The sequence below is a fragment of the Streptomyces sp. NPDC101393 genome, assembly GCF_044767385.1.
Lineage (GTDB): Bacteria > Actinomycetota > Actinomycetes > Streptomycetales > Streptomycetaceae > Streptomyces.
The window spans coordinates 404,901-462,571 of sequence record NZ_JBIWNU010000002.1 but is presented as its reverse complement, the minus strand read 5'-3'; the positions used below and the strand labels follow the sequence as shown (position 1 = coordinate 462,571).

Sequence of the window (57,671 nt, the reverse complement as noted above, 5' to 3'; positions counted from 1 at the left end):
CCAACCGCGCGCTGTGGCCGCCCGACCTGCTCCAGGAAGCGGCGATCCTGCTCATCCCGCCCTCGGAGGGGTGAGCGATGGCTCCGCAGGTGACCTACAGCCTCACCCTCAACGGCGCACCGGCCCCGCCGTCCCTCCTGGGCGCGGTGCAGCGGATCGAGGTCGAGGACCACGCCGCGATGGCGGACATGCTGCGACTCAGGCTCGCCGTCGGCGTACGTGAGGACGGCAGCGGCTGGACGCTGCTCGACGAGGGACTGTTCACCCGCCTGGCCGGCATCGGGCTCTCCGTCACCGTGGGCAGCGGGCCGGCCGTGCCGCTGATCAGCGCATACGTGGTGGAGGTCGACACGACCTTCTCGACGGGCGGCGACGCCTCGGTGCTCACCGTCGTCGCCATGGACCCCACGGTGCTGATGCACCTGGAGGAAAAGGTGCGGGTCTGGCCGAACATGATGGACTCCGACGTCGCCTCCGCCATCTTCTCCGACGCGGCCTACCACTTCACCCCCGTGGTCGAGTCGACCCGGTGGTCGCGGCAGGAGAACGACCACGTACTGACCCAACGCGGCAGCGACATCCAGTTCCTGCAGCAGCTCGCCGACCGCAACGGCTACGAGTGCTTCGTCGAGACGGGCGCCTCCGGCGAGGTCGAGGGGCACTTTCACCCACCCCGCCACGATGCCCGGCCGCAGGGCACGCTGACCGTCAACATGGGCTCGGCCACCAATGTGAATTCCTTCCGCGCCAGGTTCGACATGCTCGGTCCGGCCGTTGCCCAGGCGGCGACCATCGACCCCGACGACGCGTCCGCACAGTCCGGCCAGGCCCAAGACCCGGGCCACACCGACGGGATGGGCCAGACTCCCGCCACTCCCGCGGAACGCCCGCGCAAGCTGCTGCTCAGCGGACTCGGCATGGCGCAGTCCGGGGAGGTGCAGCGCTATGCGCAGGCGGTCGTGGACCGCTCCTCCTGGTCGGTGGTGGCGGAGGGCGAACTGAGCACGGTCGCCTACGGAGGCGTACTCAAGGCCAAGCGGCCCGTCATGGTGCGGGGCGTCGGGAGGCAGTTCAGCGGCCGCTACTACATCGAGCGGGTGCTGCACACCTTCACCGGCGACGGTGCGTACACCCAGCGTTTCACGCTGCGCCGCAACGCCATGGGCCTCACCGGACAGGAGAACTTTCGCCTTGTCGACTCGTTGATCAATTGACTGGGCGGACCACATCCCTGTGAAGTTCCGATGAGCGAAGGTGCCCCATGACCACCCCCACTCGCGTCGCCGCCCCGCAAGGGAAGCAGCAGGGCGGCTCACACCAGCATCTCGGCAAGTTCCGCGGCTCGGTGACGGACAACAAGGACCCCCGGAACCAGGGGCGGATCCGCGCGCGGGTCCCCGAGGTGCTCGGCGAGGCGGAGAGCGGCTGGGCCCTGCCCTGCGTGGCGTACGCGGGCAACAAGTCCGGTTCCTTCGCCTGTCCGCCCATCGGTGCGGGCGTGTGGTTGGAGTTCGAAGCGGGCGACGTCTCCCGGCCCATCTGGACGGGGTGCTGGTGGGGCAGTAATCAGCAGCCCGCCGATGAGACAGGTACGGCGGCCACGCCTGACGTCAAGGTCACCCGCAGTGAGGAGGGGCTCGTACTGGCACTGCACGACGACACCCGGACCATCGCGATCAGTGACTCCGACGGCGCCAATCTGCTGCGGATCGAGGTGCGGCAGGGAAAGGTGACGCTGAAGGCGGCCACCAAGATCGTGGTGGATGCGCCGGCCATCGAACTCGCCGCGGGCGCGGCACATCCCGGAGTGTTCGGCGATCAGCTCCAGCGGTACCTCGCCCAGCTCGTCCAGGGGTTCAACTTCCATATGCACCCGGGCCAGGCCACCGCGCTGGGCCCGGTCACCCCGGCCCCGCCGGCACCCCAACTCGCGCCCCCCACCCCGGACCTGCTCTCCAGGACCGTAAAGCTCGGCTGACCCCGGGGCCGGCTGAGCCGACCTGGAGCCGACCCAGATCTGACACAGAGCGGAAATCAGACAAGCGGTGGAGACGACCATGAACCGGGCCGGGGGCGACTACCTCGACTTTCCGTACCACATCGACGGGCGCGGACGCACCGCGCTCACCGACGAGGACGACCACATCCGCGACCTCGTCCACCAAGTGCTCTTCACCAACCCCGGAGAGCGGGTCAACCGCCCCGACTTCGGCTGCGGGCTCGGCCAGCTGGTCTTCATGCCGGCCGGCGACTCCCTGGCCGCGGTCACCCAGTTCCTGGTGCAGGGGGCGCTGACCCGCTGGCTGGACGATGTCATCGCCGTACACCGCGTCGACGTCGTCCCCGAAGACACCACGCTCACCGTCAACGTCGTGTTCAGCAAGCGCAGCACGGGCGAGCAGCGTGATGAGCGTTTCCTGTCCCCATGGCGGGTGTGAGGGCTCGTGGTGAGATGCGACCGACGATGAACGCCGATTCCGCCACCCGGCTCCTGGAACTCCTTGGCCCCGGCTGCCGCGACCAAGGACGCCGGACCTTGCTGCTCCGGCAGGCCGCCGCCCTCGGTGACGAGGCGCTCAACGGCGTCGACTTCGTGGAGTACGAGCGGATCGAGCCGCCGGCGGGGTCGCCTGCCGGCGCCGAGCCGCGGCATGTGCTGCATGTGCACTGGCTGGCCGAGCTTCCCGCCGATGTGTACGGACTCCTCACCCGGACCGACTGGCTGCACGTGCACGGCGGCACCCGTATCACCGGGATCGGCGTCCTGCGTGCGGCCCGCGACACCGCCCGCGACCACGTCCTCGACGTCGAGGTCGACAGGCAGGGCGACTTCTCGCCCTATCTGCTGTCCGTGGGCTGGCTGCGCGACGACGACGGCTGGCGCCATGAACCGCAGCGGGTTGACCGGCTGTTCTCGGTGGCGCCGGTGAACTTCCGGCCGGGGTGCCCGGTGGACTTCGACTGCGCACCGCCCGCGCCCGGACCGCGTGCCGCGCCCGCGGAGCCCGCCCTCGACTACCTTGCCAAGGACTACGCCGGCTTCCGGCAGCTGCTGTGGGACCTGGTCGCCCAGCGCAACCCCCGGTGGACCGAACGCAGCCCGGCGGACCTGGGCATCACCCTGCTGGAGCTGTTCGCGTACGAGGCCGACCAGCTCAGCTATTTCCAGGATGCCGTCGCCAACGAGGCCTTCCTCGACACCGCGCGTCAGCGGGTCTCCGCCAAGCGCCATGCGCGGCTCGTCGACTACCTGATGCACGACGGTCGCAACGCATGGACCTATGCGCACCTCACCGTGGAGACGGCCGGCACCCTGCCCGCCGGTACCCAACTGCTCACCCGCATCCCCGAACGGCTGCACACCGATCACGGCCCCGCCGGGTTTACGAAGCCCACCCGCCCCCTCACTTCGGCCGGAACCCTGCTCGCCCCCGGGGATTTGGCCTATCGGACCGATCCCGCACTCACGCAGGTGCGCGTCTTCGAGACGGCGACCAGCACACGGCTCGACCCGCTTCACCACGCACTGCACCTGCACACCTGGGGCAACGAACACTGCGTCCTCGCGCCCGGAGCGACCACCGTGCATCTGTACGGGGTCGACGCGCACGATGTGGCGGTGCGCCCGCGGCTCGCGCCGGGCGATCTCCTGCTGCTGGAGGAGGTGAAGCGGCCGGGCGGGCACGACCGGGCCGCCGATCCCGCCCACCGTGTGGTCGTACGGATCGAGAAGGTGTCCCCCGGCCCGTCCGTGGACGCCTTCGACCCCGAAACCGTGCGGATGCGGGACCCGTTGTTCGGCGCCGTCGTCGATCCGGTGACCAAGGAACCCGTGCCGCGGACCGGGGCGGAGCCCGCTCTTCCGCTGCTGGAGGTGACCTGGAGCGCCGCGGACGCGCCGGGTTTCGCGCTGTGCCTGTCCGCGGTCCTCGACGACGGCACGACGCTGCGCGATGTCTCGGTGGCCCGGGGGAACGTCGTCGCCGCCGACCACGGCCGTACGGTGCGGGAGCAGTGCGTATGGGCACCGCCCCTGGGCGGGGAGCGGCCGCTGCGAATGCGGCTGAACGAAGCGCCGCTCACCTTCCAGTGCGAACCTGCCCGGTACGACCCATCCGCCCAGCGTGACGCCGATGTGCCGCCGCCCGGATCTCCGCAGGTGCGGGAGCGTCCCGGCCTCCGGTGCGACGTCATGGACGCCAAGCCCGCCGTGGCCGTACGGACCTGGCGCGGCGCGGAGCCCACCGACTGGTTGCCGGTGCCCGACCTGCTGTCCAGTGGTGAGTTCGACACCCACTTCGTGGCCGATGTGGACGGCGAGGGCCGCGCGGTGCTGCGCTTCGGGGACGGCCAGTACGGCGCGATCCCGCTCGGTGCGGACCGGGCCGAACTCCGGTACCGGGTCGGCAACGGGCACAGCGGCGACATCGGAGCGGACGCCCTCGCCCATCTCGTCGTCCCGCATCTGGAACCGATGGTCCCGGCTCCGGCGGACTGGCCCGTCGTCACGGGCGTGCGCAATCCGCTGCCGGCCCACCCCGGAACCGATGCCGAAACGATCGAGCAGGTCCGGCAGTACGCCCCGGCTGCGTTCCGGACCGGCCTGCTGCGAGCAGTCACCGAGCAGGACTACCGTGACGCGGCCCTCTCCCTCGACGGCGTCAGAGATGCGGTGGCCGCCTTCCGCTGGACCGGGAGTTGGTACACGGCGTGCGTCGGGATCGCCCCGGACGACCCGCGGCACGTCCTCACCGACGCGCGGGGCGCCACCTCCCTCGACCCCGCGTTCCGCAGCCGGGTGCATGCAGGCCTCAGCCGCTTCCGCCTCGCCGGATACGACCTGGAGATCCGCTCCGCACGCTACGTGCCCCTGGACCTGACTCTGCAACTGTGCGCCGCACCGGGCTACTTCCGCGGTGACGTGGCACACGCCGTGACGCTGGCCCTCGGCGCGGGGCCGGGGCCGGGCGGCGCACCAGGCCTCTTCCACCCCGCCGCTGTCGCCTTCGGACAGCCGGTCCATCTCAGCCGCGTCTATGCCGCGGCGGCCTCCGTCGAGGGCGTGCAGTCGGTCACCGTCACCGGGCTCAAACGGCACGGTCGACCGCCGGCCGGGGAGCTGGAGAGCGGAACGCTGCCCATCGGCCCCTGGGAAATCGCACGGCTCGACAACGACCCCAGTGCCATGGAGAACGGCACCCTGACCCTCACCGCTGGAGGCGGCTCGTGAGCGACGACGCCAGCCAGTGCTGCACGGCGTGTGACGCCGGTGCCCCGTTGCGGGCGGACAATCGCCCCGGGCTGTCGGCTGTCGCCTACCGGAGCGGCACCTTCAGCACCTTCCGGCAGGAGATCCTCGACCGGCTCGCCGATGTACCGGCCCTGGCGGACCTGACCTCGCGGGCGGCGGACGACCACACCGTTACCGCGGTCGAACTGTGGGCGGCGGTCGCCGATGTGCTGACGTTCTATCAGGAGCGGCTGGTCAACGAGGCCTTCCTCGGAACGGCGGTGCTACGCGACTCGGTGGCACGGCTGGTCCGGCTCATCGGCTACGAGCTGCGCCCCGGAACCGCGGCCACCACCCGCCTCGCCTTCACCCTGGAACCGGGCACGACCGCCGTGATTCCGGCCGGAACCCGGGTGCAGAGCGTCCCGGCAGAGGGCGAGAAGCCACAGAAGTTCGAGACGCTGGAGGAGGTGACCGCGGACGCCAGGCTCAACCGGTTGCGGCTCACCGGGGCTCCGCGCCCGGCGCACCCGACGGGGGACGGGAGCCTCGGCGCGAGCGCCGCCCCCGACGCCGAAGGAGTGCGCGCCGTCGCCGCGCTCACCCCGGGGGACAAGGTGCTCGTCTACGCCGGCAAAGAGGTTCAGGTACTGACGGTTACGCAGGTGAGGGCGCAGCAGGACCAGGAGGACATGGTCAGGGTGGAATGGACCCCCGCGATCAAGGGCGCGCATTACCTGGAAGCCCACCACGGTCGCAGCGCCGCGTCCCGTGCCTACCGGCTGGGCCGGTCCTTTCACCTTTTCGGCCACGACGCGCCCCGTGCGGTGGTGGTGCCGGTGGGTGCCAGGAGATTCGTGCGGCTGGTGGAGGCCGTCACCGACTTCACCTTGCACGGTGACGGCACGGACGGCCTCCATATCTCGCTCGACGGCCGGTACGACGGTCTCGGCCCCGGTTCCCTGCTGCTCGCGGTGGCCGGGCTGACCGACCCGGTGGTGATCCCCTTCCGCGTCAAGAATGTTGCCGAGCGCCATGTGAAACGCAGGGCGACAAGGGGCACTCGCTCCGTGGATGCCCACCACGGCACCGTGATGCAACTGAAACTCAGCCCGCTGATTCCCGGACTGGGACTGGACAAGCTGCTGCCCTCGGGAAAGGGCGACATCCGCGACGTGGTGCTCCATGAACTGCTCGATCCGCCGCTACGTTTCTGGCCGTTCGGGCACGCCCCGGTCGGCACCGATGAGGTGTATCTGCCGGGGGTGCCGGCAGGGCCGTCCGCCGTCGAGGTCGGACGTACGGTCGTCAAGGGCGTGGCGCGGCCGGGGACCGTGCTCAGCCTCGACGACGTCCCTCCGGGGCGTTCCGTGGTCCTCACCGACGGGAAGGGGCGGCTGCCGATCGGCGCGACCGTCGTCACGGCGTCGATCGTCGGTCCAGAAGGACAGATCATCGGGCCGGAAGGGACGGCGGTCGCCCCGCAGAAGGTTCCGCCACGCGTCTTCCTGCGCATCGGCCTCCGGCCTGCCACCACCGCCACCCTCGACCCGGACACCGCGGTACTGCTGGGCAATACCGCCCCCGCGAGCCATGGGGAGACGATCCGCGAGGAGGTGCTCGGCGACGGTGACGCCGCCGTCCCCTTCCAGCGGTTCCGGCTCGCCAAGAACCCGGTCACCCATCTGCCCGCAGCGGTGCCCGGTGGCGTCGCCTCCTCGCTCCGGGTGTTCGTCGCCGGCGTGCGCTGGACCGAGCGGCCCACCCTGTACGGCGCCACCGCGAACGACCAGGTCTATACCACCCGTATCGCCGCGGACGGAGCGCTGACCGTGCAGTTCGGGGACGGCACCACCGGCGCGCGGCCGCCGACCGGCCGGGCAAACATCGTCGCCCGCTACCGTCAAGGCCTGGGTGAGCAAGGGCGGGTGGCGGCCGGCCGACTGGCGACCCTCCTGGACCGGCCCACCGGCGTCAAGGGCGCCGTCAACCCCGTGGCGGCGGACGGCGGGGTCGACCCTGAGCCCCATGGGCGGGCCCGCGAATCCGCTGCCGCCACCGTGCGCACCTTCGGCCGGGCCGTCTCGCTGCGCGACTTCGAGGACGGCGCGCTGACGGCCGGTGACGTGGCGAAATCGACCGCCACCTGGGTGTGGACCAGCCGCCGCCGCGCGGTTCATCTCACCGTCGCCGGGCCCGGCGGGGCGTGGTTCTCCCCCGAGGGGCTGGCCCGTATCGCCGACACTTTCGCGGCGGAGCGCGACCCGAATCACCCCCTGCTCCTCGCCAACCATGTGGCGGTCGACGTGCGCGCCGACGCCACACTGGCCGTCGACGAGCGATACCACGCGGACGACGTGCGCGAGGCCGCCCGCGCGGCGTTGCTACGTCACCTCTCCTTCGAGGAGCGGAGCTTCGCCCAGCCGGTATACCTCAGCGAGGTGTACCGGGTCCTCCAGGAAGTGCCGGGCGTCGTCTCCGTGGACGTACACCTCCTCGACCTCAAGAGCGAGGACCCGGGCCTTCGCGCGGCGCACGGTCTCGGGCCCGGCGCCCCGCAGCCGCAACCCCGCCTGCTCATGCTGCCGGCCAGGCCCTCGGGGACGCCGGGCATCGTGCTCCCCGCCGAACTGGCCGGCGTCGGGACACCCGAGCAGGACATCGTGCTGCGCACCACCGGAGGAGCCGACCGATGACCACCGCCGCCGGGCCCGACCCCGACCGTCTGCTGAAGCTGCTCCCGGCGCTGTACCGGATCGCGGACGACGATCACGGTGAACTGGCCGCCCTGCTCGCCCTGGTCACCGAACAGGCTGACGCCCTGCACGCCGACGTCCGGCAGCTCTGGGACGACTACTTCGTCGAGACCTGCCGGCCCTGGGCGGTCCCCTACATCGGCGCACTCGTCGGCAGCAGCCCGCTGCACGACCCCGGACTGGCCTCGGCCGAACGCACCGCCCGTGTGCTCTTCCCCGACCTCGCCGGTCCCGGCCTGGCACCGCCCAGCGCGATCCGCACCCGCGCGGACGTCGCCCGGACGATCCACCACCGCCGGCGCAAGGGCACTCCCGCGATGCTGGAGGAGCTGGCTCGCGACATCACCGGCTGGGACGCCCGGGTGCTGGAGTTCCGCGAACTGCTGGACTGGAACCAGCACATGGAGCATCTGCGACCCGCCGCCCACGGCTGCCTCGACCTGCGCCGGGTGGACGCCGGAGACCGGACCGGCGGCCCGTGGGACACCTCCGCGCACACCGTGGACGTCCGCCCGGCAGCGGAGTGGCACGGCTGGTACGGGATCCACCGCCTCGGACTGTTCCTCTGGCGGCTCGGCTCGTACGGGATGCGGCGGGTGACACCGCGTCCGATCGCCGCCAAGCCCTGGTTTCTGGCCTTCAGCCCGCTCGGGCAGGACATCCCGCTGTTCTCGGCAGGCCGCCGCGAAGTGGACCGGACGACCGAACCGACCGTCCAGGGACCGATCCGGGCCGCCGCCTTCCTGGAAGACCTGCGACAGCGGCCCCACGGGGAATCGATCACGCAGTACTACGGCGATCCTGACACCACCGACGGCAGCCTGGTGGTGTTCGCCGACGGCAAGCCCGTCCCCGCCGCCGAGGTGCGGTGCACCCACCTCGGCGGTCCGGACGCGGACCCGGGCACGCACCCCCAGTGGTCACCGGCCCACCAGCCGGACGGCACCGTCATCGGGATCGACGTCACCCGTGGACGGCTGCTGGTGCCGCGCGGCCGCAGCGGGCAGCGGATCACCGTCTCCTACCACTACGGCTTCAGCGCGGCCATGGGCGGTGGCCCCTACCAGCGGGGAAAGTGGCTGGTGCCCGCCGCCGCCCCGCTGCGGGTGAGCGGCGGCGGCGACAATCTGAACGCAGCGATCACCGCCCGCCCCCCGACATCGCCCACCGTCATCGAGATCACCGACAATGCCGGCTACCGACTCGACGCCGCACTGACCCTCAGGGCGGGCGAGTCGCTCACCGTCCAGGCGGCCAACGGTGTCCGGCCCCATCTGCTGCCGGACAACGGCGTCGTCACCCTCCACACGGCGGGGGCCGGCTGCTCGCTCACCCTTGGCGGTCTGCTCATCGAGGGCGGCATCCACGTTGCCGACGACCTGCGAAGGCTCCGGCTGCTGCACTCCACCCTGGTGCCGGGCCGCTCTGTCTGCGGCCCCGCCCCGGCCGGACCGTCCGGGCCCAGCCTGACCGTCGCATCGACCAAGGCCGACGCGGCGGTCAACACCGGCCTGGAGGTCCAGATCGCGTTCAGTATCGTCGGCGCGCTGCGACTGCCCCCGGGGATCACCGGGCTCTGGGTGCTCGACTCCGTCGTCCAGGGAGTTCTCAGGCACGGCGTGCCGCCCGGCGTCGCCATCAGCGACAGCGCCGGAACCAGCGGCCCGCCGGCCCACCTCGAACGGTCGACGGTCCTGGGCAGCTGCGCCTTCCGGAAACTGCCGCTGGCCAGCGAGTGCCTGTTCACCGGAACGGTCACCGTCGATCGGCGACAGCAGGGCTGTGTGCGCTTCAGTCATGTTCCCCGCGGCTCGAAGACCCCGCAGCAGTACCGCTGTCAGCCGGCGCTGGCCACCGCCCTGGAAACCGAGCGGCGCGAACGGCGGGCGGCTGCGGGGAAGTTGACGCTGTCCCCCGGCTGGCAGACGGCCGTGGCGGACGAGGCGGCCACCCGGCTCGCCCCCGCCTTCGAGTCCGAGCGCTACGGCAGTCCAGGCTTCGGCCAACTCCGGCGCACCTGCCCGCCGGAGATCTTCCGGGGAGCCGAAGAGGGCTCGGAGATGGGCGCCTTCCGCGTGCTCCAGCAGCCCCACCGGGAAGACAACCTGCGACTGCGCCTCGACGAATACCTGCCGGTGGGCATGGAGACCGCCGTCATCCATGTGACCTGACGTACTGCCGACCGCGTACTGCCTACTCCCGAAGGAGCCACGAGACCATGGGCGGCGACCACTCCCGGTTGACCTTTGACCCGGCGAAGGGGTTCAGCGGTGTCCACAAACAGCAAGGGCGGGTGACCCTCGACGCCGACTTCAACGAGTTCGAGGAGATCCTCGACCGTCGCGGCCGCGCCACGGCGTACGACACCCTGGGCCAGGCGGTGTACCCGTCGTCCACCACCCCGGACGGCTTCAGGATCGACACGGCCGCCGACGGCCAACTGACCATCGGGCCCGGCCGGATGTACGTCGACGGCATCCTCGTCGAGTGCTTCGGCCCACCCGCCGCATGCGACGGCCCGTCCGCGACTTCACCCGTCGCCTACGACCCCCACCTCGGCGGCATCCAGGGCAAGGACCCGCTGCGCTACGGCCAACAGCCGTTCGGCTACCACCCCGGCTACCCGGCACCGTCCCACACCACCGGCGCGGTGAGCCTGGTCTATCTCGATGTATGGCAGCGCGAGGTGACGGTCTACGAGGACGACGCGCTGCGTGAGCCCGCCCTCGGCGGACCGGACACCGCGACCCGGGTGCAGACCGCGTGGCAGGTCAAGTCCGTGCCCGAGACCGCCGACTGGGACGCGCTGACCGCCCCCTCCACCGGGCGGCTCTGTACCCGTACCAAGCCGGTGGCGCCCGAGCCGGGACCGTGCGTGATCACGCCGGTCGAGGGCTACACCGGCCTGGAGAACCGGCTCTACCGCGTCGAGATCAGCCGGACCGGGACGCTGAGCGGTGCCACCGCGGGCCGGGCCCAGTTCAGATGGTCGCGGGACAACGCCTCGCTCGGCGCCCCCGTGCTGGCCGTCCGGACGCTTGCCGCCCCCTCCGCCAACGGGGCCAAGTCCATCGTCACGGTGGACTCCACCGGGCCCGACGCCTGGCTGCGCTTCGAGCCGGGTGACCAGGTGGAACTCCTCGACGACCAGGTGGAATACGCCTGCCGGGAACGCGGAACCGGCGGCACCATGGCGCGGGTGGTCGAGGTCAGGCACACCACCGGAGAGATCCACGTCGATGTGTCCCTCCCGAACGCCACCGCGGACACGACGAAGCACCCAAGGCTGCGCCGCTGGGATGTCGCCACGCCCGGGGACGCCGCGGTCCGCGAGGTACAGGCCGGAACCGCCCTCGACCTGGAGGACGGGATCACCGTCACCTTCAGCGGCACGGGAAGCCCCGCGGACACCGGCACCCTGCACGCCGGCGACTTCTGGGTCTTCGCGGCGCGCACCGCCGACGGCACCGTCGAGCAGCTGAGGAAGGCGCCGCCGCGAGGCATCCTCCACCACTTCGCCAAGCTCGCCACGGTCACCACCGGAAAGCCGGCGAAGACCGTGGACCTCCGGGTGCCCTGGCCGTCCCCGGCCGCGCACGGCGAAGGCTGCTGCACCGCGGTCGTCCACCCAGGTGAGGACATCCAGAAGGCGATCGACCTGCTGGAGTCCATGGGGGAGGGCGGTGGCTGCGTCTGCCTCACGGCTGGCGAACACCGGGTCACCGAGGAGCTGCGGATCCGGCGGGGGAACATCACCCTGCACGGCGAGGCACCCTGGGTCACCGTGCGGAAGACCGGCGGCACGGCGCTGGTCCTGGACATCGCCTCCGACGGCGGCGATCTGCGCAACGTCACCGTCCAGGGCCTCTCCTTCCTGGCGCCGGGCGGGGACAGTGCCGATCCGATGCTCCGGCTGTCGGGGGTCACCGGCGGGCGCGTCGCCGAATGCGCGCTGACCCTGACGGGCGAGCGGCCGGACCCGCGCGCCGGAAACACGGGCATCGTCCTGGACCAGGTCACCGACTACGCCGTGCAGTCGTGCGTCCTCACCGGCCTCCCCAACGGCATCGCGGGCACGGCCTGCGAACGGATCACCGTTGCCGACAACGTGCTGCTCGGACCATCCGGCGCCTCCCGTGAGGAACGGTTCGGCGCCGTCTCGCACGGCGCCCTGGGCATCGGCTTTCTCGGGGCCGGCAACGTCCCCGATGTGGCGGGCATGCAGATCGAACGCAACGACGTCAGCCATTACCGGCGCGGCATCCAGTTGGGCACAGCGGCCGACGACCGCCGCGGGGTACGAGGCGGTGGGCAGGACACCGACCACACAGGGGTGGCGGACGGTTGCCGGATCACCGCCAACAACGTCACACGGGCGGGCCACGACCGACTCCGGTCCAGGGGGAGCGTCCTCTACTTCGCGATCGCCGCGCACACGGCCCGCTGCGAGATCACCGACAACACGACCGTCATGGCCATCCCGGCCGACTGCGGGATCATCGCCGACGGCAGGGACGCACGGGTCGCGCGCAATCGGTTGCTCAGCGGCGTCGCGTTGGAAGAGGACGGCACGCTGCCCTCGGTGTTGCCGTACGGCGTGGTGGCCTACGTCCCGCGGGGCGCGGCCATGGACTGCACGGTGCGGAGCAATCTCTTCAAGGGTCCCCAGCAGGCGGTGCGCATCGGCGGCGGACCGCAGCGCCTGTGGCCGGCCGGTCAGGGACCGGCGCGCGGCGCACCGCATCGTGCGCAGGTCCTTGAGAACCGCGTCATCGCGCCGGACCAAGGGTCCGGGTGGCACATGGGCTCGGAGGCGGCGGAGATCCTGGCCCTCGTCGTCAGGGCCGCGGCCATCATCGTCGACGGCGTCCCGCACTCGCGCATCGCGGACAACGACATCGTGCACGCCGTCCTCGGGGTGCTGAGCCGCGGCGCGGTGGGCGGCGCCGTGTCCGGCAACCGCCTGTCGCATGTGCTGGTCGGCGCGGTGTCGGTCGCGGGGCAGCGGTCGGAGGTGAACGGCAATCATGTGGAAGGCGCGCACGGGGCCGCTGTCGTCCTGGTCGGAGGAGCGCGCAATACCGCCGCGCACAACGAGGTGCGCGATTGCGGTGCGGGCATCGCCTGTGTCAGCGGCAGCTCGACCAGGGTCCTGGACAATGCCGTCCACCGGGCCGGCGTCGGTGTCGGTCTGGCCTTTGAGACGGACGCGGAGGTCCGCGGAAATCTCGTCGAGGACGCGTCGATGGGCGGCATCATCTCCGGCGTGGCGCTGCACGGTCTGACACTCGCTCACAATCGCACCCTGCGCTGCGGCCGCGGCCGCAGCACCATCCCCACCCGCCGAGGTTTCCGCCCCCTCCCGTTCAATGGGCAAGGCGACAGCAGAGACTGCGGGACCGGCATTTCCGCGCTGGGCACGCTCGGCACCGTCACCCTCGAATCCTGCCAGGTGATCGACACCGGGGAGAAAGCGCCGGAGGACGAGCCCTTGCCCAAGCCCGTGCAAGAGCCCATGGAGGTGCGGATGGACGAGCCGAGGGAAGAGCCGAGGGAAGAGCCCCGCAGCGCGGTCCGGTACGGAATCCTCGTCGTCGACGCGGGCAGCGCCCGCGTCAGCGGCTGCGAGGTGTCCATCCGTCCGCAGCCGCCCCAGTCTTCCTTCGTCCCGGCCGCGCGTTCCCGTGCCCTGCGCGTCACCACCACCTTCACGAAGGTCATCGGCGGGACCCCGGCGGCACCCCAAGAGGTCGAGGAGCCTCCGTTCGCGGATATCACCGACAACCTCTTCGAACAGTCGGCCGGGAAGCTCATCGAGGTCGCCGCGTGCCGAGGGGAGCGCGGGGCGGGAGAGGTGATGTTCGCGATGAACCGCTGCGTGAATCTCTCCCCCAGAGCCGGCAAGGACGCGGCCGTCCAGCTTGCCGGTGCTCACGTGACCGTCACCGGTAACCGTGTCGCCGCGGCCACCCGGCAGGTATCCCTCGAAGTTTTCGCCCCAGCAGGGGTGTCGGCCGTCGGGAACATCGTCAGCTCGCCCCCGCAGATCTCAGCCGGCTCGCAGATGCCCCAACCCTTCGAGACCTTCAACAACATCTGGCCCTGATGAGGTGCTTGCCCATGAACCTTTCCCCCTACGAAGAGCTGCTGCCCCTGCTCTCCGGTCTCGCTCGTATCCTGCGCTGCCCGCAGAGCGACGGCCCGGCAGAAGGCGAGGCGCAGGAACTGACCGTGCGTACCTTCGCGGCCCACGAGAGGCTCCAGGCCACCGAAGCCGATGTCGCCGACGAGGCCGCAGCCGATATGGCCGCGATCGTCCACGCCGCTTGCGCCTCGATGCCGAGAGCGCGGGTGCGTTGAAGGAATCCGGCCGGATCGAATCCGGGTGAGGAAGGAGGTCCCAGCACCAGGCCGGCGAGTGCTACCGGCTGTGTGTGAAGGCCGGGGCGCAGTCTTCCGGCGCGGCCCTCCGTGGGGACCGATGCCGGGCCGGGCACGGCATCGCGGCGGGAAAGGGTGTGGCGCGCGGAGCGACCCCATGAAGTTCGTGGACACGAGTGCCGTCTCATTCGTCGTCTCAAGGAGGGGGGCAGTGGTAGGAATTACTCATGAAGGGTCTTTATGGCCGAAAGGGCGCTCGCCTCGCCGCCTGCTTGCCTGTCCCGTTGCCGGCCGAAGGGCAGCGGCAGACGCCAGCCCGCGGGCGCCGATCCTGCATCAGGACGAGCCGGACCGGCATCGGAAGCATCTCCCGGCGGCACCACCTGCCTCCGGGAGCATCTGGAGCAATGGGAGGAGCGGCAGCATCGGGAGGCTCGCGGGGGTGAGCGGAGAAGCGAGCAGGAGAACCTCGCTGCGCGCCCTTCTGAACCCGCGCAGTGCCGCCGCGCAGGTCTTCGCGCTCCAGGCGCTGATCGTGATCCTGCTGATCGCGGCCGCGGTGACGGCCTTGTGGATCCAGGCGGACCGGGACAGCCGGCGGCAGTCCGAGCGCGAGGTGCTGTCCGTGTCCGAGGCGATCGCCAACGCTCCGGGCATGGTCGCGGCGTTGGAGAGCAAGGACCCTACGGCGGTGCTGCAGCCCCGCATCGAAGCGGCCCGGAAGAGGTCCGGCGTCGACGTCATCGTGGTGATGGACACCAAGGGGATTCGCTATACGCACCCTGACCCCTCACGCATCGGCAAGAAGTTCGTCGGCACCATCGGGCCGTCGCTGGCCGGCCGCACCACCATCGAGAAGGCGGCAGGCCCCGTGGCCGCGGGGAAGGAGGCCACGACCGTACAGGCGGTGGTCCCGGTGCACGGGCCGGGCGGTTCGGTCATCGGCCTGGTGTCCGCCGGGATCACGGTCGAAAACGTGGCCGACCTGGTGCAGGAGCAGTTGCCGATTCTCCTCGGCGCCGGTGCGGCCGCGCTTGCCCTGTCGACCGCCGGTACGGCCCTGGTGGCCCGGCGGCTGCGCCGGCAGACGCACGGTCTGGGCCCGGCGGAGATGACGCGGATGTACGAGCATCACGACGCCGTGCTGCACGCCGTACGCGAGGGTGTTCTGATCTTTGACGCCGGCCCACGGCTGCTGCTGGCCAACGACGAGGCGCGACGGCTCCTGGACCTGCCCGCGGACGCCGAGCAGCGACCGGTGGAGGAGCTGGAGCTCGACGCGGAGACGACCCGGCTGCTGGCGGCGGATGACACGGTCACGGACGAGGTGCATCTGGCCGGCGACCGGCTGCTGGCCGTGAACAAACGGCCCACCGCGCCGCACGGCGGGCCGCCCGGCAGCGTGGTGACGTTGCGGGACACCACGGAGCTGGCGGCGGTCTCGGGGCGTGCCCAAGTGGCCCGGGAGCGGCTGAAGCTGCTGTACGAGTCGGGAGTCCGGATCGGAACGACGCTGGACGTGGTGCGCACGGCGGAGGAACTGGCGGAGGTGGCGGTCCCGCGCTTCGCCGACATCGTCGCCGTGGATCTGCTCGATTCCGTGGTCGGCGGGCACGAACCCGAGAGAGACGAAGTGCGGCACCAGATGCGGCGCACGGCGATGGCGGGTGGGCCGGAGACCGCATGGCCGCTGTACGCGGTGGGAAATCTGATCACGTTCGTGCAGGCGACGCCGCAGATGCGGGCCCTGGAGCAGGGACGAGCCGTGCTGGAGGCCGATCTGCGGCAGGCGGTGGGCTGGCAGGAGCAGGACCCGGACCGGACCCGGGCAGCCCTGGAGCACGGACTGCATTCGCTGATGACGGTGCCGCTGCAGGCACGGGGCGTGGCGCTGGGCATGGCCACCTTCTGGCGCAAGGGGGATTCGCCCTCGTTCGAGGAAGGGGACCTTCCGTTCGCTGAGGAGCTCGCGGCACGGGCCGCGGTGTGCATCGACAACGCACGGCGGTTCATGCGGGAGCGTGAGACCGCGGTGACGCTGCAGCGGAGTCTCCTGCCGCGGGGACTGCCGAAGCACGGTGCCTTGGACGTGGCCTGGCGGTATCTGCCCGCCGAGGCGGGGGTGGGCGGCGACTGGTTCGACGTCATCCCGCTGTCCGGAGCACGGGTGGCACTGGTGGTCGGCGACGTGGTCGGTCACGGGTTGCACGCGGCAGCGACGATGGGCCGGCTGCGCACCGCGGTGCACAACTTCTCCGCCCTGGACCTTCCCGTGGACGAGCTGCTGGGGCACTTGGACGAATTGGTCAGCCGTATCGACAGTGAAGAGGAGAACATCGGTGACGGGGGCACCGGCGACGCCCCGGACGGTCAGGAAAGCGAGGGGATCACCGGAGCGACCTGTCTGTACGCGATCTATGACGAGGTGACGGGAGTGTGCACGGTCGCTCGGGCCGGCCACCCGGGCCCGGCGGTCGTCCAGCCGGACGGCACCGTCACGTTTCCGGACGTGCCGGCCTCCCTGCCGCTCGGGGTGGGCGGCCACCCCTTCGAGATGACGGAGCTGCGCCTGTCCGAAGGCTCGCAACTGGTGCTGTACACGGACGGGCTCGTGCAGGACCGCAACAGGGACATCGACACCGGGATGCAGCTGCTGCGCGCGGCGCTGGAGGCGGAGGCGGGGCGCAGCGCGGAGGAGACGTGCCAGGCGGTGCTGGACGCGACGCTGCCCGCGCACCCCTCCGACGACATCGCTCTGCTGGTGGCGCACACCCGCTTGCTCGCGCCGTCGAAGGTGGCGAGCTGGGACGTCCCGCCGGATCCGGCGGCGGTGGCGACGGTGCGTGCGGAGTGCGGCGCGCAACTGGGCGAGTGGGGGCTGGAGGAGATCGGGTTCGCCACGGAGCTGATCCTGAGTGAGCTGATCACGAACGCGATCCGTTACGGGGCTCCGCCGATCAGGGTGCGGTTGCTGCGCGACCGCAGCCTGATCTGCGAGGTGTCGGACGGCAGTGGCACCTCACCGCGCCTGCGCCGGGCGACGACCACGGATGAGGGCGGCCGTGGACTGTTCCTGGTGGCGCAGTTCGCGCGGAGGTGGGGGACCCGGTACACCTCGGGCGGCAAGGTCATCTGGACCGAACAGCCCCTGCACAACGGCGTGCCCGACGACCGCTCGGGTGACGCGGTGGCCGATGCCCTCCTCGCCCAGTTCGACGACACCGACTCCTGAACCGCCTCTCTGTGAGAGGCGGTATGTCGTGGCGTTTGCCGCGTCTTCTCGCCCTCAGGAAATGCGGTTGAGACAGGGGGAGTTGGGTCCGTTGGCCCGCCCCCGGCCCGCGCACCGCACCCCTTTCATTCGTACCGCTGGGGTCGTCCTTCGCTCTCGGGATCCGGTCGACGGGCCCCGGCCGACGCGTCGGCGTCGGTATCCATGTCGGGATGCCTCTCCTGATGCCTCTCCTGATGCCTTTCCTGGTGCCTCGCCTGAGGGGTGTCGGGATGGCGAGGGCAGCGGTCGGCGTGGGGCCATGGCACGAACGTCCCGTCCTCGCTTTCCACCAGCAGCTGCCTCTCGCGTGCGACCACTCCGCGTGGCCGCAGTCCGATCAGGCTCGCCGTCGTGTAGGCGGCACTGAGGCCGGCGAGGTCGTGGACGATGCCGATCCTGAACAGGGAGTGGGTCTCGGCGATGGCTTCGTGGTCGCCTGCCCGGATGATGACGCGCAGATCGGGGGCGAGGGCACGGGCGGCGACCGACACCGAGATGTTGTCCAGATCGTCGGAGGCGACGGCCGCCATGGCCTGGGCCGAGTGCAGGCTGAGCCTGCGGAGCACGTACCTGTCGGTGGCGTCGGCGATGAGGACGGGGATGCCGAGTGCTCTGGCCAGTCGGAGGTTCGGTGCCGCGGGATCGCGTTCGACCGCGATCACGCCGACGCCGAGGTCCTGCAGCCGGGTGCACAGCCGCAGCCCCACCTGCCCGAGACCGACCACCACCACGTGGCCCGCCCGGGGGAGCGCCCGGGGACCCACCATGCCGATCGAGCGCGGGGCCAGCAGACGTTCGACCATGCCGGCGGTGAACACGGCGGTGAAAACGATGGTGATGAGCATGGCGAGGCCGGCGAACACCAGGTAGCCGGTGGAGCCGTGCGCCGACGCGGGGCCGACCGTGGACACCGTTCGTACCGCTTCGAAGAAGGCTTCCGCAGGGGGCCGATGACGGAAGGTCACCGACCAGGTCCAGTCCGCCGCCAGCAGGGCGAAGAGCCCGGCAAGGCCGGTCAGCATGATCCGTGAGCTGCCGTCGTGCGGGCGCAGCTGCCCCTTGATCTTCCCCAGCAGGGCGCGGTACCGCAGGGAGCGAGGCGGGCGGTACGGCTCCAGGCGCACGGTGCCCTCCGCCCAGCGGGCGCCGGTATGCCCCGAGGGTGTCCGGTTGACGGCCAGCAGGTCGGGTTGGAGGCAGGCAGCCAGCAGCCCCGGAGCGGCAACGTCGCCCGGCGAGGTGACCTGACAGTTCGGGACCACCCGCACGAGCTGTTCGGCCACCGTCCGGTCGAAGACCGTCACCACCATCGTGACGTGGGGACGGATGTGCTCGACCGCGAGCGCATAGCGCAGCGACGCGGCGTCGTTGTCCAGCAGAATCGCGACGCCTGCCACCTCCTGGCCCACCCGCGCCCGGTCCAGTGCATGGCGCAGTGCGTCATCCGTGGGCTGTGTCAGGTGGCGCACGAGGTGCCCCGCCGACTGAAGGAAGCCGCAGACCCGGCGCGCCTCGTCGTTGCCGATCACGACGAAGTACCGCCCTGGTGCTCCGCACGCGGCGCCGAGGTCCGGGGAACCCTGCGCGGGCGAGGGCTGGCCGGCGGCGCCGTCGCGGCACCGCTCAGATATCGAAGGTGCAGTCATCGGAGCGGTAGGGATCGCAGTCGAGGCACCGGAGGGCCGCGCAGCCACCGCAGGGGGCGAGCGCCCGGCCGCAGTGGCAGGTGGGGGCACTCGGATCACCGGATTCCGGGTCCGGGGCCGGTCGGCGGCGGAGGGTGCCCATACCCGGGCCGGGCCGCTTCTGTGCAGCACACATCGGTCTGCTCCCATCGAATGGTGGCGCCATGGGCGTGGTCTCGGAGCGCCCCGGCCCGCAACCGGGTGCGCCTGGCGCGCCGGCCACCCGTGGACCCTCCCGTGCGGGCGGTCCTGGGCCGTACCGCCTCGGCAGGTCGGGGTGCCGCACACCTGCGGATCAGGTGCCCGGGGCATCCGCGCCGGGGGAAGGGGCGCATGCAGCCGACGGCCCTCCCCTTCGGATTGCGGGGGAGCCAAGATCGGCGCGGGGCGCGGCTCGCCCGTGACGGGGAGCGCCGAGCCTGGCCGGTGAGGCGCGCCGGGGGTCACCCGGCGCGGACATCTCGCGTACACCGAACGTAGAGCGGCGCCTTCCTCCGCACCATGGACAGATGTCGTACTCCCGGCCCGCGTGATGCGACAGATGCACAACCTTCGCCGCGAGCGTCGTGCTCTCCGGGTGTGGGCAGGGGCTCCCAGGGAAAGGTGTCCGCCGCGTCCGGAACCGCCCTGAGGCGTGTTCCGGAACGGGTCGGCGTCCGGGGTGCTACCCGCGGGGGAGGCGTCCCTTGCTGCGCATGGCGGTGCGGACGCGTTCCTCTGCCAGGCCGCGGCCCGCCGTGTGCGGTGTCGTGTTGCGGCGTTTTGCCTCTTCAAGGACGGTGACGGCGTTGGCGCGCAGCCGGCTGGAGATCGTGTCGAAGATGGTGGGGGTCTCGGGCCGGAAGCCGGAGTGGCGGGCGTCCATGGCGAACGCGGCGGCGACGACGCCGCCGGCGTTGGCGACGAAGTCGGGCAGCACGGTCACGCCGCGCCGGGCGAGGATCTCCTGTGCCTGGGGGGAGGTGGGCAGGTTGGCGCCCTCCACGACCAGTTTCGCCTTGATCCGGTGGGCCTTCTCGACGTCGATGACGTCCTGCAGGGCGGCGGGAACCAGGACGTCGCAGTCGACGGTCAGTTCCTGGCCGGCGTCGATGACGGCGCCTTGGGAGACCCGGTTCACGAAGGCGTCGCCGTGCTCCTCGCGGGCGGCGAGCACGGCCGGCACGTCCAGGCCGCTGGGGTCGTGGAGACCACCGTGCGCCGTGGACACGGCGACGACGGTGGCGCCGAGCTCGGCGTACCGTGCGGCTGCGGCAGCGCCGACGGCACCGAAGCCCTGGATGGCCACCCGGGCACCGGCCAGTGGCATCCCGAGGCTCTGCGCGGCGGAATCGGTGGCCTCGGCGACGCCGTAGCCGGTGACTCCGAGCTTGTCGTAGGCGATGCCCCCCAGGTGTTCGGGGGTGCCGACGGCGGCTCCGCGGTCGCCCAACTCGTCCTGGATGATGGCCGCGTCGCATTCGGTCAGCCCCATGTCCAGGCCCATCACGTACTCGCGGGGCACCTCGTTGGACAGGGCGCGGGCGAACGCGCGCAGGATCGCTTCCTTGTCGCGGGACGCGGGATCGGCGACGATGCCGGCTTTCGCGCCGCCGTAGAACAGATCGACGCCGGCCCATTTCCAGGTCATGACCCGGGCCAGACGGGCGACTTCGCCGACGGTCACGGTCGGGCTCATCCGGGTTCCGCCCTTGCCGGTGCCCCGGGCGGTGTTGTCGATGACCAGCACGCCCTTCATGCCGGTACGCCGGTGGGAGACCACCACGATCTTCTCGGGACCCCAGTCGTCAACGAGGGAGAGTGCGTCAGTCACGTCTGTCTTTCCTTGTGGGTAGGTCGGTGGAGCGGGAGGCGGAGATCGGGCGGGTTACGAGGAGGGGCCGGAGGGCGGCAGCGCGCGGGCGATGAGCTGGGCGATGTGGGTGCCGGCGCGGTCGGTCTGCTGGGAGATCTGGGTGCGGCAGCTGAAGCCGTCGGCGAGGATGCGGGTGTCGGGGTCGGCCGCGCGTACGGCGGGCAGCAGGACCTGCTCGCCCGCGGCGACCGAGACGTCGTAGTGGCCGCGTTCGAACCCGAAGTTGCCCGCCAGGCCACAACAGCCCGAATCCAGCGCCGTGTTGTCGACGCCCATGCGGCCGAGCAGTGCGCTGTCGGCGCCGAAGCCCGAGGTGGCGTGCTGATGGCAGTGGGTCTGGCTGATCGAGCGGGTGTCGATGAGCGGCGGCTGCCAGTCGGGCGCCCGATGGACGAGGAGTTCGGCGAGGGTGACGGTGGAGCGGGCGATGGCGCGGGCGTCGGCGTCGCCGTCGAGGAGTTCGGGCAGATCGCTCTTCAGGGCAGCGGTACAGCTGGGCTCCAGTCCGACGATGGGGATGCCCGCGCCGGCGGCGGGGCCCAGGGCGGCGGTGGTGCGCCGGGCGACGCGACGGGCGACGCCCAGCTGTCCGGTGGTGATCCAGGTCAGCCCGCAGCACTGGGTGCCGTCGGGGACCTGTACGCGGAAGCCGGCGCTCTCCAGCACGTCGACCCCGGCCTGGAGGACGTCGGGGGTGAAGTGGTTGTTGAAGGAGTCGACCCACAGCACGACCGGTCCACGGTGGCCGTCGCCCTGAGGTGTGCGGCTGCGGAACCAGGTCAGGAAGGTCCGGTCGGCGAACCGCGGAAGGTCGCGCTGCGCGGCGATCCCTCCGAGACGTTTGACGAGGGGGGCCAGCCGGGACGAGGTCAGGGCGTTGACCAGTCGGGGTATGCGCGCGGCCCACCGGGACAGCAGGGGAAGCCAGCCCATCGTGTAATGCGAGGCGGGCCGGACGCGTCCCTTGTAGTGGTGGTGCAGGAACTCCGATTTGTACGTGGCGACGTCCACCCCGACCGGGCAGTCGGCGCTGCATCCCTTGCAGGACAGGCACAGGTCGAGGGCGTCGCGCACTTCGGTGGACCGCCACCCGTCAGTGATCACCTCGCCCTGGGTCATCTCGTACAGCAGGCGTGCGCGGCCGCGGGTGGAGTCCTTCTCGTCCAGGGTGACGCGGTAGCTGGGGCACATGACGTCGCCGCGGTGGTCGGCGGTGCGGCATTTGCCGACGCCTACGCAGCGGCGGGCGGCCTTGGCGAAGTCACCGTCGTCGGCGTGGAAGGGGAAGCCCGTGGACGCGCGAGCCAGGGGGAGGGGGGTGCGGTGCGGACTGACCCGCAGGTTTCCGTCCACCGGCAGCGGGTGCACGATCATGCCGGGGTTGAGGCCGTTGTCGGGGTCCCAGATGCCCTTGAACTCCTCGAACAGGGCGATGATGCCGGGCCCGTACATGAGGGGCAGCAGTGCGGAACGGGCCTGCCCGTCGCCGTGTTCGCCGGACAGGGAGCCGCCGTGCGCGGCGATCAGTCCGGCGGCGTCGGTGACGAAGGCGCGGAAGGCGGCCGTGCCTTCCTCGGTGGTGAAGTCGAAATTGATGCGTACGTGCAGGCAGCCCTCGCCGAAGTGGCCGTAGACGGCGCCCTGGAGGCGGTGCCGGTCCATCAAGGCGGTGAACTGGCGGAGATAGGAGCCGAGTTGGGCAGGAGGGACGGCGGCGTCCTCCCATCCCGGCCAGGCCTCCCCGTCGCCTCCGGAGGCGCCCGGGGGCAGGCGGGTGGCCAGACCGGCCCCGTCCTCGCGGATCCGCCACAGCCGGCGGGCCCGTGCCGGATCGGCGATGACCTCACTGCCGGTGAATCCGGCCGCCTGACGTGCCGTCGCGGCCAGGGCCTGGGCGCGGTCGGGCAGTTCGTGCGGTGTGCCGCCGATTTCGGCGAACAGCCAGGCCTGGGCGGCCGGCAGGGTGTCGATGGCGGCGCGGGTCCCGGGCCGGGTGACGATGTCGGTCAGGGCCTGGTCGAGCCCTTCGAGCGCCAGCAGCCGGTGGTCCAGCAGGGAGGGCACCGCATCGGCTGCGGCACAGGCATCCCGGAATGCGAGAACGACCAGGGTCCGGGCGGGTGGCGGGGTGATGAGGCGGACGGTCGCCGAGAGGATGACCGCGAGGGTGCCCTCGCTGCCGACGAGAGCGCTGGCCAGGTTGAAGCGGTTCTCGGGCAGCAGATGTTCCAGGGCGTATCCCGACACCTGCCGCGGGAACCGTCCGAGCTCGGTGCGCAGTGCGGCCAGATTGCCCTGGGCGAGCCGGTACAGGGACGCGATCAGCTCGGCGCGGTCGTCACCGGCGGCGAGGGCGTCCTCGATCTCGCCCTGGGTCATCTCGCCCAGGTGGACCACCGTGCCCCGGTAGGTGACCACTTCGAGTGCGGTGACGTTGTCCGCGGTGCGGCCCCAGGCCAGGGAGTGGGTTCCGCAGGCGTTGTTCCCGATCATGCCGCCGAGCGTGCAGCGGCTGTGGGTGGAGGGATCGGCGCCGAAGAGCAGGCCGTGCCCGGCGGCGGCCGTCTGGAGAGTGTCGAGGACGATGCCCGGCTGCACCGTCGCGGTGCGTGCCTGCGGGTCCAGGGCCAGGAGCCGGTTGAAGAAGCGGGAGAAGTCGAGCACCACGCCGGGGCCGACAGCCTGACCGGACGTGCTGGTGCCCGCGCCCCGGGACGTGACCGGTACGCCGAGGCGGCGGCACACGCCAAGGGCGTTGAGGACGTGCCGGCGCTCGCGGGGGAAGACCACCGCCAGCGGGATCTGCCGGTAATTGGAGGCATCGGCCGAGTACTGGGCCCGGCGCCCGGCGTCGCCGGCGACCTCACCGCAATTCCCCCGGCTGAGCGCGTCGGTCACCGTCGCCGCATCCGCGCCACCGAGGCCCGGCACTGTCGTGGTCACTGTGCTTGCTCCTTCGCTCACCGGTCACGTTCGACCTGGTCACCCACGATGTGGGCCGGCCACCACACGACACAAGAGCCAGCAGGACGAAAGAATTGACGCGGGAGGCCAACAATTGCTTATGCTCGCGTCCTCCGAGCCCCTGAGGAGCCCGCCGTGCTGAAGCCACTGCATCTGCTCACGTTGAAGGCCGTTGTCCGCAGCGGATCGTTCGCCGTCGCGGCCCGCGATCTCGGCTACACGTCCTCCGCGATCTCGCAGCAGATCTCCGCCCTGGAGAAGGAGACCGGGCTGGTCCTCTTCGAGCGGGAGGCGCACGGCATCCATCCGACCGCTGCGGCACACCGCCTGGTCGACCTCAGTACGCGGGCGCTGGCCGCCATGGACGACCTGCATTACCAGGTGCAGGAGCTCGCCAGCGGCGCCACGGGGCGCCTCAGGCTGGGCAGCTTCCCCACAGCCGGCGTCAGGCTGGTGCCTCCCGCGCTGTCGGCACTGAGCGAAACGCATCCGCGCGCGCAGATCCAACTGGAGGAGGGCGAACCGGAAGAGCTGATCGCCGCTCTCGGCAGCGGCGACCTGGACCTCGCCCTCGTGTACGAGTACGGGCTCAGCCCGCGCCAGTGGCCCGACGGACTGACCTGCCATCATCTGCTGCGGGAGGACCTGGTCCTGCTCCGGGCGCGCGGCAGCGGCCTGAGCGCGCAGCTCGCCCAGCTGTCGAAGGCGCGGTGGATCACCAGCCGGGAGGGAACGGCCGGGGCCCGCTCGCTCACCCGGCTGTGCGCGGCGGCGGGGTTCGACGCGGCGGTCGCCTTCCGCAGCAACAACTACGACGTGGTGCGGGAGTTGGCCTCGGCGGGGCTCGGGGTGGCCGTCGTGCCGGCACTGGGCCACGTACCGAGTGACGCCATCGAGGCCACCCGCCTGACGCAGCGCTCCGCGCACCGCCAGGTGATGGCGCTGCACCGCAGCGAGAACAGCAACCCCTTGCTGGCCACGGTGTTCGACGCGCTGCGGCGCGCGGTGCCCACCGGCGAGCCGTATCTGCACCCGGCCGAGGGCGCTTGATGACGTCGTCCTCCCTGGTGCCCGGTGGCCAGGGAGGACGACGGCCGGCGGGCCGGTGCCGCGCCCGGGGTCCCGTTACCGGGCGGGCTCCCGTTCGGGATCTGGCGTCGGCGCGTCGGAGTCGGACAGGTCGTCGAGGGCGTCGAGGTCCACCGAGCCGCCTGGCATGACCCTGCGCGTGCGGCGGTACCCGTAGGCCGCGTAGATGACGAGGCCGACGACCAGCCAGCCGCCCAGCCGTACCCAGGTCTCCCATTCCAGGAACGACATGAGCCAGACGGAGAAGACCATGCCGAGGATCGGCACGACCGGCATTCCCGGACATCGGAAGCCCCGCTTGAGGTGCGGCTTGGTGTAGCGCAGGACCAGCACCGAAGCGGAGACGACCACGAACGCCAGCAGCACCCCGATATTGGTGAGTTCGGCGACGGCGTTGATGGGCAGCACGCCCGCCAGTACGGCGGAGACGATGCCGATGACCCAGGTGGCGCGGTGCGGAACCTTCCGCTTGGGGTGGATGGCGCCGAACCACGCCGGCATCAGTCCGTCCCGGCTCAGCGCGTACCAGAGGCGGGAGGCGCCCATCATGAAGGAGAAGGTCACCGTGACGATGCCGATCACCGCGCCGACGGCGATGACGTTGGCCAGACCGCTCAGCCCCACCTTCGCGAAGGCGCTGGAGATCCCGCTGTTCGGGTCGAGATCGGTGTAGTGCTGCATGCCGGTGAGCACGATGCACACCAGGACGTACAGGGCCATGGAGATGGCCAGCGAGAGCATCATCGCCTTGGGCAGTTTCTTGCGGGACTCCACCGACTCCTCGGCGGCCGTGCTCAGCGCGTCGTAGCCGAACACCGCGAAGAAGACCGTTGCGGCGCCGGTGAAGGCCCCGCTGAGGCCGAACGGCGCGAAGGGGGTCAGATTGCCGGTGTTGACCTTGGTGAAACCGACCACGATCACCAACAGCACGATGCCGATCTTGATGAGGGTCAGCACCGTCTCCACACGGGCCGAGGTGCGCGTTCCGCGGGTCAGCAGCCAGGCCACGGCCAGGCAGATCGCCACGGCCAGCACGTCGACCCGGTGGCCGGCGCCGGTGCCGGGAGCGCCCAGCGCCCAGGCGGGCAGGTGGATGCCGACGGCGTTCAGCAGGAATCCCAGATAGCCCGACATGCCGATCGCCACCACGGCGACGATCGCGGTGTACTCCAACAGCAGGTCCCAGCCCACGATCCAGCCGACGATCTCCCCGAGGACCGCCGCGCAGTACGTGTAGGACGAGCCGGCCTTCGGCACCATGCCGGCGAATTCGGCGTAGGCGAAGGCGGCGCACAGCGACGCGGCCCCGGCCACCAGGAAGGAGATCAGGACAGCGGGACCCGCGACGTTTCTGGCCACGGCCGAGGCCAGGCTGAAGATGCCGGCTCCGATGATGGCGCCGATGCCGATCATCGTGAGCTGGGTGAGGCCGAGGGTGCGCACCATGCGCGTGTCGGCGGGCTGTTCGGAGGGGAGCGTTCGTCTGAAGACTCCCTGCGGTCCTCTTCCCAGCAGCGGGGGAAGGGGATATTTCGGGGTGTGCTTGGGGGACATCGCTCGCTCCCTGTCAGGCAACGGCGGCACGACGGGCCACCGTCGTGGCGTGGGTCACCACTGGCCTGAAACCCTCACCCACGTCCCGCCGCCGGCGAAAGGGAGCGCAGCCCGACAACTTACGACGCTGAGGGCCAGCAACGCTGATGCCTGTACGGCGGAGGCCGAGGAAAGCGCACTCTCCTTCAGGGTGCACCTATCTGACGCCGGAGGGCCTCCGCTCCGCCACCGCACGGCCGCAGCCCTCCTGGCGACCGGCTGCCCCGGCGACCGGCTGCCGCACCTGCGATTCCTACGCCGGGATGCCGCTCCGGGCCTCGGCGACCGCCTGCAGGACGGAGACCAGAGCCGCCACCGTGGGCCGGTGCTCCGCGGAGGAACGGATGATGACGACGATGTGCCGCTCGATCGTCTCGCGCAGCTCCACCACATCGAAGCGTGACGAGCGCAGCCTGAGCATCAGATCCGTCACCGTGCTCACACCGACGCCCGCCTCGACAAGCGCCAGGGTGGCCGCGGTGTCCGTCACCTCGTGCTGCACCTCGGGCTCGACGCCCGCCCGCCGGCACGCGGTGCGTACGACACGGCCGTAATAGCTGCCCGCCGACGGCAGAATCCACCGCAGATTCTGGGTGTCCGCCAGGGAGACCCTCGCGCGGTCGTTCATCGACCCGGCCGGCACCGCGAGGGAGAAACGCTCCCGGTACAGCTGAATCACCCGCAGGGCCGGATCGCGGGGGATGGGCACGTCCGGGTAGTCCAGGCCCAGCGCGAGATCCACGGAACCGGACGTGACGGCGTCGAAGACCTCGTCCACGTCCATGTCACGGCTGTGCACCAGCAGTCCCGGATGGGTCTCGCGGGCCCTGCGCAGAACCAGCGGCAGGATCTCGGCGGCCGCGGTGGCGAAGAGGCCGACCCGCAGCGCCCCGGAGGCTTCGTTGCGGGTGCGTTCGAGCGCCTCGACCGCTTCGGCTTCCGTGGACAGGATCCGCTCGGCGTGCCGGGCCAGCGTCCGTCCCGCGTCCGTGAGCTCCACCCGGCGCCCGATCCGCTGCAGCAGTTCCATGCCGGTGGCCTTTTCCAGCGCGGCGATCTGCTGGGAGACCCCGCCGGGCGTGTATCCCAGAGCCTCCGCCACCGCGGTGACGGTCCCGCGCCGCGTCAGCTCCACCAGGGAGCGAAGCTGCGCGCTCGTCCAATCCATATAGAGACTCTAATAGAAAAGGGCAACGAACTATTCATGGACGTCAACGGTCGGGTTGCTGCACGATGACGCACAGATAGCTGATCAGCATCGCCACGCACTGACAGCCCAAGCCACGCCCCACGGATGCCCCGGCGGCTCCGGCGTTGGCCCCTGGAAGGGATCGGCCCTTGTCCTCCTCATCCACCTTCCGCACCGTTCCGCCCACCGCCGATGTCGTGATCATCGGCGGTGGCGTGATGGGTGCCAGTACCGCCTTCCACCTGGCCGAGGCCGGGGTGCGGAACATCGTGGTCGTCGAACGCGGCGACCTGTGCTGCGGCAGCTCGGGCAAGCCGATCGGCGGCGTGCGGGCGCAGTTCTCCGACCCGCTCAACATCGAGCTGGGCCGGCGGAGCCTGCGCGCCTACCAAAACTTCCCGCAGCGGCCCGGCGCAGGCATCCGGCTCGACACCGTCGGATACCTGTTCCTGCTCAGCACCGACCAGCAGGCCGCGGACTTCGAGACCGGCATCGACATCCAGAACAGCCTGGGCGTCCCCAGCCGCATGATCAGCCCGACCGAGGCGCACGGGCTGTGTCCCTACATCAGCACCGACGGACTGGTGGCCGCGGCTTACTCCCCCACCGACGGCCATGCCCGCCCCGGACTGGCCGTCCAGGGATACGCGCGAGCGGCGAACCAGGCCGGTGTCACCCTCGCGACGCACACCGCCGTCACCGGCATCGACACCCGCGGCGACCGGATCACGGCCGTGCACACCGAACACGGAACGATCTCCTGCGCCACCGTCATCTGCACCGCCGGTGCCTGGTCGGCCCAGATCGGGGACATGCTCGGCATCAACCTCCCGGTCCGTCCGGTACGCCGCCAGCTGGCGTTCACGGCCCCGCTCACCCCGCCCGCCCCGCGCATCCCCTTCACCATCGACTTCTCCTCGACCGGCTACTTCCACAACAGCGACGACGGGCTGCTGTTCGGCCTGGCCGACCCCGGCCAGGAGGACGGCTTCGACACCGGCTGGACGCCGGAATGGCTGGAGCTGTTCCGCGCCGCCGCCCGGCGCCGGGCGCCCGCCCTGGCGGACATGGAGATCGCCGACGGCTGGGCCGGCCTCTACGAGGTCACCCCCGACCACAACGCATTGATCGGCCGCTCCGGCGAGGTGAGCAACTTCCTGTACGCGACCGGGTTTTCCGGACACGGCTTCCTGCAGGCCCCCGCCGTCGGAGAGATCGTCCGCGATCTGTACCTGGACCGCACGCCCTGCGTCGACGTCGCTCCGCTCAGCGCCGACCGCTTCATGACAGGAGCCGAAGTCCGCCCCGAAGCCCACGTGGTGTGAAACCCCCGTCTGAAAGGCAACACTTGCGATGACCAGCCAGTGGCAGCTGCGCGCCGCCTTCGCCGCGCGGCTCTCCGACATGTACGGGCGCGAGGTCCCCGCCTACACCACTCTGGTGGACGTCTCCCGTGAGGTGAACGAGGACGTCCTGCGCGCCCAGGGCGCACAGGCCGAACGCCTGGGCTCCATCAGCCGGGTGACCGCGGAGCGCCACGGCGCGATCCGAGTCGGCACACCGCAGGAAATGCAGCAGGTCGCCCGCATCTTCGGCGCCCTGGGCATGCGCCCGGTCGGCTTCTACGACCTGCGGGAGGCCGCCGCCAGCGCGGTGCCCGTCATCTCCACCGCCTTTCGCCCCACCGGAAGCAAGGAGCTGGCCCGCAACCCGTTCCGCGTCTTCACCTCCATGCTGACCCCCGCCGACCCGCGGTTCTTCGACGACGAGCTGCGCGCCCGCCTGGAGGCCTTCCTCGCCGGGCGTGAGCTGTTCCCCCCGGAACTGCTCGCGCTGGCCGACCGGGCCGAGAGCGAGGGAGAACTGCCCGAAGCCGAGGCCGAGCGCTTCCTCCAACTGGCCGTCCAGGCCTTCGAACTGTCGACGGAACCGGTCGACAAGGCCTGGTACGCACGGCTGGAGCAGGTCTCCGCCGTCGCCGCGGACATCGGCGGCGTCCGCAGCACCCACATCAACCACCTCACCCCGCGTGTCCTGGACATCGACGAGCTCTACCGGCGGATGACCGAGCGCGGCATCGAAATGATCGACACCATCCAGGGCCCGCCGGCCTGGAAGGGCCCTGACGTCCTGCTGCGCCAGACGTCCTTCCGGGCCCTTGCCGAGCCCCGCGCGCTGCGTACCCCGGACGGCACCGTCATCAAGGGAGCCCTGCGGGTCCGCTTCGGCGAGGTCGAGGCACGCGGCCTCGCCCTCACCCGCGAGGGCCGCGCCCGCTACGACAGCCTGCTCACCCGCATCGATGAGCAGGCGTCCGCCCAGCCGGGAACGGACCGCAGCGAACTCGCCCGCACCCTATGGGCAGAGCACATGCCGCACACCGAACACGAGCTCGCCACACAGGGCCTGGCCTACTTCACCTACCACGCCGCGCCCGACCGGCCGCGTGACGGCAGCCGACCGCCCACCGGCCTCCGCGCACTGGTGGAACAGGGCTGGGTACGCGCCGAGCCCCTCGTCTATGAGGACTTCCTGCCCCGCTCCGCCGCCGGCATCTTCCAGTCCAACCTCAGCGGCGGGGGCTCGCGGAACGCCGACCAGCAGGGCGCCGCCTACGACGCCGCATGGCTCTCCGGCGCGATCGGCCGCGAGGTCCTGGACCCCTTCGCCCTCTACGAGCAGCAGCAGAACGACTCCCTCGGGCAGGTCGCCCGCGAACTCGAACTCGACGACACCCCCGGCAAAGCCCCTCACCACTCCTAAGGAGCATCATGACCAGCACCGCCCTGCCCACCACCGAGGACCTGCGCACCCGCGCCCGCACCAGCCTTGAGCGCATCGGCGTCACCGTCCCCGAAGGCACCGACTTCCAGGCCCGCACCCCGATCACCGGCGAGGATCTCTTCGGCCTGGAAGCGGCAACCGCCGCCGGCACCGAGGAGGCGCTCACCGCGACCCGCGCGGCGTTCCTCACCTGGCGCACGACACCGGCTCCGCGCCGGGGCGAACTCGTGCGCCGGCTGGGCGAGCTGCTGCGCGACCACAAGAGCGACCTGGCCGACCTCATCACCATCGAAGCGGGCAAGATCCGCTCCGAGGCCCTGGGCGAGGTCCAGGAGATGATCGACATCTGCGACTTCGCCGTGGGCCTGTCCCGCCAGCTCTACGGCCGCACCATCGCCTCCGAGCGCCCCGGCCACCGCCTCGCCGAAACCTGGCATCCGCTCGGCGTCGTCGGCGTCATCTCCGCGTTCAACTTCCCGGCCGCGGTGTGGTCCTGGAACACCGCCGTGGCCCTGGCCTGCGGTGACACCGTGATCTGGAAGCCGTCCGAACTCACTCCGCTGATCTCGCTGGCCTGCGACCACCTGCTGGCCCGGTCCGCCGAAGAGGTCGGTGCGCCGCGTGACGTGCACCGGCTGCTGCTCGGCGACCGCACCATCGGCGAGCAACTCGTCGACGACCCGCGCGTCGCGCTCATCAGCGCCACCGGCTCCACCCGCATGGGGCGCGAGGTCGGCCCCCGCGTCGCGGCCCGCTTCGGGCGCAGCCTGCTGGAACTCGGAGGCAACAACGCCGCCGTGGTGGCGCCCTCCGCCGACCTGGACCTGGCCGTGCAGGGCATCGTCTTCGCGGCGGCCGGCACCGCCGGGCAGCGCTGTACGACCCTGCGCCGCCTCATCGTGCACCGCGACATCGCCGACACCCTCGTCGCACGGCTGACCGCCGCCTACCAGAAGCTCCCCATCGGCAACCCCTTCGACGACACCACCCTCGTCGGGCCGCTCATCTCCACCAAGGCCCTCGACGGCATGCAGGACGCACTCACCCGGGTGCAGAGCCAGGGCGGCAAGATCCTGGCCGGCGGCGGCCGTCGCCTGACCGACGCCGCGGACCGGGCCGCCTATGCCGAACCCGTCATCGTCCGCGTCGACGAGCAGAGCGATGTCGTACGGGAGGAGACCTTCGCCCCGATCCTGTACGTGCTGACCTACGACACCCTCGACGAGGCGATCGCGCTGCACAACGACGTCCCGCAGGGCCTCTCCTCCAGCATCTTCACCCGCGATCAGCAGGAGGCGGAACTCTTCCTGTCGGCGGAGGGCTCCGACTGCGGCATCGCCAACGTCAACATCGGGACCTCCGGGGCGGAGATCGGCGGAGCCTTCGGCGGTGAGAAGGAGACCGGCGGCGGCCGCGAGTCCGGCTCCGACTCCTGGCGCGCCTACATGCGCCCGGCCACCAACACCATCAACTACTCCAGCCGGCTCGCACTCGCCCAGAACGTCAGTTTCCTCTAGGCGCACCGCCCTCACCCCGCACGAGAAACCGAAAGAAGCCTTCGCCCGGAGCCAGGAGGCTCCGGGCGAAGCCGCGAGGAATATCCGGCAGGTCGGCCCTCGCGCGCACCCCCGGCCCCCTGGACCATCAGCACGATGGCCCAGGGGGCCGGTGCGTGGCCGTGGGTGATGCCCATGAGAGGCCCGCGCCGGTGCCGGCGAAGTCCGGTGGCCTGCCCGCCTCCAGCGTGCCGTGATCTACCACGATCGCGCCCCGATCGCTGCCGAATGCGCCAGCGGGGCCGTCGAACGTGCCTGGCGCACGCGGCGGTCGGAGGGCGCGCGACAGCATGATCGTGCGCCGTTTGCCTCCCCCCAGGGTTTATGACTCCTGGACGCGAGGTCGCCCCCCTTCACGCCGTACCGGTGTGCTCTCCCGCCTGTTTGGCTTGTCGCTGCGCACGGCCACCATCCTCACCACCGGCCGTTTTTGCTCACATCTGTTCACGTCCCGGGAGGGAATGTGTCCGCACCGGACAGTGTCACCGGTTCCGCTACCGAAGAGCCCGCCCTCGAACCATCCGCAGACAGCGCGCTCACCAGCCTCAGCACACAGGCCGCGCGCCAACTTGCGACCACCACCAAGTCCGAGCCCCAGATGCAGGCCATCACCTCACGATGGCTGCTGAAGATGCTGCCGTGGGTGGACGTCAAAGGCGGCTCCTACCGGGTCAACCGGCGACTGCAACTCCGCGTCGGTCGCGGCCGTGTCCAGTTCGAGCAGAACGGCGCGGACGACATCAAGGTCATCCCGCAGACGCTCACGGAACTGCCGGTCCTGCGCGGCTACACCGACACCGAGGTCCTCAAGGAGATCGCCGGCCGCTTCCGGGTCCGCGAGGTCCGGGCCGGCCAGGTCCTCTTCGAGGAAGGGCAGCCCGTCACCGAGGCGTACCTCGTCGTCCACGGCCGTCTCACCCGCTACACCGTCGGCAAATACGGCGAGCAGGAGATCATCGGCGTCGTCACGGACGGCCACCAGATGGGGGACGAGGCGATCGGCCGGGCCGATCCGCTGTGGCTGAGCTCGGTCCGCGCCGAAACCGCGGGCGTCGTGATGGTGCTGCCCTGGGACGTGGTCCAGGAGTTCACCGACCGGGCGCCGTCCCTGGCCGCACACCTGGCGGCGTACGCGGAGCAGCAGCAGCGCCCCATGAACCGCAAGGGTGAGGCCGACGTACCGATGCAGGCGGGACACGTCGGTGAGCCGACGCTGTCCAGCGGCTTCGTCGACTACGACCTCGCCCCGCGCGAGTACGAACTCTCCCTGACCCAGACCGTGCTGCGGGTCCACAGCCGGGTCGCCGACCTCTACAACGAGCCCATGGACCAGACGCAGCAGCAGCTTCGGCTCACCGTGGAGGAGATCCGCGAGCGCCAGGAGTGGGAGCTGGTCAACAACCGGGAGTTCGGACTGCTGCACAACGCCGACTACGGCCAGCGCATCAGCACCTACACCGGCCCGCCCACCCCCGACGACATGGACGAGCTGCTGTCGATGCGCCGCAAGACGCGGCTGCTGCTGGCTCACCCGAAGGCGATTGCCGCCTTCTTCCGGCAGTGCAACAAGCGCGGTCTGGTGCCGGGCACGGCGAACGTCGACGGACACGAGGTTCCCGCCTGGCGCGGTGTCCCCATCTTCCCCTGCGGCAAGATCCCGATCAGTGACACGAACACCACGAGCATCCTCGCGCTGCGCACCGGGGAGGCGGACCAAGGAGTGGTCGGCCTCTACCAGACCGGCATTCCCGAGGAGTTCCAACCCGGCCTGAACGTCCGGTTCATGGGCGTCGACAAGGCCGCGATCATCAACTACCTGGTCACGGCCTACTTCTCGCTGGCCATTCTCGTGCCCGACGCAGCCGGAGTCCTGGAGAACGTCCAGCTCGGCCGGAGCGTCGACTGACCAGGTGGAGGACACGCACCATGAGCACGCCCCCGAACGCCCCCGCCGCCTTCTCGCTGCCCGGACCGCCCAGCCTCACCCGCACCACGCAGGCCCGGCGCGGCGGACCCGTCCCCGGACTGAAGTACCGGCCGGCGGCCCCCGCGGACCCCGAAAAGGCCAAGGAAATCGACCACAGGCTGGAGGCCTGGGCCCGCGGCCTGGATCTGTTCCCTCCGCAGTGGGCCGGGGACTTCACGCAGTTCCAGTTCGGCCGGGCCGTCGTCCTCCAGCACCCCGGAGCGGCCGACCTCGACCGCCTCACCGTCGCGGGCAAGCTGCTGCTGGCCGAGAACATCGTCGACAGCTGCTACTGCGAGGAGGACGAAGGCAGGGGCGGGGCGCGCCGCGGCCTGGGCGGCCGCCTGATCATGGCGCAGTCGGCCCTCGACCCGTTCCACGGCACCACCGAAGCGGAGGAGGAGTGGCGCTGCGGTGTGCAGACCGACGGGCCCCTGCGCTCGTACCACTGGGCCCTGAAGGACTACGCGGCCCTCGCCACCCCCAGCCAGACCAACCGGTTCGTGCACGACATCGCCCGGCTGCACCTCGGCTATCTGGCCGAGGCCTCCTGGGCGGAGACGCGCCATGTGCCTCAGGTCTGGGAGTACTTGGTGATGCGGCAGTTCAACAACTTCCGCCCCTGTCTGTCGATCGTCGACGCGGTGGACGGCTACGAACTGCCCGAAGCGCTCTACGCCCGTCCCGAAATCCAGCGCATCACCGCCCTGGCCTGCAATGCCACCACGCTCGTCAACGACCTGTACTCCTTCACCAAGGAGCTGGCGAGTGACCCGACCCATCTGAACCTGCCGCAAGTGGTTGCCGCCAACGACAAACGCGGCCTGAAGGCCGCCTACCTGAAGAGCGTCGAGATCCACAACCAGATCATGGAGGCGTTCGAGACGGAGTCAGCGCTGCTGACCGCCACCTCGCCCCTCCTTGAGAGGTACGCCCAGGGCCTGGCCGACTGGGTGTCCGGCAACCACGAGTGGCACGCCACCAATACCAACCGCTACACGCTGCCCAACTACTGGTAGCCGTCCCGTGCACCACAGCAAGGAGTCACCGTTGACCATCGCTCACGCCGGCACCGCACGCACCCCGGTTCCCGCCCAGTCCACGTATCAGACCCGCGTCGCGGACTACTGGAACGCGGAGGAAAACCCGGTCAACCTCGAACTGGGGAAGATTGACGACCTCTACCACCACCACTACGGCATCGGGGAGGCCGACTGGTCAGTGCTGGACGAGCAGGACCCCGACCTGCGCCGGGAACGCGTCACCGGCGAACTGCACCGGCTGGAACACGCCCAGGCCGAGCTGCTCGCCTCCCACCTCGGCAACGTCTCTCCCACCGACCGGGTCTTCGACGCCGGATGCGGACGCGGCGGCGGCAGCGTGGTCGCGCACCAGCGCTACGGCTGTCACACCGACGGGGCCACGATCTCCGCCAAGCAGGCCGACTTCGCCAACGAGCAGGCCCGCAAACGCGGTATCGACCCCAAGGTGCGCTACCACCACCGCAACATGCTCGACACCGGCTTCACCTCCGGCGCGTACGCGGCGTCCTGGAACAACGAGTCGACGATGTACGTCGAGCTGGACCTGCTGTTCGCCGAGCACGCCCGGCTGCTGCGGCGCGGTGGACGCTATGTGACGATCACCGGCTGCTACAACGACGCTTATGGGCGCGCCTCCCGCGAGGTGTCCCTCATCAACGCCCACTACATCTGCGACATCCACCCCCGTTCCGAGTACTTCCGCGCCATGGCCCGTAACCGGCTCGTCCCTGTGCATGTGCAGGACCTGACGGAGGCCGCCCTTCCGTACTGGGAGCTGCGCCGGCAGGCCGACCACCTGGTCACGGGCATTGAGGAGACCTTCCTGGACGCGTACCGCAACGGGAGTTTCCAGTACCTGCTGATCACCGCCGACCGCGTCTGAGGCCGCCGGGCCGCGCCGTTCGCGGCGCGGCCCGGCTGGGCGATGGTGCCGGGGGGAACCGCGCTCAGCGCGGGGCGCCGCGCTGACCGGCACCCCTTACGCACCTTCCACTGCGCACCATCCACGGCGCACCTTCCACGGATGGCGCGCACGCAACCGATGCGCGCGCGGCGATCCAGCGGCCCATCACCGGCGAACCGCGCCGGTGGTGGGCCGCAGCCGCTCAGGGCCGGGCTCTCGGGGAGCGGCAGCCAGGATCTGACGTGGGGATCACGCCGGGCTCGCGGGGCGATCCGACCGACAGACCCTAGGCGAGGCGTTCCAGGGTGGTGAGTACCTCGTGTGCGCCGTCCTCTCGGGCGAGGGCTCCGGCGAGGTGGCGGGCGCGGGCGCGCAGAGCTGGGTTGCGGGTAGCCGTGGTGATCGCGGTGCTCAGACGTTCCGCGGTCAGGCGCTGGTAGCGCAGTGGCGGCGGCGAGACACCGAGGCCGGTGAGGCGGGCGGCCCAGAAATGCTGGTCGAGCTGGACCGGGACCGGTACGGCAGGGGTTCCGGCACGCAGCGCGGCCGCGGTGGTGCCGGCGCCTGCGTGGTGGATCACGGCGGCGGTCTGTGGGAACAGCCAGGAGTGGGGGACCTCTTGCACGGTGAGCAGGTCGTCGCCCGTGGCGTGCAGCCCGCTCCAGCCCGCCTGCACGATCCCGCGTACCTTGGCCCGGCGCAGGGCCGCGGCGAGCAGAGCACTCAGCCGCTCCGCATCGGCGGCGACGAAGCTGCCGAACCCGCAGAACACCGGCGGCGGCCCTGACGCGAGGAAGTCCAGCAGCCGCGGATCGGGCTGCCAGCCGGGCGGGGTCGCGGGCCACCAATAGCCGCAGACCCGGTGTCCGCCGGGCCAGTCCGCGGGGCGGGGGACGATCCGCGGACTGAAACCGTGCAGGACCGTCCGTCCGCGCGGCAGGCCGAGCGGCCCGCCGAACCTCCGTCGCGGCAGGTTCAGTTCGCGGCGCAGTTCGCTCATGGCGGGTGCGAAGATCCGGTCGGTGCAGGCCCACAGCGCGTGTGCTGCCAGCCGGTTGCCGTGCGATCCGAACGACCGGGCTCCGCTGATCAGCGGCGGAAAGGCGCCGGTGGGGTGGATCGGCTGCAAGTAGACCCCGAGGCTCGGCAGCCGCAGCGCCTCACCGAGCGCCGCGCACATCGGATCGGTGAGTGTGGAGCTCAGCAGGACATCGGCACCGTGCCCCACGGCGTCGACGACACCCGCCGTCAGCCGGGACATGAACCCCCGCGCCATGCGCACCAACCGCGTCATGGCCACGGCCGGGCTGACCGCCCTGGCCGGCCCGCGGCCCGCTTCCGAGGCCAGTTCCTCGCGGGGGTCGACAGGCAGCGCCCGGAAGCCGAGTCCGTGGGCGGTCACGGCCTGTTGGAAGCGCTCATGCGTGGCGAGCGCCACCTCGTGGCCCGCGGAGCGCAGCCGCACGCCCAGTCCGGTGTACGGGGCGACATCGCCCCAGGTCCCCGCCGTCACGATCAGTACGCGCACGGTGTTCAGCATGTCAGGTCCGCCGGGCGCCCCTGCGGGATTGCCGCCGGGGTGTCGTGCCGTCTGCCTGCCGTGCCGCGAACCGCTCAGAGCGGGGATTTCGGCAACCACGCGCGGGCGGCCGCTCAGGGCTGTCCCGTCGTAGCCCGCCCGCTCATCGCCCCGACGCGCCCCGCGCGGTTACGGCTCCGGCACGCGCGCCGTCGGCGGCTCTCCCGTCGAAGCCCGGGGGAGCAGTTGCACCGGAAGGGACTGGTGCGTGGCGCTGTCGGTCGGTCCGGTGGAGAGGTCGAGGAGGCGTTCGACGGCGCGGCGGCCGGCCTCGGCGGCAGGTACGTGCAGGGCGGTGACGTCGGGCATCGCGAGCCCGGCCGCTGACAGGTCGTCAGCACACGCCAGGCTCAGGTCGCCGGGCGCGCGCAGGCCCAGCATGGTCACGCGGTGCAGCAGGCCGAGGAGCAGCGTGCTGCTGTAGGCGAGGCCGGCGGTGCAGCCGCTCTCGCGTACGGCGTCCGCCGCGCGCACGCCCGCCTCGAACTCCGGTGGGTAGGGACCGAGCGCCACGACCTCGCACTCGGGGACGGCCGTACGCAACGCACGCAGTCGCCGCGGGTTCAGCCAGGACCGCTCGGGGCCGCCGAGGTAGGCGATGCGGCGGTGGCCGAGTCCGGCGAGGTGGGTGCCGATCGCGCCCACTCCGGTCGGCGTGTCGATGACCACCGAACTGACGCCGCGTACCCGCCGGTTGAGGGTGACCAGCGGGAGGTGGTCGGCGAGGGCGCTCAGTACGGGGGCGGGGGAGCGGGGTCCGGCGGCGGCGAAGCCGTCGACCCGGTCGGTCAGCCGGGCGAAGAGCGCCTTCTCGCGCTCGGCCGAGCCGTCGGTCACCACCACGATCAGCTCGCATCCCGCCTGTTCGGCGGCCTGTTGCGCGCCCTCGATGACCGGTGCGTAAAAGGGGTTGGCGAGCGTGGGGACGCTGAAGGCGAGCAGTTCGGTCCGGCCGGTGACCAGTGCGCGGGCGGCGGCGTTGTGGCGGTAGCCGAGTGCCTCGGCCGCGGCCAGGACCTTGTTGCGGGTCGCCTCGGAGATCATGTCGGGGCGGCTGAGCGCACGCGACACCGTGGAGGCCGAAACCCCTGCCTGACGTGCGACGTCTTCGAGCCGTGCCATTCGCGTCCCCTTCCCCATTCCCTCTCCGCGCAGGTTTTTGTAGTCTAGTGCAAACGCATGCTGCAAGCGATTGCACAAATGAGGAGCGGCGATGGCGACAGAACACGCGTCGGGGACCGGTGGCAGAGTCGACCGGATATTCCGGCTGACGGAGCGCGGTACCTCCGTCCGTACCGAGGCGCTCGCGGGCGTCAGCATGTTCCTCGCCTCGGCCTATGTGGTCATCGTGGTGCCGGGAATGCTCGCCGCCGCCGGCGTGCCGCACACCGCGGCGACCACCGGGGTCATCGTGACCGTGGTGCTCGCGACCCTGTTCATGGGGCTGTACGCCAACCTGCCGTTCGTCCTGGCGCCGGGCCTCGGCGGTGTCGCGCTGGTGACGGTCACCCTCATCCAGCACGACCACGTGCCCTATCCCGTCGCCATGGGCATGGTCTTCTGGTCGGGCGTGGCCTTCCTGCTGCTGACCCTGCTCGGCGTACGCCGGCTCGTCACCCGCATCATCCCCGACTGCGTGCGGCTGTCCATCGGCTCCGCCATCGGCCTCTACATCGCGATGCTCGGCTTCCGCTCGGCCGGGCTGATCGAGGCCGGACCCAAGGGCATGGCGCTCGGCGACCTCTCCTCCGGCGCCGCGCTGCTGGCCCTCGCGGGCCTGGTCCTCGTCACCGCCCTGGCCTCCCGGAAGATCCCGGGAACGCTGCTGATCACCATGGCCGTCCTCACCATCGCCGCGATCCCGCTGGGTGTCGCCGAGGTGCCGGACTCCTGGTTCGAGGCGCCCGGAAGCCTCGGCCCCGTCGCGTTCCACATGGACGTCCTCGGCGCCCTCAAGCCCGAGTACCTGCCCTACCTCTTCGCGCTCTTCGCCTCGGAATTCTTCTCCGCCACCGGCGTCGTCATGGCTGTCGGCCAGCGGATCGGCATAGCCGACGAGAAGGGCGAGATCCCCGATGTGAAGAAGCCGTTCCTGGTCGACTCGGTCGGCGTGATCGGCGGCTCGGCACTCGGCGGCCCCAGCGTCACGACGTACCTGGAGTCCGCGGCGGGCGCCGACAGCGGCGGCCGCACCGGCCTCACCTCGGTCGTCACCGGAAGCCTCTTCGCCCTCCTGCTGCTCTTCACCCCGCTGGCCACGATGATCCCCGCCGCGGCCACCGCGCCCGTACTGATCTTCATCGGCCTGTCCATGCTGGCCGGGCTGCGCAAGGTCGACATGAGCGAGCCCACCGACGCGATCCCGGCCGCCCTGGTCGTCGGCTGCACGCTCTTCTGGGGCAACTTCGGCACCGGCATCGCCGCCGGCCTCACCGCTTACGTGCTCATCAAGGCCGCGGCGGGCCGCTTCAAGGAGATCCACCCCGGCATGTGGGTCCTGCTGCCGTTCCTCCTCTACTTCTTCTACAACTCCGTCCACTGACCCAGACACCTCTGATCGGAAGCATTACGTGTACGTGCACGACATCCGTATCGCCGGCGGCCAGGTGGTCTCCGTCTTCACCGGTGAGACCTTCGCCGCCGATGTCCTCCTCACCGGCTCGTCCATCAGCGGGGTCGTTCCGCCCGGCACGGGGGGCGAGGCGGCCGAACGGATCGACGCGGCGGGACGCCTGATCGTCCCCGGATTCCTCGACGCCCATATGCACGTCGAGAGTTCGTTCCTCACCCCGGCCGCGTTCGCCTGGCTCACCCTGCCCCGCGGCACCACCACGGTTCTCGCCGACCCGCACGAGATCGTCAACGTCGCGGGCCGTACGGCGATGCAGTGGATGATCGACGCCGGCCGCGGCACCCCGCAGACGCAGCTGTGGGGCGTACCCTCCTGCGTCCCCGCGCTCGCCGGCTTCGAGCACTCCGGCGCGCACCTGGATCCCGAGGACGTCGACGAACTGCTGCGCTGGGAGGGCGTACGCGCGCTCGCCGAGGTCATGGACTACCGCGCGGTCGTCTCCGGCGACCGGCGGATGCACGCGATCATCGAGGTGGCACGCGACCAGGGTGTGCTCCTGGACGGCCACTGTCCGGGCCTCTCGGGCGAAGAACTCAGCCGCTACATGGCCACCGGCATCGACTCCGACCACACCAAGAACACCCCCGAGGTCATGGTCGAGAAGGCCCGCCTGGGCATGACGGTCATGCTGCAGGAGAAGTGCCTGGAGCCCGAGGCGATGCAAGCCTTGCTCGCCCTGCCGCAGCTGCCGCCGGTCTGCCTGGTCACCGACGACCTCGCCGCCGACCACATCGTCGCCAAGGGGCACTTGGACCACATCGCGCGCACCGCCGTCGCCGCCGGGCTGCCCGCGCTCGACGTGCTGCGCGCGCTGACCTGGACGCCCGCGCAGCGGCTGCGGCTGCCGGACCGCGGCATCGTCGCCCCCGGCAAGCGCGCCGATCTCCTCCTCCTGGACGGCCCGTTGGAGGACTTCGCCGTCCACTCGGTGATCGCCGGGGGACGCCTGGTCGCCGCCGAGGGCCGGGCCACCTACGAGGAGCCGCACCCCGGTGCCCACCCCTTCGCGGGCTCGGTGCATGTCGCGGAGCTTCCCGAGGACGAGTACCAGTGGCGGGTCGACCTGCCCGACGGCCGCCACCGCTTCCGCGGCCTGCGCGTCAACCCCGTGGACACCTACACCGAACCGGCCGAGATCGAGCTCCAGGTCACCGGCGGGACCGTCGCCTGGGAAGGCCACACGGCGCTGTGCTGGGTCCGCAACCGGCACGGCCGGGACCACACCGCCTGCGTGCCGGTGACCGGTATGGACCTCGGCGACGGCGCGGTGACGACGACGTACGCCCACGACAGCCACAATCTCGTGACCCTCGGCACCACCCGTCACTCGATGCGCGCCGCCGCAGCGGCGGTGCTCGCCGACGACGGGGGCGTGGCGGTCGCCCGCGACGGCGCGGTCACCGCCCGGCTTCCGCTCGGCGTCGGCGGGGTCATGTCCACGGCGCCCGCCACCGAAGTGGCCGACTCCTCGCGGGACGTTCGGGACGAACTGGGTGCCTGGGGCTGGCGGCACCGCAACCCCTTCATGAGCGTCTCGACGCTCACCCTGGCCGTCTCACCCACCATGAAGATCACGGACCTTGGGTTGGTGGATGTCCTGGCACGTGATTGGGCGCCGCAGGTGTTGGACTGCTGCCACTAGGTACGAGGAGTGCCGGCGAGCCCCCGTGCCGAGGCAGGCCGTGGGCTCGCCGCTTCCGCCGCGTTGCTAGCCCGCGGTCGCGGCCTTGAGGTGGTCGAGGGAGTCGCCGATGAGCTCGGAGAGCGTCCGCCCGTGGGCTTCGCCGAGCCAGCGCTCGAAGGAGACCTTGAAAACCGCGACCCCGGCCTCGGCGGTCAGGCTCGCGGTCGGCTCCGCGACACCGCGCCGGCGTAGCGCGTCGGCTGTGGCCGAGGCGAGCGAGGAGAGCTTCAGCAGTTCGCGTTCCTGGAGGCCGGCGTTCGCGGCGATCACGGTCTGGCGTCGCTGGGCGAATTCGCGGCGGTCCTCGAAGGGGGCGGAGGCGGCCTGGAGAGCCTCGGCCATGGCATCGAGGGGGGCCGCGGCTTCGGGCGCGCCGACGATGGTGTGCACGCAGATGTCGAGCAACTCGGCCTGCCCCGAGAACAGCACTTCGCGCTTGTCGGCGAAATGGCGGAAGAACGTGCGCTCCGTGAGGCCTGCCCGGTGGGAGATCTCCGCCACCGTCGTCTGCTCGAACCCCCGCTCGGCGTAGAGCTCCAACGCTGCTTGTTCAAGCCGCGTGCGCGCGCCCGGCTCCCATCGACCCATGAGCCGATTCTACGTGATGACAGTGACTGACATCGAGAGTACGATGCGATGACAGTCACTGACATCGGCGGTCCGGGCGCGCCCTGCGCCAAGGACGCCCCCGCACCTGGAGGCTTCTTCCTATGCGTGTATTTGTCACCGGAGCATCCGGCTTCATCGGCTCCGCCCTCGTTCCCGAACTCCTCCGCGCGGGCCACCACGTGCTCGGGCTGGCCCGCTCGGACGCCTCGGCCGAGGCGATCGCCGCCGCCGGGGCCGAGGTGCACCGCGGTGCCCTCGACGACCTCGACAGTCTTCGCGCGGGAGCCTCAGCCGCCGACGGGGTCGTGCACCTCGCGTTCATCCACGACTTCTCGGACTTCGAGGGCGCCGTCAGAGCAGATCTGCGCGCCATCGAGGCCTTCGGCGCCGCGCTTGAAGGGTCCGATCGCCCGCTCGTCGTCGCTTCCGGACTGCTCGGAGTCGCCCCGGGGCGGGTGGCGGCCGAGCGGGACAAGCTCGATCCCGACGTGGCCGGCGGCCCCCGGAAGGCCGGGGCGAGGGCGGCGCTGCGTCTGGCCGAGCGCGGCGTGCGTGCGTCCCTCGTACGTCTGGCGCCGTCGGTGCACGGCGAGGGAGACCACGGCTTCGTTCCGCGGCTGATCGACGTCGCCCGCGAGAAGGGTGTCTCCGGTTATGTCGGCGACGGCTCCCACCGCTGGCCCGCGGTGCACCGGCTCGATGCCGCGCGGCTGTTCCGGCTGGCGCTGGAGAAGGCCCCGGCCGGATCGGTGCTGCACGGCGCCGCCGAGGAGGGCGTGCCGATCCGCACCCTCGCGGAGATGATCGGCCGGCACCTCGACCTGCCGGTGGCTTCCGTCCCGGCCGAGGAGGCGGGTGAGCATTTCGGTTGGCTGGGCCGCTTCCTGGGTGTCGACGCCCCGGCGTCGCACGAGTTGACCCGCGAGCTGCTGGGGTGGCACCCCACCGGCCCCGGCCTCATCGACGACCTCGACCGCGGCCACTACTTCGGCGCCCCGTCATCCTGAACCCGGCGACTCCGTCACGTGAGGCGTCCCCCATGGGTTGAGGTGCTAGCCCGGGCGATCCCGCCGGAGCGGCGCCGGCCGGCGGCGGAAAGGGGGCGCCATCCCGGCGAACGGGCTGAGCGTCAGGTTCAGGGCAGGTCGCCGAGGTGGACCGGACCGTTCGCGGTCTGTTCGGTGCCGAGCGCGATGAGCGGTGCGGCCGGCCCGAGCGGGACCAGGGGCAGTTCGCTGAGCGTGCGCAGCGGATGCCAGATGACGGCTGATTTGTGTACGGTCCGGAGCCGTCGCCGGTGACGTGCCGTCGGAGACCGGCGGAGCCCGGAAGTACAGCTGGAGTTGCTGCACGGGGGTGTGGTGGTGGGGATGGGCGGGGTGACGTTCCGGCAGGTACTCGCGGACCCGGAGCAGTGCACCGACGGTGACCCGCAGTCCGGTCTCCTCCCGCACTTCCCGGCAGGCTGCTTCGGCAGCGGTCTCGCCACGCTCTACTCGTCCGCCGGGCAGGACAGGAAACTCCCGGTCGCCGTCGCGATGCCGGATGAGGAGGAGCCGGCCCTCTTGGTCCACGACGACCGCACGGGCGCTGACCCGTAGCCCGGCCGCAGGTGTGGGTAGCTCGGCACTGGGCAGCTCGGCACTGGGCTGTGGCAGCGAATGAGCATTCACGCGGGCAGCCTATGAGGCGGTCCGGGCGCTGCGCGGTGTCGCTGACGCGCCTGTACTGCCGTGGACGGGAAGTCGGTGCAGCCGCCTACGTATTCGGGTTCCGCCGGCCCTGTGCGCTGTACCGTCCGCCGGTCGCCCGGAGGGGCCGGGGTGACCGGCCCGGGTGGCGGATTCTCGGACGCCGGCGTACCGGATCGTACGCAGTGCGTCCGCGTCGGATCGTACGGAGTGCGCCGACAGGGTCAGGCCTCGTTCGCGGGACCCCTCGATTCTCAGCCCCTTCGCCTCGACTCCGGGTGAACAATGGGCGGCCAATTCGCCGTTGTTGTCCAGGAGTTGAGACGCCATCTCGACGCCAAGGGCTTCGTGATGACCTCTTGGGGCAGCCTTTACCGTTACTGATGGTGTGCGAGCCGCTGCTTGGAGTGGCGTTTTGGCGGTTTGGCTCCTCGTGCGGCGTATGTTCGGCAAAGGAAGGGTCAGCTCCGCTGAGGAATCGGGCAAAGAGGTCGAAGATCGTCAACTGCCGCCCCGGCGTGATGGGTTGACACGAACCGGCTGGCTGGGTGAGATGCACCGAACACGGTGAGGCTCGCTCAGTGAGGCGCAGTGCCGAGCCGTGGAGATATGCCCAGCGTTCGAGTGCTCTGCTCAGGACTCGGTCTCGGATGCTGTTGGCGCACGGGGGAGTGCCGTTCAGGCGGCGCATTTTGGGGGATATCTGTGTCTGTGTCCATGCGTGGCCGGTCGGCGGCAAGACGACTGACGGGGCGGCTGCGGAGTTCTCTGCACGGGGCCGTCCGGCCATGGCCATGCCGGGTTCGACGTCATCGATAGCGCCTGTTTCCGAGCCCTCGGGGCTCGCTGAACGCGGCCCCGCCGCTCTCCACAGGCTGCAAGAACTCAACGCGTAGCGCTCCCGTCCTGCCCTGCTCAACACCGTTGTGTGCCGGGGCGGTAGGAGGCGTGCGCGCTTCCTGACACCGAAAGACGGAGTGACTCGTGAAGAGTTTTGCCGGGCGCCTGCCGCTGTCCGCCGCGCAGCACGAAGTGTGGATCGCCCATCAGTTGGATGCCGGCGGCGCTCTCCACAACTGCGGCGGATACATCGAGATCCATGGGCAGCTGAACGAGGGGCACTTGGCGGAAGCCGTCAGAAGAGCCGTCGGCGAGACGGACGCCCTGCGCGTGCGCTTCGTGGCCGATGAGGAGGACCGGCCCTGGCAGGTTCCGGCGGATATCGACGCGCCGTTGCACGTCAGGGAGTTCGGGCGGCAGAGCGAGCCGCGCAGCGCCGCGGAGGACTGGGTCCGGTCGGACCTCGCCACCCCCGTCGATCTCACGACCGGTCCGCTGTTCACCCACACTCTGCTGCGTCTGGCTCCCGACCACTTCCTCTTCCATCTCCGGTACCACCACATCGTGTTGGACGGCTATGGCCAGGTTCTCTACTGGCGCCGGCTCGCGCAGATCTACACGGCGCTGGAGCAGGGGACGGCGGTGCGCGAGAAGAGCGCGGGCACGCTGGCCGACCTGCTCGACGAGGAAGCCCGGTACCGGACCTCGCCGGACCACGAGAGCGACCGCGCCCACTGGCTCGGCGGTACGGGGGACTGGCCCGACCGCATCAGCCTCAGCGACCGGGCCGCCGGAACGCCCCGGGCCGCCGCACGTTTCCAGCCCTCGGTCCGGGTCGGCCGGATCGACGAAATGGCCGCCGCATACGGGGCCCCCTGGGCGGTCGTCGTACTCGCGGCAACAGCGGCATACCTGCACCGGATCACTCAGCAGGACGAGATCGTCATCGGACTGCCGGTGCGTGCCCGCACCACCCGAACCGCGCTGACCACGCCGGGCATGCTCGCCAACGTGCTGCCCCTGCGGCTGTCCGTACGCTCCGGGATGACCTTCCGCGAGCTCGTGCAGCACGTCTCCACGCAGGCGAGCGAAGCGCTGGCGCACCAGCGGTTCCGCGGAGAGGACCTGCAACGGGAGCTGAGGCGGAGCGGCGCCGCCGAAGAGCCCTCGGGCGTGGTCGTGAACGTGGTGTCCTTCGACGGGCAGATACGGTTCGGCGGCCTGCGGGGCACGGTCCACCAGCTGTCCTCGGGCCCGGTACACGACCTGTCGATCGAGTTCTTCGGCGGTTCCGACGGCACCGATCTCCGGATGTCCTTCGACCCCCGTCCGGAGCTGCACGGCGCCGACATCCTTGCCGCGCACCGCGATCGGCTCGCCGCCTTCCTGGACACCCTCGCCCAGGCGGAGGGCGCGCATCTGCAGGTGGGGCAGATCGAGATACTGACCCCTGCCGAGCGGGCCCTGGCCGAGGAGGAAGCCGACGCCCACACACAGGACCACGACCTGAGCCGGCCGCTCCACGAACTGATCGAAGAGCAGGCCGAGCGGACACCGGACGCCGTCGCCGCCGAGGTGGAGGGCGGCTCGCTGACCTACCGCGAGCTCGTCGACCGGGCCCGCAGCCTGGGCGCCCGGCTCCGTGCCGACGGGGTGACGTCAGGTCAGGTGGTGGGGGTGCACGACGAGCGCTCGCTCGACCTGATCGTGGAGTTGCTGGCGGTCCTGATGTCCGGCGCGGCGTACGTGCCGCTGGACCCCGAACTCCCCACCTCCCGCCTCGCCTTCCAGATCGAGGACTCCGGCGCTCGTATCGTCCTGACCCGTTCGGACCTCGCCGAGCGGCTCGCCGGCACCGGTGCCCACATCCTCGCCGTGGACGAACTGCTCCCCACGCTGCCCCGGTCCGGGCCGCTCCAGGGCACGGCCACGCCCGATGACACCGCGTATGTCATCTATACCTCCGGTTCCACCGGCCGGCCCAAGGGCGTGGCGGTACCGCACCGCGGTGTCGTCAACCGGCTGCTGTGGATGCAGGACGCCTACGGGCTCGGGGCCGATGACAGGGTGCTGCAGAAGACGCCCTACACCTTCGACGTCTCGGTGTGGGAGTTCTTCTGGCCGCTGCTGACCGGCGCCGCGCTGCACCTGGCCGCCCCGGGCGCGCAGCGCGACCCCCGGGCCCTCGCGGACGCCATCCGACGGCACCGCATCAGCACCGTGCACTTCGTCCCCTCGATGCTGGACCTCTTCCTCGCGGAGCCCACGAGCCGGGACCTGCCGACGCTGCGCCGGGTCGTCTGCAGCGGTGAGGCGCTCCGCTCCGAGACGGTCGGCCGGTTCTTCGCGCAGTACGGTGCGGACGGCGCGCCCGAGCTGAACAACCTCTACGGGCCGACCGAGGCGTCCATCGACGTCACCCACTGGCGATGCACCCCGCAGGACGCCGACCGCCCCGTGCCCATCGGGCGGGCGGTGGCCAACACCAGCCTGTACGTACTGGACCGGCAGGGGCGGCCGCTGCCGCACGGGATCGCCGGTGAACTGCACATCGGTGGTGTCCAGGTCGCCTCGGGTTACGTCAATCGCCCGGAGCTCACCGCCGCGAGCTTCCTCGCCAACCCGTTCGGCCCCGGCACGCTGTACCGGACCGGAGACCTGGCCGTGCTCCGTGCGGACGGAGTCGTCCTGTACCGGGGGCGGCTCGACCACCAGGTGAAGGTGCACGGCTTCCGCATCGAGCCCGGTGAGATCGAATCCGCGCTCCTCGGACACCCGGCGATCGAGCAGGCGGTGGTGACCGCGCCGTACGGCAGTGACGGACAGCGTCAGCTCATCGCCCATGTGGTGCCCCAGGGCGACGCTCCGCAGCCGGCGGAGCTGCTGGCATGGCTGCGGGAGCGGCTGCCCGCCTACATGGCCCCGGCGCACTTCGTCGTCCTCGACTCCCTGCCCCTGCTGTCCAACGGCAAGCTCGACCGCAAGGCTCTGCCGATGCCGGAGCTCCGGACCCCGCGCGTCGCCGCCCCGCCGGAGACCGCCGCACAAGAGCTGCTGCACCGGGCTTGGTGCGCGGTCCTGGACATCGACGAGATCGGCGTGGACGACTCGTTCTTCGTGCTGGGCGGTGACTCCATGCACGCCATCCGGGTCCGTACCGAAGTCGAGCGCCACGGCCACACCTTCGAGGTGTCCGACCTGTTCCAGGGTCCGTCGATCCGCGAACTCGCCCTTCGGATCGTCCCGTTGGAGCAGCGGGAGAGCTCTGCCGACCGCGCGCCGTTCGGGCTGCTCTCCGACGAGGACCGCCGGCTGCTGCCGGACGGGCTCGACGACGCCTACCCGCTCAGCGCCATGCAGGCCGGCATGCTCTACCACGCCGCGTACGCCGAGGACTCCTCGGTGTACCGCGTGGTGACCAGCGCACGGGTCGCGGCCCGCCTCGACCTCGGCGCCCTCCGGGCCGCGGTCGACGACACCGCCGCCCGGCACCCCTCCTTGCGCTGCTCCTTTGAACTGGCGCGCTTCTCCGAGCCCCTGCAGCTCGTGCACAGCGACGTCACGATCCCCCTGGAGACCGGCGAGGACCTCACCGATCTCGATGACGAGGCCCGGCTGCGCGCCGTTCGGGAGTGGGTCGAGCAGGCGAAGTTCACCCGTTTCGACCCGGAAGTGGCGCCGCTGCTGAAATTCGTGGCGCACCCCTGCGGCACCGACGCGTTCGAGCTGTCGGTGATCGAACACCACGTCGTCCTCGACGGGTGGAGCGACATGCGCATGCTCGAAGAGGTGGCGGACCACTACCGCGCCCGCCTCGCCGGCCAGGAGCTGGACCTGCCGCCGGTCCGTTCGGCCTACCGGGACTTCGTGGCCGCGGAACGCCGGGCACTCGCGGACGAGGAATCGCGTGACTACTGGACCGGCCTGCTGCGCGGCGCCGCACCCACCCGGCTGGTGCCCCGTGGCACCACCGGGCAGGAGCGGCCCGGTGGTCTTGGGCCGGCCGCCCACCACCGGTGGGACGTCGCGGTGGACACCACGGTGGCCGAAGCGCTGCGCACCCTCGCCGGACGCGAAGGGCTGCCGCTCAAGTCGCTGCTGGCCACCGCGCACCTCGCCGTGCTGCGGCTGGTCAGCGGGGACGACGAGGTGCTCACCGGTGTCGTGGCCAACGCCCGGCTGGAGGAGGAGGGCGGCGACGAGACGATCGGCGTCTTCCTGAACACCCTCCCGCTGCGCGTCGACCTGTCGTCCGCCACATTCCTGGACACGGCACGCCGGGTCTTCGACCACGAGCGCCGGTCCGCGGCCCACCGCCGCTACTCCTTCGCGCAGATGCAGCACGACATGGGCGAGGGGCTCCAGCTCGACAGCTACGTCAACTTCATGGACTTCCACCGTGACCGGCACCGGTCGGCGGACGGCCTCATGACGGTCACGGTGGGTGTCGCCGAGACCAACTACCCGCTGGCCGTCAACTTCCTGATCGACCCCGAGCGGGGCGCGCTGCAACTGTGGCTCGACTGCGACCTCGCGGTCCTGCCCGAGGAGTTCTGCTCCCGGCTGGTGGGCTACTACGAGCGGGCCCTGGCAGCCGTCGCCCGGCAGCCGGCCACGGAGCTCACCGCCGTCGACCTGATGACCCCGGCGGAGCACACGCAGCTGGCCCGGTGGAACGACACCACGCTCGCCTACGACGCCGCGGACACGGTGCACGGACAGTTCGAGCGACAGGTCCTGGCACACCCGGACGCCATCGCGCTCACCCACCGCTTCGACCACCTCAGCTATGCGGAGCTGAACTCCCGGGCGAACCGCCTGGCGCATCACCTTCGTGACCAGGGCATCGGCCGCGGAGACCTGGTGGGCGTGAGCCTGCGCCGCGGTATCGACCTCGTCGTCGCCCTCCTCGCCGTGCTCAAGAGCGGCGCCGCGTACGTGCCGATGGACCCGTCCTTCCCCAAGGGGCGTCTGGAGAACATCGCCGCGGACGCCGGTATCGGATGTCTGGTCAAGGGGCCGGGCACCCCCGACGGCATCACCGCGCCGCGCGTGGTGGACATCGCCGCGGACGCCAAGACCGTCGAGAAGCATCCCGCGACGCAGCCGGGCGGCGCGGTCTCCGGTGACGACACGGCGTATGTGATCTACACATCGGGCTCCACCGGCAAGCCCAAGGGCACCGCGCTCCGCCATCGCAACGCGGTGAACTTCTTCGCCGGCATGGACGAGCGGGTGGGCTGTGCGCACGACGATGTGGTGCTCGCCGTGACCAGCGTCTCCTTCGACATCTCCGTACTGGAGCTGCTGTGGCCGCTCACCCACGGCGCCAAGGTCGTCGTCGCGGGCGAACGCATCATCAGCAACCTCGTCCCGCAGCCCGAGGCGACCGAGCGGGCCCTGGCCTTCAGCCTCTTCTTCTTCGCCGCCTCCGCGGGAGTCTCGAACCGCGAGGGCTACCAACTGCTGCTGGACGCCGCCCGGTACGCCGACACCCACGGCTTCGAAGCGGTATGGACCCCCGAGCGCCACTTCCACGAATTCGGCGGCCTCTACCCCAACCCCTCGGTGATGTCCGCAGCACTGGCCACCATCACCGACCGCATCGCCCTGCGCTGCGGCAGCGTGGTGTCGCCGCTGCACGACGCGGTGCGCATCGCCGAGGAGTGGTCGCTCGTCGACAACCTCTCGGACGGCCGCGTCGGCCTGGCCTTCGCCGCCGGCTGGAACTCCAACGACTTCGTGCTGCGTCCGGAGGCCTTCCCGGAGCGCAAGGACCGGATGTCCCAGCAACTGGAGGAATTCCGCAAGCTGTGGCGGGGCGAGCCCGTGCAGCGGGTCGGCGGCAGTGGCGAACTCGTCGACGTACGGATCTTCCCCGCACCGGTCCAGGACGAGCCGCCGATCTGGCTCACCTCGGTCGGCACCGTGCAGACCTTCCAGAAGGCCGGCGCCTCCGGCGCGAACCTGCTCACGCACCTCTTCGGCCAGGACCCGGACGATCTCGCGGCGAAGATCACGGCGTACCGGCAGGCGAGGGAGGCAGCCGGGCACGCCGGCCCCGGACAGGTCACCGTGATGGTGCACACCTTCATGTCGGACGACACCGAGCAGGCCAGGCAGCAGGCGCGCGAGCCGTTCCGGAACTACCTGCGCAGCTCCACCGAACTGTGGCGCACCCTGTTCGCCTCCACCGGCCAGGACCTCCCCGAGATGGGCGCCGAGGACCAGATCGACGCGGTGATCGACATGGCGATCAACCGCTACTTCGAGTCCTCCGGCCTGTTCGGGTCCCCGGACACCTGCGCCGAACTGGTCCGCGCCCTGGCCGCCGCGGGCGTCGACGAGATCGCGTGCCTGGTCGACTTCGGTGTGGCGCCGGACGCCGTCCTGGAGAGCCTCACCTGGGTCGACCGGCTCCGGGACGCCCAGGAGAGCGAGGCCGCCGAGAGCGCCCACTCCTTCGCCGCGCTCTGCGAACGGCACGGTGTCACCCTCGTTCAGGGCACCCCGTCGCTGTTCACCGCGGTGGCCGCCGAACCCGGCGCCCTAAAAGCGCTGCGGGGCCTGCGCGCCCTGCTGATCGGCGGCGAGGCCTTCCCCTCGGGCCTGGCGCAGCGGCTCATCGAAGCCCTGCCCGGCGTGCGGATCTGCAACATGTACGGCCCCACCGAGACCACCATCTGGTCGACGGTGCACGAGCTGGACCCGCAGCGGGACGCGACGGCCGGCGTCATCTCCATCGGCCGGCCGATCGCCAACACCGACGTCCGCGTGGTGGACGGCCGCGGCCGGCCGCTGCCGGTCGGTGTCCCGGGCGAGCTGTGGATCGGCGGGGACGGCGTCGCCGCGGGGTACATCGGGCGGCCGGACCTGACCGCGGAGCGGTTCGTGGCGGGCGGGGAAGGTACCGGCCGGTACTACCGCACCGGAGACCGGGTGTCCTGGCGCGCCGACGGCAGCCTGGTGTTCCTGGGCCGTGTCGACCGGCAGGTGAAGATCCTCGGCCACCGGGTCGAGCCGGACGAAGTGGAGAGCGTGCTCTCGCGCCACTCACGGCTCGACGCGGTCGCCGTCACCGCGGTCGAAGGGGCCCACGGGACCGAGCTGGTGGCCTATGTGTCGCCCGCGGACTCCCTCTCCGACGCCTCCGTGCAGGACGCGCACGTCCGCCGCTGGGGCGAGGTCTGGGAGAGCGCCTACACCGCGCCACCCGCGGACGGTGTGCCGGACGACGGCGCGGAGTTCGCCGGCTGGCTCAGCAGCTACACCGGTGAGCCCATCCCCGTCCCCGAGATGCGCGAATGGCTGTGCCACACCGTCGACCGGATCCGTGCGCTCGATCCGCGCGCGATGGCCGACATCGGCGTCGGTGTCGGGCTGGTGCTCCGTTCCCTGGCCGAGCAGGTCGAGGCGTACCACGGCGTGGACCTCTCGCCGGCAGCGCTCACGTCCGCGGCCGCCAGCCTGGGACGTCCCTTGCCGGAGCACGTACGACTCGCGCAGTCCGGGCCCGAATACCTCGCCGGTCTGGAGCCGGGAAGCCTCGACACCGTGGTCATCAACTCCGTCGCGCAGTACTTCCCCGGGACCGACTACCTGCGCACGGTGCTCACCGACGCCGTACGGGCCGTACGCCCGGGAGGGGCCGTCTTCGTCGGCGACGTGCGCTCGGTCGACATGCTGCCCGAGTTCCACACTGCCGTGCAGCTGCACCGGGCCGGGCCCCTCCAGACGGTCGAGGACCTCCGGTCCGCGATCTTCAGGAACCTGCGGGAGGAGCGGGAGTTGTGCCTTTCCCCCGCCTTCTTCCACCGGCTCGCCGACGAACTCGACGGCATCGGGGAGGTCCGCATCGAGCTGAAGAGGGGCGCGGCGGACAACGAGCTCTCCCTCTTCCGCTACGACGTGACCTTGCTGGTCGGCGATCAGGAGGCGGCCGGCGCGCCCAGCCACGTCCGTTGGGACGCGCTCGACGGCGGCCTCGACGGCCTGCGGAAGCAGCTGGCAGACCACGCCGGCGATCTGGTGGTGACCGGCATTCCCAACCGGAGGCTGCTGCGCGCCACGGCCGCGGTGCAGGCGCTGGAGGAGAGCGACCCCGCGGCCACCGCCTGGGACCTGGAGCGCCTGCTGTGGGACCTGGACGAGACGGCCGGAGCCCATCCGGAGGAGCTGTTCCACCTGGCCGCCGACGAAGAACGACAGGTCAGGGCCCTGGTGGCCCAGGACGGCCGACTGGACACCTTCGACGCCGTATTCGACCGGATCCTTCCCGCCCACGACGACGCCGAGGACCAGGCATGAGCCCGACCGGACAACTCGCCAACGATCCGCTCACTTCGTCCTGGGCGGCGGGCCTGCGCTCCTCGCTGCGCGCCTACGCCAGGACGCATCTCCCGGACGCCATGGTCCCGGCGCACTTCGTCGTGCTGCCGGAGCTGCCGAAGCTGCCCAACGGCAAGGTGGACCGGGGAAGTCTGCCCGCCCTCACGGTCGAGGAGAGCCCCGAGGCGGCCTTCGTCGCGCCCCGTACACCGGTGGAGACCCAGCTCGCCCGCATCTGGCAGGACCTGCTCGGCCTGTCGCAGGTCGGCGTGGAGACCAGCTTCTTCGACCTGGGCGGCGACTCCCTGACGGTGCTGCAGATGGCCGCGCAGGTTCGCGAGGCATACGACGTACGACTCGACCTCCGCCGGATGTTCGAGGATCCCACGGTCGCCCAGCTCGCCCGCATGGTCAGCTCCCAGGCGGACCCGACCGTGACCGGCGCCGGCAACCCCCGGGGCGTCGGAACCGAGGCGATGGTGGCCGACGCCGTGCTGCCCGACGACATCGTGCCCGAGGAGGGGGCCCTCCCGCCGTCGACGGGGCCGTACCGCTCGGTCCTGCTGACCGGTGGCACCGGCTACACCGGTGCGTTCCTGCTCCGTGAACTGCTGGACCGTTCGACCGCCGCCGTGCACGTCCTGGTGCGCGCCGAGGGGACGGCCGAGGCCACCCGGCGCGTCTGCGCGAACCTGGCGGAGTACGGACTGCTGCAGGACGGCGACGAGGAGCGCGTCACCGGGGTTCCCGGCGACACCGGGCGCCCCTACCTCGGCCTCACGAAGAGCACCTACCAGGAGCTGGCCGCCGAGGTGGAGCTGATCATCCACAACGCGGCGATCTCCAGCTGGATCGTGCCCTACACGAAGATCAAGCCGGTCAATGTCTTCGGCGCCATGGAGGTGCTGCGGCTCGCCTGCCGGACACGGGTCAAGGCGGTGCACTTCGTCTCCACGATCGGCGTGTACCCCGGGCACGAGGGGCAGCGCAGCTGGGCGGAGACCAGACTCACCGAGGCCGACCACGTCGTCGGCGGCTACCGGCAGTCGAAGTGGGTCGCGGACAGCCTGATGCTCCAGGCCCGGGACCGCGGCGTACCGGCCCACGTCTACCGGCTCGGAGCCATCACCGGCTCCCAGACCACCGGCGCCTGCTCGCCCGACACCTTCATCAACCACCTGATCAAGGGCTGCGTCCAGCTGGGCGCCTACCTGGACTACGACCTGCTCCTCGACCTCGTACCGGTCGACTTCTGCGCCGCCACGGTGGTGCACACCGCGCTGTCCGGCGGCCGTGCGGAAGCGGTCTTCAACGTACCCAGCGCCCGGTCCGTCAGCATGAACGAGATCTTCGACCTGATCGTCGCCTATGGCTATCCGCTGCGCCGCCTCGCCTACCAGGACTGGTACCGCGAGCTCGCCGCCGCCGTGGAACGCGGCGAGGAGAACGAACTCGCCGTCTATCTCCCGCTGTTCGGCGCGGACCGGCCCGCCGAGGAAGTGGGCTACCTGGGCAGCAAGCCGGACTTCCGCACCGGCAACCTGCGTGCCGCACTCGCCGGCTCCGGCATCGCGTGCAAGCCGATCGAGCGCGAACTGTTCGACCTCTACCTCGACTACTTCGTCTCGACGGGCTTCCTGCCCGCCCCTCCCGTGGGCTCCGCCCGCCCCCAGAACTAGTGGAGAGCATCGCCATGACCGCTCCTGCCGTACCCGCCTTCCCGATGTCGCGCCGGCACCCGCTGGACCCGCCGCCCCAGTACCGCGAACTCAGCGCCGAGCAGCCGGTCTTCCAGGTCCGGACGCCGCGCGGCGAGGAGGTGTGGGTGGTGACCCGCCACGCCGACGTCCGCGCCGTGCTCACCGACACCCGGTTCAGCTCCGACCCGAAGACGCCCGGCTACCCCTCCTACATCTCCGGCGACACCCCGATCCCGCCCGGCTTCTTCCTCAACCAGGACGCCCCGGACCACACCCGGCTGCGCCGTCTGGTGACCCGCGAGTTCCTGATCAGCCAGATGGAAGCGAAGCGCCCCAGGATGCAGGCCATCCTGGACACGCTGCTCGACGACATGGTGAGCCGGGGCAACACCGCGGACCTGGTGACGGGGCTGGCGTTCCCGATGGCCGCCACCGTGATGTGCGAGCTGCTGGACGTCCCGTACGAGGACCACACCATCTTCGTGACCCTCACCGACACGATCCTCAACCGCAGCAGCACGCCCGAACAGGCCGAAGGTGCCGCCCGCGAGCTGATGGCGTACTTCGACCGGGTCGTCACCGCCCGCGAGCAGCAGCCGACCGATGACATGCTCGGGCGCCTGGTGAACCAGGAGGAGGCGGGCAAGCTCAGCCACGACGAGTTCGTCGGCCTGGCCGCGCTGCTGATGCTCTCCGGCTACGACACGATGGCGCAGATGATCGGCCTGGGCACGGCCACGCTGCTGGAGCACCCGGATCAGCTCGACGACCTCAAGGCCGACCCGTCGCTGTACCCGCGGGCCATCGAGGAACTGCTCCGCTACCTCTCGATCAATCACGCCGGCCTGCCCCGCGCCGCGACAGGGGACCTCACCGTCGGAGGCCAGGACATCCGTGCGGGCGACGGCGTCCTGGTGATGGTCAACGCCGCCAACCGCGACGCGGCCGTCTTCGAGGCGCCCGACACCTTCGACATCCACCGCAAGGACCCGCAGGCTCATGTCGCGTTCGGTCACGGCTTCCACAAGTGCATCGGGCTGACGCTCGCACGTGTCGAGCTGAGCACCGTGTTCGCCGGACTCTTCGCGCGCGTGCCCACGCTGAAGCTCAGCCGTCCGCTGGAGGACCTGCCGTTCCGGCACGACATGGTGCTCTACGGCGTCCGCGAACTGCCCGTCACCTGGTGACCGCCCGGTGCTCCCCCGTAATGCCACCCACTTTCCCGAAGGACGCATGATGGCGGTTGAAACGGTCTTCCTCCTGCCCGGCCAGGGGGGTTACACCCCGGGGATCCTCGCCGGTGACGTCCCACCCGACGTCGGTGAGGTCCTCGACACGGCGGACCGGGTCGCGGCCGAGTTCGGACGCGACGGCATATCGGGCCTGTTGACGCGCACCGACGCGCCGTCCGCGGCCGAGCTGGTGCGCACCGACTCCTTCGCACTGCAGCTCGCGGTGTTCGCCGCGGCCGTGGCCGGCTACCGGATCGCGGAGCGGCAGCACGGCACACCGGACGTCATCGTCGGACACAGCATGGGCGAGATCGCCGCGCTGACGGTGGCCGGAGCCTTCGATCCGGCCGACGGCGCACGCCTGGTGTGCCACCGCTCGGAGGCGCTTCTCGCTCACTGCCCGTCCCCCGGCGGCATGGTGGCGCTGGAGCTGCCGGCTGCCCGCGCGGCACACCTGGTGGGCGCCGTCGGCGACCGCGGGCTCGCCGTCGCCGTCTCCAACGCGCCGCGGCAGACGGTCGTGTCGGGGCCCGATGAGGCGGTCGGCACGGTCGCGCGGCTTGCCGGGGCGATGGGCGTACAGGCCACCCGGCTCAACGCCCCGTTCCCCTTCCACAGCCCGATGTTGTCCCTCGCCGCGCGGGCGTTCGGCGAAGCCGTCGTCGGGGTGGCGCAGCGGCCCCTGCGCCGGGCCGTGTATTCGCCGGTGGCCGGCGGCCACGTCGGCGACGACACCGACCTCAAGGCGCTGCTGGCACGGCAGCTCACCACCCCGGTGCACTTCATGGCCGCCGTGCGCGAGCTGCACGCGGACGGGGCGCGGCGTTTCGTGGAATGCGGCCGGGCCGGACTGTCCGGGCTCGTCCGGCGCAGCGTGCCGGACGTCGACACCACCGGTACGGCCGCGACGGGTGGCACACAGAGCACGCCGGCCCCCGCGGTCCCCACGCCGCCTCCGGCGGAACCCGCCACGGTGCTCGACGCCCCTCCCGCGGTCGCTTCCGCCGGGTCGGTGCGGTCGGTGGGTGAAGTGCTGGAGGAGTTGCGGGAGTTGTATGCGTCGACGCTGGGTTATCCGGTGGAGGTGATCACTGGTGATGCGGATCT

Annotated in this window: 33 protein-coding genes (1 of these 33 only partly in view); 24 read left to right on the top strand and 9 right to left on the bottom strand. The window is 71.0% G+C overall.

Features of this window, described 5'->3' with window-relative positions; translation table 11 throughout:
- The 10 genes from ACIRQ7_RS07590 to ACIRQ7_RS07545 all read left to right on the top strand — a co-directional run.
- Positions 1-74, top strand: partial view of a LysM domain-containing protein gene (locus tag ACIRQ7_RS07590; protein WP_404260731.1) — the 3' end only. It extends 205 nt beyond the left edge of the window; 74 of the gene's 279 nt are visible here — the last part of the coding sequence; its start codon lies off the left edge, out of view; it ends in the stop codon at positions 72-74.
- 3 nt (positions 75-77) lie between these two features.
- Positions 78-1,214, top strand: coding sequence for a phage late control D family protein (locus ACIRQ7_RS07585; RefSeq protein WP_404260730.1), 1,137 nt, complete (start codon positions 78-80; stop codon positions 1,212-1,214).
- Between the two features lie 47 nt (positions 1,215-1,261).
- The gene (locus ACIRQ7_RS07580; protein ID WP_404260728.1) at positions 1,262-1,978 is read left to right on the top strand and encodes a phage baseplate assembly protein V; all 717 of its coding nucleotides are present in this window, start codon (positions 1,262-1,264) and stop codon (positions 1,976-1,978) included.
- A 79-nt stretch (positions 1,979-2,057) separates the two neighbouring features.
- Complete coding sequence (locus tag ACIRQ7_RS07575) at positions 2,058-2,438, top strand: GPW/gp25 family protein (RefSeq protein WP_404260727.1); 381 nt, start codon at positions 2,058-2,060, stop codon at positions 2,436-2,438.
- A 26-nt stretch (positions 2,439-2,464) separates the two neighbouring features.
- Entirely contained in the window at positions 2,465-5,230 is a 2,766-nt protein-coding gene (locus tag ACIRQ7_RS07570; protein WP_404260725.1) for a hypothetical protein, read from the top strand.
- Positions 5,227-7,926 carry a hypothetical protein gene (locus ACIRQ7_RS07565; protein WP_404260723.1) on the top strand — a complete coding sequence of 900 codons (2,700 nt, stop codon included), beginning with the start codon at positions 5,227-5,229 and terminating at the stop codon, positions 7,924-7,926. The genes ACIRQ7_RS07570 and ACIRQ7_RS07565 overlap by 4 nt, the downstream gene beginning before the upstream one ends.
- On the top strand, positions 7,923-10,157 hold the full coding sequence (locus ACIRQ7_RS07560; RefSeq protein WP_404260721.1) for a hypothetical protein: 2,235 nt from the start codon (positions 7,923-7,925) through the stop codon (positions 10,155-10,157). The genes ACIRQ7_RS07565 and ACIRQ7_RS07560 overlap by 4 nt, the downstream gene beginning before the upstream one ends.
- 47 nt (positions 10,158-10,204) lie before the next feature.
- The gene (locus tag ACIRQ7_RS07555) at positions 10,205-14,092 is read left to right on the top strand and encodes a DUF6519 domain-containing protein (RefSeq protein WP_404260720.1); all 3,888 of its coding nucleotides are present in this window, start codon (positions 10,205-10,207) and stop codon (positions 14,090-14,092) included.
- Positions 14,093-14,106: 14 nt separating this feature from the next.
- Positions 14,107-14,346: a hypothetical protein gene (locus ACIRQ7_RS07550; protein WP_404260718.1), complete on the top strand. Its 240-nt coding sequence runs from the start codon at positions 14,107-14,109 to the stop codon at positions 14,344-14,346.
- A gap of 463 nt (positions 14,347-14,809) precedes the next feature.
- Complete coding sequence (locus ACIRQ7_RS07545; RefSeq protein ID WP_404260716.1) at positions 14,810-17,599, top strand: SpoIIE family protein phosphatase; 2,790 nt, start codon at positions 14,810-14,812, stop codon at positions 17,597-17,599.
- Positions 17,600-17,724: 125 nt separating this feature from the next.
- Here the strand turns inward: ACIRQ7_RS07545 and ACIRQ7_RS07540 are convergent, their stop codons facing one another.
- The 3 genes from ACIRQ7_RS07540 to ACIRQ7_RS07530 form a co-directional block, all read right to left on the bottom strand.
- Entirely contained in the window at positions 17,725-19,287 is a 1,563-nt protein-coding gene (locus ACIRQ7_RS07540) for an NAD(P)-binding protein (RefSeq protein ID WP_404260714.1), read from the bottom strand.
- A 703-nt stretch (positions 19,288-19,990) separates the two neighbouring features.
- Complete coding sequence (locus tag ACIRQ7_RS07535) at positions 19,991-21,139, bottom strand: Glu/Leu/Phe/Val dehydrogenase (RefSeq protein WP_404260712.1); 1,149 nt, start codon at positions 21,137-21,139, stop codon at positions 19,991-19,993.
- A gap of 54 nt (positions 21,140-21,193) precedes the next feature.
- Positions 21,194-24,124 (bottom strand): FAD-binding and (Fe-S)-binding domain-containing protein, encoded by a 2,931-nt coding sequence (locus ACIRQ7_RS07530; protein WP_404260710.1) that lies wholly within the window; start codon positions 24,122-24,124, stop codon positions 21,194-21,196.
- 156 nt (positions 24,125-24,280) lie between these two features.
- Between ACIRQ7_RS07530 and ACIRQ7_RS07525 the strand changes: the two genes are divergently transcribed.
- Positions 24,281-25,195 carry a LysR family transcriptional regulator gene (locus tag ACIRQ7_RS07525; protein WP_404260708.1) on the top strand — a complete coding sequence of 305 codons (915 nt, stop codon included), beginning with the start codon at positions 24,281-24,283 and terminating at the stop codon, positions 25,193-25,195.
- Positions 25,196-25,270: 75 nt separating this feature from the next.
- On the opposite strand, the gene ACIRQ7_RS07520 is transcribed toward ACIRQ7_RS07525, so the two are convergent.
- Entirely contained in the window at positions 25,271-26,680 is a 1,410-nt protein-coding gene (locus ACIRQ7_RS07520; protein WP_404261333.1) for an amino acid permease, read from the bottom strand.
- Between the two features lie 400 nt (positions 26,681-27,080).
- On the bottom strand, positions 27,081-27,995 hold the full coding sequence (locus ACIRQ7_RS07515; RefSeq protein ID WP_404260706.1) for a LysR family transcriptional regulator: 915 nt from the start codon (positions 27,993-27,995) through the stop codon (positions 27,081-27,083).
- 170 nt (positions 27,996-28,165) lie between these two features.
- Here ACIRQ7_RS07515 and ACIRQ7_RS07510 point away from each other — a divergent pair, with 170 nt between their 5' ends.
- The 6 genes from ACIRQ7_RS07510 to ACIRQ7_RS07485 all read left to right on the top strand — a co-directional run bounded on the left by ACIRQ7_RS07510 (position 28,166) and on the right by ACIRQ7_RS07485 (position 36,248).
- Positions 28,166-29,341: an NAD(P)/FAD-dependent oxidoreductase gene (locus ACIRQ7_RS07510; RefSeq protein WP_404260704.1), complete on the top strand. Its 1,176-nt coding sequence runs from the start codon at positions 28,166-28,168 to the stop codon at positions 29,339-29,341.
- Between the two features lie 28 nt (positions 29,342-29,369).
- Positions 29,370-30,779 (top strand): 2-oxoadipate dioxygenase/decarboxylase family protein, encoded by a 1,410-nt coding sequence (locus ACIRQ7_RS07505; protein ID WP_404260702.1) that lies wholly within the window; start codon positions 29,370-29,372, stop codon positions 30,777-30,779.
- 8 nt (positions 30,780-30,787) lie between these two features.
- Positions 30,788-32,317 carry an aldehyde dehydrogenase family protein gene (locus ACIRQ7_RS07500; protein ID WP_404260700.1) on the top strand — a complete coding sequence of 510 codons (1,530 nt, stop codon included), beginning with the start codon at positions 30,788-30,790 and terminating at the stop codon, positions 32,315-32,317.
- Between the two features lie 502 nt (positions 32,318-32,819).
- Positions 32,820-34,262 carry a family 2B encapsulin nanocompartment shell protein gene (locus tag ACIRQ7_RS07495; protein ID WP_401468863.1) on the top strand — a complete coding sequence of 481 codons (1,443 nt, stop codon included), beginning with the start codon at positions 32,820-32,822 and terminating at the stop codon, positions 34,260-34,262.
- A gap of 20 nt (positions 34,263-34,282) precedes the next feature.
- Positions 34,283-35,341: a family 2 encapsulin nanocompartment cargo protein terpene cyclase gene (locus ACIRQ7_RS07490; RefSeq protein WP_404260698.1), complete on the top strand. Its 1,059-nt coding sequence runs from the start codon at positions 34,283-34,285 to the stop codon at positions 35,339-35,341.
- Positions 35,342-35,372: 31 nt separating this feature from the next.
- A complete protein-coding gene (locus ACIRQ7_RS07485; RefSeq protein ID WP_404260696.1) occupies positions 35,373-36,248 on the top strand; it encodes a geranyl diphosphate 2-C-methyltransferase in 876 nt (291 codons plus the stop codon).
- Between the two features lie 307 nt (positions 36,249-36,555).
- Here the strand turns inward: ACIRQ7_RS07485 and ACIRQ7_RS07480 are convergent, their stop codons facing one another.
- Together ACIRQ7_RS07480 and ACIRQ7_RS07475 are read right to left on the bottom strand one after the other, a co-directional pair.
- Entirely contained in the window at positions 36,556-37,809 is a 1,254-nt protein-coding gene (locus tag ACIRQ7_RS07480; RefSeq protein WP_404260694.1) for a glycosyltransferase, read from the bottom strand.
- 168 nt (positions 37,810-37,977) lie between these two features.
- Positions 37,978-38,970, bottom strand: a complete 993-nt coding sequence (locus tag ACIRQ7_RS07475) for a LacI family DNA-binding transcriptional regulator (RefSeq protein WP_404260692.1) — start codon at positions 38,968-38,970, stop codon at positions 37,978-37,980.
- A gap of 91 nt (positions 38,971-39,061) precedes the next feature.
- On the opposite strand from ACIRQ7_RS07475, the gene ACIRQ7_RS07470 reads away from it, so the two are divergent.
- The gene (locus ACIRQ7_RS07470) at positions 39,062-40,390 is read left to right on the top strand and encodes an NCS2 family permease (protein ID WP_404260691.1); all 1,329 of its coding nucleotides are present in this window, start codon (positions 39,062-39,064) and stop codon (positions 40,388-40,390) included.
- Between the two features lie 28 nt (positions 40,391-40,418).
- Positions 40,419-42,122: an adenine deaminase C-terminal domain-containing protein gene (locus ACIRQ7_RS07465; RefSeq protein ID WP_404260689.1), complete on the top strand. Its 1,704-nt coding sequence runs from the start codon at positions 40,419-40,421 to the stop codon at positions 42,120-42,122.
- 66 nt (positions 42,123-42,188) lie between these two features.
- Here ACIRQ7_RS07465 and ACIRQ7_RS07460 read toward each other — a convergent pair whose 3' ends face one another.
- Positions 42,189-42,752, bottom strand: a complete 564-nt coding sequence (locus ACIRQ7_RS07460; RefSeq protein ID WP_404260687.1) for a TetR family transcriptional regulator — start codon at positions 42,750-42,752, stop codon at positions 42,189-42,191.
- A 122-nt stretch (positions 42,753-42,874) separates the two neighbouring features.
- Here ACIRQ7_RS07460 and ACIRQ7_RS07455 point away from each other — a divergent pair, with 122 nt between their 5' ends.
- Positions 42,875-43,780 (top strand): SDR family oxidoreductase, encoded by a 906-nt coding sequence (locus tag ACIRQ7_RS07455; protein ID WP_404260685.1) that lies wholly within the window; start codon positions 42,875-42,877, stop codon positions 43,778-43,780.
- Positions 43,781-43,825: 45 nt separating this feature from the next.
- Here ACIRQ7_RS07455 and ACIRQ7_RS07450 read toward each other — a convergent pair whose 3' ends face one another.
- Positions 43,826-44,347, bottom strand: a complete 522-nt coding sequence (locus tag ACIRQ7_RS07450; protein ID WP_404261332.1) for an NUDIX domain-containing protein — start codon at positions 44,345-44,347, stop codon at positions 43,826-43,828.
- 1,101 nt (positions 44,348-45,448) lie between these two features.
- Here ACIRQ7_RS07450 and ACIRQ7_RS07445 point away from each other — a divergent pair.
- The 4 genes from ACIRQ7_RS07445 to ACIRQ7_RS07430 all read left to right on the top strand — a co-directional run.
- Positions 45,449-53,611, top strand: coding sequence for an amino acid adenylation domain-containing protein (locus tag ACIRQ7_RS07445; protein ID WP_404260683.1), 8,163 nt, complete (start codon positions 45,449-45,451; stop codon positions 53,609-53,611).
- Positions 53,608-55,311, top strand: coding sequence for a thioester reductase domain-containing protein (locus tag ACIRQ7_RS07440; protein WP_404260681.1), 1,704 nt, complete (start codon positions 53,608-53,610; stop codon positions 55,309-55,311). The genes ACIRQ7_RS07445 and ACIRQ7_RS07440 overlap by 4 nt, the downstream gene beginning before the upstream one ends.
- A gap of 14 nt (positions 55,312-55,325) precedes the next feature.
- Entirely contained in the window at positions 55,326-56,519 is a 1,194-nt protein-coding gene (locus ACIRQ7_RS07435; protein WP_404260679.1) for a cytochrome P450, read from the top strand.
- Between the two features lie 49 nt (positions 56,520-56,568).
- On the top strand, positions 56,569-57,671 hold a 1,103-nt coding region (locus ACIRQ7_RS07430; RefSeq protein ID WP_404260677.1), incomplete at its 3' end, for an ACP S-malonyltransferase.

Coding starts and splice junctions, on each gene's coding strand:
- ACIRQ7_RS07585 (WP_404260730.1), top strand. CDS start 78: ATGGCTCCGCAGGTGACCTACAGCCTCACCCTCAACGGCGCACCGGCC.
- ACIRQ7_RS07580 (WP_404260728.1), top strand. CDS start 1,262: ATGACCACCCCCACTCGCGTCGCCGCCCCGCAAGGGAAGCAGCAGGGC.
- ACIRQ7_RS07575 (WP_404260727.1), top strand. CDS start 2,058: ATGAACCGGGCCGGGGGCGACTACCTCGACTTTCCGTACCACATCGAC.
- ACIRQ7_RS07570 (WP_404260725.1), top strand. CDS start 2,465: ATGAACGCCGATTCCGCCACCCGGCTCCTGGAACTCCTTGGCCCCGGC.
- ACIRQ7_RS07560 (WP_404260721.1), top strand. CDS start 7,923: ATGACCACCGCCGCCGGGCCCGACCCCGACCGTCTGCTGAAGCTGCTC.
- ACIRQ7_RS07555 (WP_404260720.1), top strand. CDS start 10,205: ATGGGCGGCGACCACTCCCGGTTGACCTTTGACCCGGCGAAGGGGTTC.
- ACIRQ7_RS07550 (WP_404260718.1), top strand. CDS start 14,107: ATGAACCTTTCCCCCTACGAAGAGCTGCTGCCCCTGCTCTCCGGTCTC.
- ACIRQ7_RS07540 (WP_404260714.1), bottom strand. CDS start 19,287: ATGACTGCACCTTCGATATCTGAGCGGTGCCGCGACGGCGCCGCCGGC.
- ACIRQ7_RS07520 (WP_404261333.1), bottom strand. CDS start 26,680: ATGGTGCGCACCCTCGGCCTCACCCAGCTCACGATGATCGGCATCGGC.
- ACIRQ7_RS07515 (WP_404260706.1), bottom strand. CDS start 27,995: ATGGATTGGACGAGCGCGCAGCTTCGCTCCCTGGTGGAGCTGACGCGG.
- ACIRQ7_RS07505 (WP_404260702.1), top strand. CDS start 29,370: ATGACCAGCCAGTGGCAGCTGCGCGCCGCCTTCGCCGCGCGGCTCTCC.
- ACIRQ7_RS07500 (WP_404260700.1), top strand. CDS start 30,788: ATGACCAGCACCGCCCTGCCCACCACCGAGGACCTGCGCACCCGCGCC.
- ACIRQ7_RS07490 (WP_404260698.1), top strand. CDS start 34,283: ATGAGCACGCCCCCGAACGCCCCCGCCGCCTTCTCGCTGCCCGGACCG.
- ACIRQ7_RS07480 (WP_404260694.1), bottom strand. CDS start 37,809: ATGCTGAACACCGTGCGCGTACTGATCGTGACGGCGGGGACCTGGGGC.
- ACIRQ7_RS07475 (WP_404260692.1), bottom strand. CDS start 38,970: ATGGCACGGCTCGAAGACGTCGCACGTCAGGCAGGGGTTTCGGCCTCC.
- ACIRQ7_RS07470 (WP_404260691.1), top strand. CDS start 39,062: ATGGCGACAGAACACGCGTCGGGGACCGGTGGCAGAGTCGACCGGATA.
- ACIRQ7_RS07460 (WP_404260687.1), bottom strand. CDS start 42,752: ATGGGTCGATGGGAGCCGGGCGCGCGCACGCGGCTTGAACAAGCAGCG.
- ACIRQ7_RS07455 (WP_404260685.1), top strand. CDS start 42,875: ATGCGTGTATTTGTCACCGGAGCATCCGGCTTCATCGGCTCCGCCCTC.
- ACIRQ7_RS07440 (WP_404260681.1), top strand. CDS start 53,608: ATGAGCCCGACCGGACAACTCGCCAACGATCCGCTCACTTCGTCCTGG.
- ACIRQ7_RS07435 (WP_404260679.1), top strand. CDS start 55,326: ATGACCGCTCCTGCCGTACCCGCCTTCCCGATGTCGCGCCGGCACCCG.